General features: G+C 72.6%; 44 protein-coding genes, 1 tRNA gene and 1 riboswitch (2 of these 46 only partly in view). Of the genes, 29 read left to right on the top strand and 16 right to left on the bottom strand.

Annotated features, from left to right (window positions below):
- The 3 genes from adh to ACLQ14_RS03025 all read left to right on the top strand — a co-directional run.
- Positions 1 to 133, top strand: partial view of an aldehyde dehydrogenase gene (gene adh, locus ACLQ14_RS03015; RefSeq protein ID WP_425809732.1) — the end only. Its footprint begins 1,391 nt before the window's first position; only the last 133 of its 1,524 coding nucleotides appear in the window; the start codon falls outside the window, past its left edge; its stop codon occupies positions 131 to 133.
- Between the two features lie 12 nt (positions 134 to 145).
- Positions 146 to 586 (top strand): DUF779 domain-containing protein, encoded by a 441-nt coding sequence (locus ACLQ14_RS03020; protein ID WP_425809734.1) that lies wholly within the window; start codon positions 146 to 148, stop codon positions 584 to 586.
- A gap of 107 nt (positions 587 to 693) precedes the next feature.
- Entirely contained in the window at positions 694 to 2,166 is a 1,473-nt protein-coding gene (locus ACLQ14_RS03025; protein ID WP_425809736.1) for a sugar porter family MFS transporter, read from the top strand.
- A gap of 15 nt (positions 2,167 to 2,181) precedes the next feature.
- On the opposite strand, the gene ACLQ14_RS03030 is transcribed toward ACLQ14_RS03025, so the two are convergent.
- A complete protein-coding gene (locus ACLQ14_RS03030; protein WP_425810186.1) occupies positions 2,182 to 2,682 on the bottom strand; it encodes a DinB family protein in 501 nt (166 codons plus the stop codon).
- A gap of 493 nt (positions 2,683 to 3,175) precedes the next feature.
- On the opposite strand from ACLQ14_RS03030, the gene pulA reads away from it, so the two are divergent.
- Both pulA and ACLQ14_RS03040 read left to right on the top strand, forming a co-directional pair.
- Entirely contained in the window at positions 3,176 to 6,514 is a 3,339-nt protein-coding gene (pulA, locus tag ACLQ14_RS03035) for a pullulanase-type alpha-1,6-glucosidase (RefSeq protein WP_425809738.1), read from the top strand.
- A gap of 751 nt (positions 6,515 to 7,265) precedes the next feature.
- On the top strand, positions 7,266 to 8,360 hold the full coding sequence (locus ACLQ14_RS03040) for a pirin family protein (protein WP_425809740.1): 1,095 nt from the start codon (positions 7,266 to 7,268) through the stop codon (positions 8,358 to 8,360).
- A gap of 58 nt (positions 8,361 to 8,418) precedes the next feature.
- Here ACLQ14_RS03040 and ACLQ14_RS03045 read toward each other — a convergent pair.
- A tRNA-Gly gene (locus ACLQ14_RS03045) sits at positions 8,419 to 8,492 on the bottom strand.
- Between the two features lie 24 nt (positions 8,493 to 8,516).
- On the opposite strand from ACLQ14_RS03045, the gene ACLQ14_RS03050 reads away from it, so the two are divergent.
- The 9 genes from ACLQ14_RS03050 (at position 8,517) to mnhG (ending at position 17,217) form a co-directional block, all read left to right on the top strand.
- Positions 8,517 to 8,855 carry a TM2 domain-containing protein gene (locus tag ACLQ14_RS03050; RefSeq protein WP_425809742.1) on the top strand — a complete coding sequence of 113 codons (339 nt, stop codon included), beginning with the start codon at positions 8,517 to 8,519 and terminating at the stop codon, positions 8,853 to 8,855.
- A 54-nt stretch (positions 8,856 to 8,909) separates the two neighbouring features.
- On the top strand, positions 8,910 to 9,485 hold the full coding sequence (gene dcd / locus ACLQ14_RS03055) for a dCTP deaminase (RefSeq protein WP_425809744.1): 576 nt from the start codon (positions 8,910 to 8,912) through the stop codon (positions 9,483 to 9,485).
- A 1-nt stretch (position 9,486) separates the two neighbouring features.
- On the top strand, positions 9,487 to 10,638 hold the full coding sequence (locus ACLQ14_RS03060; RefSeq protein ID WP_425809746.1) for a hypothetical protein: 1,152 nt from the start codon (positions 9,487 to 9,489) through the stop codon (positions 10,636 to 10,638).
- 122 nt (positions 10,639 to 10,760) lie between these two features.
- Positions 10,761 to 13,760 carry a Na+/H+ antiporter subunit A gene (locus ACLQ14_RS03065; protein ID WP_425809748.1) on the top strand — a complete coding sequence of 1,000 codons (3,000 nt, stop codon included), beginning with the start codon at positions 10,761 to 10,763 and terminating at the stop codon, positions 13,758 to 13,760.
- Positions 13,757 to 14,278: a Na(+)/H(+) antiporter subunit C gene (locus ACLQ14_RS03070; RefSeq protein ID WP_425809750.1), complete on the top strand. Its 522-nt coding sequence runs from the start codon at positions 13,757 to 13,759 to the stop codon at positions 14,276 to 14,278. Before ACLQ14_RS03065 ends, ACLQ14_RS03070 begins: the two co-directional genes overlap by 4 nt.
- Positions 14,275 to 15,897 (top strand): Na+/H+ antiporter subunit D, encoded by a 1,623-nt coding sequence (locus ACLQ14_RS03075; RefSeq protein ID WP_425809752.1) that lies wholly within the window; start codon positions 14,275 to 14,277, stop codon positions 15,895 to 15,897. The genes ACLQ14_RS03070 and ACLQ14_RS03075 overlap by 4 nt, the downstream gene beginning before the upstream one ends.
- The gene (locus ACLQ14_RS03080) at positions 15,894 to 16,472 is read left to right on the top strand and encodes a Na+/H+ antiporter subunit E (RefSeq protein ID WP_425809754.1); all 579 of its coding nucleotides are present in this window, start codon (positions 15,894 to 15,896) and stop codon (positions 16,470 to 16,472) included. Before ACLQ14_RS03075 ends, ACLQ14_RS03080 begins: the two co-directional genes overlap by 4 nt.
- Entirely contained in the window at positions 16,469 to 16,786 is a 318-nt protein-coding gene (locus ACLQ14_RS03085) for a monovalent cation/H+ antiporter complex subunit F (RefSeq protein ID WP_425809756.1), read from the top strand. The genes ACLQ14_RS03080 and ACLQ14_RS03085 overlap by 4 nt, the downstream gene beginning before the upstream one ends.
- 56 nt (positions 16,787 to 16,842) lie before the next feature.
- A complete protein-coding gene (mnhG, locus tag ACLQ14_RS03090) occupies positions 16,843 to 17,217 on the top strand; it encodes a monovalent cation/H(+) antiporter subunit G (protein ID WP_425810188.1) in 375 nt (124 codons plus the stop codon).
- A gap of 62 nt (positions 17,218 to 17,279) precedes the next feature.
- Here mnhG and ACLQ14_RS03095 read toward each other — a convergent pair whose 3' ends face one another.
- The 4 genes from ACLQ14_RS03095 to ACLQ14_RS03110 all read right to left on the bottom strand — a co-directional run bounded on the left by ACLQ14_RS03095 (position 17,280) and on the right by ACLQ14_RS03110 (position 25,808).
- Positions 17,280 to 22,880 (bottom strand): LamG-like jellyroll fold domain-containing protein, encoded by a 5,601-nt coding sequence (locus tag ACLQ14_RS03095; RefSeq protein WP_425809758.1) that lies wholly within the window; start codon positions 22,878 to 22,880, stop codon positions 17,280 to 17,282.
- A 145-nt stretch (positions 22,881 to 23,025) separates the two neighbouring features.
- The gene (locus tag ACLQ14_RS03100) at positions 23,026 to 23,739 is read right to left on the bottom strand and encodes a hypothetical protein (RefSeq protein ID WP_425809760.1); all 714 of its coding nucleotides are present in this window, start codon (positions 23,737 to 23,739) and stop codon (positions 23,026 to 23,028) included.
- Positions 23,715 to 24,872, bottom strand: coding sequence for a HoxN/HupN/NixA family nickel/cobalt transporter (locus ACLQ14_RS03105; RefSeq protein ID WP_425809762.1), 1,158 nt, complete (start codon positions 24,870 to 24,872; stop codon positions 23,715 to 23,717). The genes ACLQ14_RS03100 and ACLQ14_RS03105 overlap by 25 nt, the downstream gene beginning before the upstream one ends.
- Before the next feature lie 54 nt (positions 24,873 to 24,926).
- Positions 24,927 to 25,808 carry a hypothetical protein gene (locus ACLQ14_RS03110; RefSeq protein ID WP_425809764.1) on the bottom strand — a complete coding sequence of 294 codons (882 nt, stop codon included), beginning with the start codon at positions 25,806 to 25,808 and terminating at the stop codon, positions 24,927 to 24,929.
- Positions 25,809 to 26,168: 360 nt separating this feature from the next.
- On the opposite strand from ACLQ14_RS03110, the gene ACLQ14_RS03115 reads away from it, so the two are divergent.
- Together ACLQ14_RS03115 and ACLQ14_RS03120 are read left to right on the top strand one after the other, a co-directional pair.
- On the top strand, positions 26,169 to 28,910 hold the full coding sequence (locus tag ACLQ14_RS03115) for a hypothetical protein (protein ID WP_425809766.1): 2,742 nt from the start codon (positions 26,169 to 26,171) through the stop codon (positions 28,908 to 28,910).
- A gap of 139 nt (positions 28,911 to 29,049) precedes the next feature.
- The gene (locus tag ACLQ14_RS03120; RefSeq protein ID WP_425809768.1) at positions 29,050 to 30,054 is read left to right on the top strand and encodes a cation diffusion facilitator family transporter; all 1,005 of its coding nucleotides are present in this window, start codon (positions 29,050 to 29,052) and stop codon (positions 30,052 to 30,054) included.
- A 78-nt stretch (positions 30,055 to 30,132) separates the two neighbouring features.
- Here the strand turns inward: ACLQ14_RS03120 and ACLQ14_RS03125 are convergent, their stop codons facing one another.
- Entirely contained in the window at positions 30,133 to 30,876 is a 744-nt protein-coding gene (locus ACLQ14_RS03125) for an AAA family ATPase (protein WP_425809770.1), read from the bottom strand.
- A complete protein-coding gene (locus tag ACLQ14_RS03130; RefSeq protein WP_425809772.1) occupies positions 30,873 to 31,184 on the bottom strand; it encodes a hypothetical protein in 312 nt (103 codons plus the stop codon). Before ACLQ14_RS03130 ends, ACLQ14_RS03125 begins: the two co-directional genes overlap by 4 nt.
- Positions 31,185 to 31,299: 115 nt before the next feature.
- On the opposite strand from ACLQ14_RS03130, the gene clpB reads away from it, so the two are divergent.
- The 6 genes from clpB to ACLQ14_RS03160 all read left to right on the top strand — a co-directional run bounded on the left by clpB (position 31,300) and on the right by ACLQ14_RS03160 (position 41,686).
- A complete protein-coding gene (gene clpB, locus ACLQ14_RS03135; RefSeq protein WP_425809774.1) occupies positions 31,300 to 33,909 on the top strand; it encodes an ATP-dependent chaperone ClpB in 2,610 nt (869 codons plus the stop codon).
- Between the two features lie 54 nt (positions 33,910 to 33,963).
- Complete coding sequence (locus ACLQ14_RS03140; protein ID WP_425809776.1) at positions 33,964 to 35,217, top strand: ROK family transcriptional regulator; 1,254 nt, start codon at positions 33,964 to 33,966, stop codon at positions 35,215 to 35,217.
- Between the two features lie 134 nt (positions 35,218 to 35,351).
- Positions 35,352 to 36,722 carry an extracellular solute-binding protein gene (locus ACLQ14_RS03145; RefSeq protein WP_425809779.1) on the top strand — a complete coding sequence of 457 codons (1,371 nt, stop codon included), beginning with the start codon at positions 35,352 to 35,354 and terminating at the stop codon, positions 36,720 to 36,722.
- A 1-nt stretch (position 36,723) separates the two neighbouring features.
- Positions 36,724 to 37,659 (top strand): carbohydrate ABC transporter permease, encoded by a 936-nt coding sequence (locus tag ACLQ14_RS03150; RefSeq protein ID WP_425809781.1) that lies wholly within the window; start codon positions 36,724 to 36,726, stop codon positions 37,657 to 37,659.
- Positions 37,659 to 38,585, top strand: coding sequence for a carbohydrate ABC transporter permease (locus ACLQ14_RS03155; protein WP_425809783.1), 927 nt, complete (start codon positions 37,659 to 37,661; stop codon positions 38,583 to 38,585). Before ACLQ14_RS03150 ends, ACLQ14_RS03155 begins: the two co-directional genes overlap by 1 nt.
- Before the next feature lie 59 nt (positions 38,586 to 38,644).
- Positions 38,645 to 41,686 (top strand): alpha-mannosidase, encoded by a 3,042-nt coding sequence (locus ACLQ14_RS03160; RefSeq protein ID WP_425809785.1) that lies wholly within the window; start codon positions 38,645 to 38,647, stop codon positions 41,684 to 41,686.
- A 76-nt stretch (positions 41,687 to 41,762) separates the two neighbouring features.
- On the opposite strand, the gene ACLQ14_RS03165 is transcribed toward ACLQ14_RS03160, so the two are convergent.
- The 3 genes from ACLQ14_RS03165 to xylA all read right to left on the bottom strand — a co-directional run bounded on the left by ACLQ14_RS03165 (position 41,763) and on the right by xylA (position 45,492).
- The gene (locus ACLQ14_RS03165; protein WP_425809787.1) at positions 41,763 to 42,743 is read right to left on the bottom strand and encodes an acetylxylan esterase; all 981 of its coding nucleotides are present in this window, start codon (positions 42,741 to 42,743) and stop codon (positions 41,763 to 41,765) included.
- A 92-nt stretch (positions 42,744 to 42,835) separates the two neighbouring features.
- Positions 42,836 to 44,308 carry a xylulokinase gene (gene xylB, locus ACLQ14_RS03170; RefSeq protein ID WP_425809789.1) on the bottom strand — a complete coding sequence of 491 codons (1,473 nt, stop codon included), beginning with the start codon at positions 44,306 to 44,308 and terminating at the stop codon, positions 42,836 to 42,838.
- The gene (xylA, locus tag ACLQ14_RS03175; RefSeq protein WP_425809791.1) at positions 44,308 to 45,492 is read right to left on the bottom strand and encodes a xylose isomerase; all 1,185 of its coding nucleotides are present in this window, start codon (positions 45,490 to 45,492) and stop codon (positions 44,308 to 44,310) included. Before xylA ends, xylB begins: the two co-directional genes overlap by 1 nt.
- A 106-nt stretch (positions 45,493 to 45,598) precedes the next feature.
- Between xylA and ACLQ14_RS03180 the strand changes: the two genes are divergently transcribed.
- Entirely contained in the window at positions 45,599 to 46,912 is a 1,314-nt protein-coding gene (locus ACLQ14_RS03180) for an ROK family protein (RefSeq protein ID WP_425809793.1), read from the top strand.
- Between the two features lie 49 nt (positions 46,913 to 46,961).
- On the opposite strand, the gene ACLQ14_RS03185 is transcribed toward ACLQ14_RS03180, so the two are convergent.
- Positions 46,962 to 47,774: a C40 family peptidase gene (locus tag ACLQ14_RS03185; RefSeq protein ID WP_425809795.1), complete on the bottom strand. Its 813-nt coding sequence runs from the start codon at positions 47,772 to 47,774 to the stop codon at positions 46,962 to 46,964.
- 1 nt (position 47,775) lies between these two features.
- Positions 47,776 to 47,939: riboswitch (cyclic di-AMP (ydaO/yuaA leader) on the bottom strand.
- A gap of 394 nt (positions 47,940 to 48,333) precedes the next feature.
- Between ACLQ14_RS03185 and ACLQ14_RS03190 the strand changes: the two genes are divergently transcribed.
- Positions 48,334 to 50,550, top strand: a complete 2,217-nt coding sequence (locus ACLQ14_RS03190; protein ID WP_425809797.1) for an NTP transferase domain-containing protein — start codon at positions 48,334 to 48,336, stop codon at positions 50,548 to 50,550.
- Positions 50,551 to 50,590: 40 nt separating this feature from the next.
- Positions 50,591 to 53,083, top strand: coding sequence for a GH36-type glycosyl hydrolase domain-containing protein (locus ACLQ14_RS03195; RefSeq protein ID WP_425809799.1), 2,493 nt, complete (start codon positions 50,591 to 50,593; stop codon positions 53,081 to 53,083).
- 66 nt (positions 53,084 to 53,149) lie between these two features.
- Here ACLQ14_RS03195 and ACLQ14_RS03200 read toward each other — a convergent pair whose 3' ends face one another.
- The 4 genes from ACLQ14_RS03200 to ACLQ14_RS03215 are packed head-to-tail and all read right to left on the bottom strand — an operon-like array spanning position 53,150 to position 55,257.
- The gene (locus ACLQ14_RS03200) at positions 53,150 to 53,698 is read right to left on the bottom strand and encodes a DUF4190 domain-containing protein (RefSeq protein WP_425809801.1); all 549 of its coding nucleotides are present in this window, start codon (positions 53,696 to 53,698) and stop codon (positions 53,150 to 53,152) included.
- Between the two features lie 9 nt (positions 53,699 to 53,707).
- Positions 53,708 to 54,079 (bottom strand): MmcQ/YjbR family DNA-binding protein, encoded by a 372-nt coding sequence (locus tag ACLQ14_RS03205; protein WP_425809803.1) that lies wholly within the window; start codon positions 54,077 to 54,079, stop codon positions 53,708 to 53,710.
- The gene (locus ACLQ14_RS03210) at positions 54,076 to 54,462 is read right to left on the bottom strand and encodes an MmcQ/YjbR family DNA-binding protein (RefSeq protein WP_425809805.1); all 387 of its coding nucleotides are present in this window, start codon (positions 54,460 to 54,462) and stop codon (positions 54,076 to 54,078) included. Before ACLQ14_RS03210 ends, ACLQ14_RS03205 begins: the two co-directional genes overlap by 4 nt.
- Positions 54,463 to 54,465: 3 nt before the next feature.
- The gene (locus tag ACLQ14_RS03215; RefSeq protein WP_425809807.1) at positions 54,466 to 55,257 is read right to left on the bottom strand and encodes an exodeoxyribonuclease III; all 792 of its coding nucleotides are present in this window, start codon (positions 55,255 to 55,257) and stop codon (positions 54,466 to 54,468) included.
- 56 nt (positions 55,258 to 55,313) lie between these two features.
- Here ACLQ14_RS03215 and ACLQ14_RS03220 point away from each other — a divergent pair, with 56 nt between their 5' ends.
- The 4 genes from ACLQ14_RS03220 to ACLQ14_RS03235 form a co-directional block, all read left to right on the top strand.
- Positions 55,314 to 56,099 (top strand): SDR family NAD(P)-dependent oxidoreductase, encoded by a 786-nt coding sequence (locus ACLQ14_RS03220; protein WP_425809809.1) that lies wholly within the window; start codon positions 55,314 to 55,316, stop codon positions 56,097 to 56,099.
- Positions 56,100 to 56,201: 102 nt separating this feature from the next.
- Positions 56,202 to 56,789: an orotate phosphoribosyltransferase gene (pyrE, locus tag ACLQ14_RS03225; RefSeq protein ID WP_425809811.1), complete on the top strand. Its 588-nt coding sequence runs from the start codon at positions 56,202 to 56,204 to the stop codon at positions 56,787 to 56,789.
- A 49-nt stretch (positions 56,790 to 56,838) separates the two neighbouring features.
- Positions 56,839 to 57,300 carry a MarR family winged helix-turn-helix transcriptional regulator gene (locus ACLQ14_RS03230; RefSeq protein ID WP_425809813.1) on the top strand — a complete coding sequence of 154 codons (462 nt, stop codon included), beginning with the start codon at positions 56,839 to 56,841 and terminating at the stop codon, positions 57,298 to 57,300.
- 64 nt (positions 57,301 to 57,364) lie between these two features.
- On the top strand, positions 57,365 to 57,671 hold the beginning of the coding sequence (locus ACLQ14_RS03235) for an MFS transporter (protein WP_425809815.1). 1,295 nt of this gene lie beyond the right edge of the window; 307 of the gene's 1,602 nt are visible here — the first part of the coding sequence; its start codon is at positions 57,365 to 57,367; the stop codon falls past the right edge of the window.

Raw genomic sequence — 57,671 nt, forward strand, 5'->3', positions numbered from 1 at the left:
GGCGGCGGCGGCGTTCGGCGGGTACAAGGGGTCCGGCGTCGGGCGCGAGAACCACAAGATGATGCTCGACCACTACCAGCAGACCAAGAACCTCCTGGTCAGCTACTCGCCCCAGAAGCTCGGCTTCTTCTAGGAGACGGACGACGTGACCACACCACCGGTTCTGGGCCGGGTCGACGTCACCGACGCCGCGGCCGCGCTCCTCGCGCGGCTGCGGCGCCGGCACGGCGCCCTCATGTTCCACCAGAGCGGCGGGTGCTGCGACGGGTCGTCGCCCATGTGCTACCCCGACGGCGACTTCCGCGTCTCCGAGACGGCTGACGTCCACCTGGGCGACCTCGTGATCGCGGACCCCGCCGCCGGCGGCGACCCGCCGTCGTCGTTCACGGTGCCCGTGTGGATGAGCCGCGCGCAGTTCGAGTACTGGAAGCACACGCACCTCACGATCGACGTCGTGCCCGGGCGCGGCGCGGGCTTCAGCGTCGAGGCGCCCGAGGGGGTGCGTTTCCTCATCCGCTCGCGGCTGCTCACCGACGACGAGTGGGAGACGCTCGACGGCGGCGCCGCGGGGGGCGCCCGAGGCTGACGGCGCCCGGGTGACGGGGGCGCGCACCGCTGCTCCGGTGGCGACTCCCGGTGTGCTCGGTAGGGTCCGAAGTGGGATCGGTTCACCGAGACGACCGGGGGTACGTCATGTCGAAAGCCAACCAGGACCCCACGGTCTCGAGGTTCAACGCGAGGGTCGTCCTCATCACGGTGGGGGCGGCGCTCGGCGGCTTCCTCTTCGGCTTCGACACCTCCGTCATCAACGGCGCGGTCGACTCGATCAACAAGCACTTCGACATCACGAACACCGGTCTGCAAGGGTTCGCGGTGTCCTCGGCACTGCTGGGCTGCGCGATCGGCGCGTGGTTCGCCGGCAGCATCGCGAACCGGCTGGGTCGCATCCCCGTCATGGTGATCGCCGCGATCCTGTTCCTCGTCTCGTCGATCCTCACCGGCCTCGCGCCCAACGTGCCGCTGTTCATCATCTGGCGCGTGCTCGGCGGCCTCGGGGTCGGGGCGGCGTCGGTCATCGCGCCCGCCTACATCGCGGAGGTCTCGCCCGCGCGGGTCCGCGGCCGGCTCGGATCGCTGCAGCAGCTCGCGATCGTCCTCGGCATCTTCGTGGCGCTGCTCTCCGACAACGTGCTCGCGAACGCCGCCGGCAGCGCGTCCGAGACGCTCTGGTGGGGCCTCGAGGCCTGGCGCTGGATGTTCTTCGTGACCGCGATCCCCGCGGCCGTGTACGGCATCGCCGCGCTCGGTCTGCCCGAGTCCCCGCGCTACCTGGTGCACAAGGGCGACTACGACGGGGCGTCGCGCGTCCTGCACGACTTCTCCGGCGAGCTCGACGTCAACCTCAAGATCCAGGAGATCGAGAAGACCATCGACAAGGAGAAGCGGGAGTCCCTGCGCGACCTCCGCGGCAACCGGTTCGGGCTCAAACCCGTCGTGTGGGTCGGGATCCTGCTGTCGGTGTTCCAGCAGTTCGTCGGGATCAACGTGATCTTCTACTACTCGTCGTCGCTGTGGCAGTCCGTGGGCTTCGACGAGTCCGACGCGCTCCTGGAGTCCGTCATCACGTCCATCACGAACATCGTCGTGACCGTCGTCGCGATCCTCCTCGTCGACAAGGTCGGCCGCCGGCCCATGCTGCTCGTCGGGTCCGCGGGGATGGGCGTGTGTCTGACGACGATGGCCGTCGCCTTCTCCCAGGCGACGACGGCGCCGGGCGCGGACAGTCCGACCCTCGCCGGTGCCTGGGGCACGACGGCCCTCGTCGCGGCGAACGGCTTCGTCGTCTTCTTCGGCGCGACCTGGGGGCCGCTCGTCTGGGTGCTCCTCGGCGAGATGTTCCCCAACGCGATCCGCGCGACTGCCCTCGCCGTCGCCGCCGCCGCCCAGTGGCTCGCGAACTTCTTCATCTCGACGACGTTCCCGAAGTTCTCCGAGATCGGCCTCACGTTCGCGTACGGGTTCTACGCCTTCTTCGCGATCCTGTCGTTCTTCTTCGTCTTCTGGCAGGTGCCCGAGACCAAGGGCCGTGAGCTCGAGGACATGTCCGACGACGCCACGGTCGTCCGGCGGGGAGGCAAGACCCAGGTCGTCGAGGGCACCGCCTGAGCTACGCCGGGCGCATCACGCGCCGACGTCGTGCAGGTGGTGCACCAGGTCGTGCGCGAAGTACTGCCCGAGCGTCCGGACGGTGAAGACCGAACCGTTCGACCGGCGGCCTGGGCGCTCGTGCTGGTCCGGCGTCACCACGTCCCACCGGCCCGCGATCGCTCGGCCCGCCGCCTCCAGCTCACGGGCGACGACGTCCGGGTCCTGGTGCGCGTAGTCGTCCTCCAGCGCGGTCGCGTCCTGGTCCCAGTTGGCGAACTGCGGGTCGTCCGACTCCAGCATCGACGCGAGCCGCACGTCGAACACCCGGAACACGTCGCGCGTGTGCGCGGCGTACTCCAGCGGCGACCAGACCGACGGCGCCGGGCGCACCCGCGCGTCGTCGGCGGCCAGGCGGGCACGCCAGCGGGGGAGCGAGTCACGCACCAGCGGTGCGATGTCCTCGACCTCGAGCCGACCCGCCTCGAGACCGCACTCCGCGCACGGCTCGTCGAGGACCCAGGTCCAGTCCTTCATATCGGGGGCGATCTGGTCCGAGTTCGCGTCGTCGGTCACGTGTCAGAGCGTACGGGTCGCGTGGTCGGCCGGGCGGCTGTGGTCGGGTCGGGCGGGGCGTGGGTGATGGCGCGCGGTCTTCCATCCGCCTGTGCTCGTTCCTCGCTCCGGCTCCCGCCAGACCCCCCACGACCGCGCGCCATCACCCACGCCCCGCCCTCTCGGCACCACCTCGCGTTCGCGGCGTGCGGGTTCCGTTGCTGCAACGTCTTGCGGCCGTGCAGCCCGTGCCAGTTCTGGGGTGCTCGCCGGCGGTGATCGGTTGTGACCGCACCTCGATGGCGTCTACGGTGGCTTCACCTTGATTCCTTGCAGGGCGTTGCACGCTGTTGCGCAATCGCCGCGGGATCGGTCATCACTCGAAGGAGAGCGCATGTCGACCAGATCTTCCAGAGCTCCGGGACACGTCCGGGCATCGCGTCGCGCGGGTCGGGCTTCCCGGAGCCTTGCGGGCGTGGCGGCCGTCGCCGTCCTCGTCCCGCTCGTCGCGGTTCCCGGCGTCCTGTCCGCGTCCGCCGCTGACGCGCAGCACGTGAGCATCCCCGGTTCGCACAACACGGCGATGGGGTGCGCGAGCGACTGGGACGTGAGCTGCGCGCAGGCAGAGCTCACCCAGCGGCCCGACGGCGTGTGGTCGCGCACGTACGACCTGCCCGCCGGCAGCTACGAGTACAAGGCCGCGCTGAACGACTCGTGGGACGTCAGCTACGGCGTGGGCGGCGCGCAGGGCGGCGGCAACATCCCGTACACGACGGACGGCGCGAAGCCGGTCACGTTCTTCTACGACCCGGTGACGCACTGGGCCACCAACACCGCCGCCGACCCGATCGTCTCGGCCGTCGGCGACTTCCAGACGCAGCTCGGCTGCGCCTCCGCCGACCAGGCGGACTGCCTCGGCGCGTGGCTCGAGGACCCCGACGGCAACGGCATCTACACCACGACGCTCGACGGCCTCACCGCGGGGACGTACCACGTGCGCGTAGCCCACGGACTGTCCGACGCTGAGGTCTACGGGGCCGACGGCGTGCAGGGCGGGGCAGCGATCCCGTTCGACGTCGAGGCCGGCAAGCAGGTCGTCCTGACGTACACGCTCGCGACGCACGCCCTCGCGATCGACGTCACCGACGCGCCAGCCGCGGGCCAGGCCGAGGACGCCGCGCAGTGGGTCGACGCCCGGACGGTCGCGGTCCCTGCCGACCTCGCCGCCGGGGCGACCGCCTGGGCGCTCTACTCGTCGCCCGACGCGTCGCTCGCCCGGGACGGCAGCACGATCACGGGCGGCACGAAGATCTCCCTCACCGCGGACCCGAAGGGTCTCACCGCCTCGCAGCTGAAGCGGTTCCCCGCCCTGAAGGGCTACGTCGCCCTGCACCCGCGAGGACTCTCGCGCGCGGCGCTCGAGACGACCCTGAAGGGCGAGCTCCGGCTCGCCGCCTGGGGCGCCGACGGCACGCTCGCGGCCCTCACGGGCGTCCAGGTGCCCGGCGTGCTCGACGACGTCTACGGAACCTCCGCGCAGCGGCGTGGCCTCGGCGTCGCCTGGAAGCACGGTGCGCCGCAGCTCGCGCTCTGGGCCCCGACAGCGCAGGACGTCGACCTGCTGCTCTACCCGGCGTCGGGCACGGGCGACGCGCGGCGCGTCCCGGCGCACCGCGCGTCGGACGGCACATGGACCGTGGCGGGATCGCCGTCGTGGACGAACCGGCAGTACCTCTACGAGGTGAAGGTCTACGCACCCACGACCGGCCGGATCGAGACGAACGACGTCACGGACCCGTACTCCGTGGCGCTCACGACGAACTCGACGCGTTCCGTGCTCGTCGACCTCGCCGACAGGTCCCTCGCACCGGCCCGATGGGCACGGACCGCGTCCCCGAGGCTCGCGAGCACCACGGACCAGACCATCTACGAGCTCAGCGTCCGCGACTTCTCGGCGACCGACCCCACCGTCCCGGCGGCGCTGCGCGGCACGTACGACGCGTTCGCCACGAACAGCGACGGGACGAAGCACCTCAAGACTCTCGCGAAGGCGGGGCTGACCACGGTCCACCTGCAGCCGACGTTCGACTTCGCGACCGTGAACGAGGACCGCGCGCAGCAGGCCACGCCGGACTGCGACCTCGCCTCCTACCCGGCCGACTCCGACCAGCAACAGGCCTGCGTCGGCGCGGTCGCGGGCTCCGACGCCTCCAACTGGGGCTACGACCCGCTGCACTTCCTCGCGCCCGAGGGCTCGTATGCCGTCCACCCCGACGGCGGCTCGCGCGTCGCGGAGTTCCGCACCATGGTCGGCGCGCTGCACGCGGACGGGCTGCGCGTCGTCGTCGACGAGGTCTTCAACCACACCGACGCCTCCGGGCAGGACGCGCACTCGGTGCTCGACCGCGTGGTCCCGGGCTACTACCAGCGGCTCGACGCGACGGGCTCGGTGGAGACCTCGACGTGCTGCCAGGACGTCGCGACCGAGCACACCATGGCGCAGAAGCTCATGGTCGACTCGGTGGTCCTCTGGGCCAAGGAGTACAAGGTCGACGGCTTCCGGTTCGACCTCATGGGCTTCCACTCGGTCGACACCATGAAGGCGGTCCGGGCCGCGCTCGACGAGCTCACGCTCCGCAAGGACGGCGTCGACGGGAAGAGCATCTACCTGTACGGCGAGGGCTGGAACTTCGGTGCGGTCGCGAACAACGCGTACTTCACGCAGGCCACCCAGGGCCAGCTCGACGGGACCGGGATCGGGACGTTCAACGACCGTCTGCGCGACGCCGTCCGCGGCGGCTCGCCGGTCGACAGCAGCACCTCCCAGCAGCAGGGCTTCGGCTCGGGCCTGTTCACGGACCCGAACGGCAACCCGTCCTACGGCACCGCCGACGACGCGTCGCAGGCCCTGCTCGGCCACGACGAGGACCTCGTGAAGCTGGGTCTCGCGGGCAACCTGAAGGACTTCACGCTCGTGACGTCGGACGGGACGACGAAGAAGGGATCGGAGGTCGACTACAACGGCCAGCCCGCGGGGTACGCGAGCGAGCCCGACGAGTCCATCAGCTACGTCGACGCGCACGACAACCAGACGCTGTTCGACACGCTCACGATGAAGCTGCCGCAGGCCACGTCGATGGCGGCCCGGGTGCGCATGCAGACGCTCTCGCTCGCGACGGCCACACTGTCGCAGTCACCGTCGCTCTGGCTGGCCGGGTCCGACCTGCTGCGCAGCAAGTCCCTCGACAACAACAGCTACGACTCGGGCGACTGGTTCAACGCGATCGACTGGTCCGGCCGCACGAACGGCTTCGGCAAGGGCCTGCCCCTGTCGGGCGACAACGGCTCGCAGTGGCCGATCATGAAGCCGCTGCTCGCCGACGCCGCGCTGAAGCCCTCGGCGGCGGACATCGCGACGGCGACCGACGAGGCGCAGCAGCTCCTCCGCCTCAAGCGTTCGACGCCGCTGTTCTCGCTCGGCTCGTCGCGGCTGATCGAGCAGAAGCTCACGTTCCCGGTCACGACCACCCCCGGCGTGATCGCGATGTCCCTCGACGACACGGGCGGCAAGGACGTCGACCGGAACCTCGACGGCGCGCTGGTCGTGCTCAACGCGGGCACGACGACGGCCACCGAGACGCTGGGCGCGCTGCAGGGCAAGGGCTACGTCCTGTCGGCGGTGCAGCGCCAGGGCGACGACCCGGTCGTCAAGGGCACCACGTGGGACGCCCGCACCGGCACGGTGTCCGTCCCGGCGCGCACGGTCGCGGTGCTCACGCTCGCCGAGCAGCCCGGCGGCCACGGCCACCGCTGACCGCCCCAGACCCGCCGAAGGACCCCGCGCCGCCGACTGCTTCGCGAAGCAGTCGGCGGCGCGGGGTGCTTCGCGAGGTAACGATCGGGTCACCGGTTCGCCTCCGACCGGTCCGGGAGCGCCGAACCGTGCTTCGATGCTTGCGAGCGAGGGGACGACAACGGCGTCGTCTCTTCGCGTTCCGCACCCAGCCGCGCCGTCCACAGATTTCCTCCACAGGGGTGTGTGCGACGACGCCGTTCCGCGGAACCGGTTGTGGACGACCCTGTGCGTTCGTGGGGGCGCCGGATTGACCGGTCGCAAGGGGTTGTCGGCCGCCCCCGCCGGGTCTACAACAGACCTACGGCCAGCCGCTGCGACGATGCCTCGGAGAACCGCCACGCGGAGGAGCGTCGCCCCGGCGGCAGGCCGACGGTCGAACGGAGAACGGCGCACCACCCCCTCGAACACCGCGGGTCCGGCACAGGGCCGGCAGGCACGAGGAGCTGCAGGACGGCGCAGGGTGCGCGAGGGCCCGGGAGACTGGCCGCGAGAGGCACGGCCTGCGCGCGCATGGAAGGTGGGCGCGAGTGTCCGTGTCGAGCCGTGACGTCACACGGTGTCGGTGTTGGGACTAGCGGCCCAGAGAAGGCCCCTCGGACTCGTACTCCGAGGGGCCTTCGCTGTCTCCGATGGTTCCAGCCGCCCCTGACACGAGCCTGGGAGCGTCGCCCGGCCCGGCCACCTCGCCGTGCCCCGCTAGCGTGGTGGCGTGAGCAACCTCGAGACCCGGCCCGCCGAGCAGCCGTGCCGGTCCGGCGGCGCCGACGGCGTGCAGGTCCTCGCGCCGCGCACCGTGCCCCTGGGCGGGGCCCGCGCCATGACGGTGCGCCGCACGCTGCCGCAGCGCGCCCGCTCGCTCGTCGGCGCCTGGTGCTTCGCCGACCACTACGGGCCCGACGACGTCACGTCCGGACCCGGGATGCAGGTGCCGCCCCACCCGCACACGGGCCTGCAGACGGTCACCTGGCTGTTCGCGGGCGAGGTGCTGCACCGCGACTCGGTCGGCTCGCTCGAGACCGTCCGGCCGGGCGAGCTCAACCTCATGACCGCGGGGCACGGGATCTCGCACTCCGAGGAGACGCCCGCAGGAACCACGGCCCGCACCCTGCACGGCGTCCAGCTGTGGACGGCGCTGCCCGCGGGGGCGCTCGACGGCGCGCCCTTCTTCGAGCACCATGCCGACCTGCCCGCGCTCCGGGTCGACGGGGCGGTGGCGCACGTGCTGCTCGGGACGCTCGCGCTCGCGACCGGCGCGGGGGACGAGGACGTCGTCACGGCGACCTCGCCCGCCACCGCCTTCACACCCCTCGTCGGCGCTCAGCTCGACCTGGCGCCCGGGGCGCGCGTCGTCGTGCGGACGGAACCCGGCTTCGAGCACGCGGTCCTGCTCGACGCCGGGGCGGTACGCGTGGCGGGGGTGGACGTCGAGCGCGACCACCTGGCCTACGTGGCGCCGGGGCCCGACGCGCTGGTCCTCGAGGCCGGCCCGGAGCCGGTGACGGACGACGCCGGCACCGTCGGCGCGCGCGTCATGCTGCTGGGCGGCGAGCCGTTCGGCGAGGACGTCGTCATGTGGTGGAACTTCGTCGGCCGCACGCACGACGACGTCGCCCGCGCCCGCGCGGACTGGCAGGCCGGCCTGGTCATGACGTCGGGCGAGGGGCCCAACCGCGGCGGGACGGAGTACGCGCCGGGGGTGGCCGACGGGCGGTTCGGCGAGGTCGTCGGGTACGCCGGCGGGCCGCTGCCAGCGCCCGTCCTCCCGGACGTGCACCTCAAGCCGCGGACGCGTCCGTCGACCTGACTGCGCGGCGTAACGGACGACGAAGGGCCGGTCCTCGAGGAGGACCGGCCCTGCGTGGTGGAGCGGGTGACGGGAATCGAACCCGCGCTATCAGCTTGGGAAGCTGAAGTTCTACCATTGAACTACACCCGCGAGACGCGAATCCGTGGGCTCCCCGTGTGGGGACATCCTCGGACGCCAGCGTGCGTCGTCGATCATACCTGCCCGGAGGAGCACCTCAAGTCACAGCCGCCGTCCGGCCCGCCCGAGGACCCGTACGCCAAGTCCAAGCTCGCGGCCGGGCTGCTCGGCATCTTCCTCGGCGCGCTCGGCATCCATCGCTTCTACCTCGGGTACACGGGCGTGGGCCTGACCATGCTGCTGCTCACCGTGCTGTCGGCGGGGATCCTCTCGCCGTTCATCTTCATCTGGGGCCTCGTGGAGGGCATCGTCTACCTCACGGCCACCCAGGGCTCCTACAGCGTCGACGCTAAGGGCCGGCCGCTGCGCCCCTGATCCCCGTATGACCCACGTCACCACGCGCCCAGCACTTCGGGCTACCGTGTGGGCGTGCTGCTCTCCGACCGTGACATCCGTGCCGAGCTCGACGCCGGGCGCGTGGTCCTCGACCCGTACGAGCCGTCGATGCTGCAGCCGTCGAGCATCGACGTGCGCCTCGACAAGTTCTTCCGCCTCTTCGACAACCACCGGTACCCGTTCATCGACCCGTCGCAGGAGCAGCCGGAGCTGACGCGCCTCGTGGAGGCGAAGGGCGACGAGCCGCTGGTCCTGCACCCGGGCGAGTTCGTGCTGGGCTCGACGTTCGAGGCGGTGAGCCTGCCCGACGACGTCGCCGCCCGCCTCGAGGGCAAGTCCAGCCTGGGCCGGCTCGGCCTGCTGACGCACTCGACGGCCGGCTTCATCGACCCGGGATTCTCGGGGCACGTGACGCTCGAGCTGAGCAACGTCGCGACGCTCCCCATCACGCTGTGGCCCGGCATGAAGATCGGCCAGCTGTGCTTCTTCCGCCTGTCGTCGCCGGCGGAGCACCCGTACGGCAGCTCGACGTACGGCTCGCGGTACCAGGGCCAGCGTGGACCGACGGCGTCGCGCTCGTGGCAGAGCTTCCACCGCACGGAGGTCTAGCGTGTCCGACCTGTCCGCCGCCCCGACCCCCGAGGACCCGAGAGACTACGTGCCCGCCTCACCGCTCCCCCTCCTGCCCGCCGTCACGGCGGCCGCCCCCCTCGACCGCTCGCGCCACCTGCTGGGGTTCGCGTCCGAGGTGCTGCCCGACGAGGTCGAGGCCCTGGCGGTCAGCCGGTTCCCGGGTGCGCACTGGGACGTCGCCCCCGAGGGCATCGACCTCATCTCGGCGCCGGGACGGTGGGCGCGCCCCGGTGAGCCGGGCGTCCTCCGGCTCACCGCGAGCACGGTGCTGGTCGGCCCGTACGCGCCGCAGTTCACCGACGGGTTCGGCACGGGCCTGCCCGACCGCACCGCGTACGTGTTCGACGTGACGTGCGCGCGCGAGCGCGGCGAGCCGCCCTACCCGGGCGGCGGCGACCGGGACGGCCTCGGCCGCGCGTTCCCCGTGGGCCTCCCGGTGGGGGAGGAGGGCATCGTCGTCGACTGGCTCGTCGCCGCGGCGCGCCGGCTCGCGGGCGCCGTGCGGATCGACCTGGGCGGCGCCGTGAGCCCGGACGTCACGCTGGTGCCGGACCCCGACGCGAACGTCGACCTGACGCTCTTCACCGACGTGTGGCTCGAGCCGGAGGCCGCGCAGACTCTCGTGCGGCAGGTCGAGCCGGGCGCGCACCTCGCGATCGAGGGCGTCGAGTGGGCCGGGCCGCCGCGTATCGCCTACGACCCCGCGGCGCTCGGGATCGGGGAGCTGTCCGAGGACCAGGTGCGCGCCGTCCAGCACGCCGCCGACGAGGTCGACATGGCGACGCTCGCGCAGCCCATGACCCTCGAGGGCTACGCGGTCCTCCTGGACCTCGGCCCCGACGGCGTCGTCGCGGTCGAGGTCGGCGCGGAGCCGATCGTCCCCCTCGCGCTGCAGGGCCTGCCGTGGACGGCGGGCGGCGCGCTCGCGTACCACGTGCGGTGGGAGGCGCCGGACCTGGAGGGCTCGCAGCGCGAGGACCCGCCCCTCTCGCACGTGCTCGCCCGCACCCGCGCGCTGGGCGTCGTGGGCGAGGTCGCGGCCGCGCTGCAGCACGCCGTCGGCGGCGAGGTCGCGGACGAGGACGGGTTCCTCGTGGGGGTCGCCGACCTGGAGCAGGAGGCGGAGTAGCTCCCGTCCCGACCTGGCCTCCGGCTGGGGACGGCGATGGGGTCGGGTAGCCCTCCGCTTGGTACGATCCTTGCGGTCCCCCGGTCGTTCACGACCCCCGCCCCCGACAGGACGGAGCGGACGTGCTGCAGCTGCTCGTAGCCCATCTGCTGATGGTGCTGCTGGCGCCTGCGATCATCTCCTGGCTGGGCCGCCGAGGCTTCCTCGTGCTCGCCCTGGCCCCCGCCTCCGCGGCCGTCTACGCCCTCGCCTGCACCACGCGCGTCATGCACGGCGACGTGCCCGTGCAGCACTGGCAGTGGGTGCCGCAGCTCGGGCTGACCCTCACGTTCCGGCTCGACACGCTGTCGTGGCTCATGCTCCTGCTCGTGGGCGGCGTGGGGGCGCTCGTCCTCGTCTACTGCTCGGCCTACTTCGCGCCGTCGGCGCACGGGCTGCACCGCTTCGGGGCCACGCTCGTCGGGTTCGCGGGCGTCATGGTGGGGCTCGTCACCGCCGACGACATGCTGCTCCTCTTCGTGTTCTGGGAGCTCACGACGGTGGCGTCGTACCTGCTCATCGGTCACTACGCGGAACGCAAGGCGTCGCGACGCGCCGCCATGCAGGCCATCGTCATCACGACCGCGGGCGGCCTCGCGATGCTCGTCGGGGTCGTGATCCTCGGCGAGGCCGCCGGCACCTACTCGCTCTCGGAGGTGGTCGCCCACCCGCCGTCGGGCACGGCCGTGACCGCCGCGGTGGTGTGCCTGCTCGCCGGGGCCGCCACGAAGTCCGCGCTCATCCCGCTGCACTTCTGGCTCCCCGCGGCGATGGCCGCGCCCACCCCCGTGAGCGCCTACCTCCACGCCGCGGCGATGGTGAAGGCCGGCGTCTACCTCGTGGCGCGGTTCGCACCCGCGTACGCGCAGCTGACGGTCTGGCAGACGATCGTGATCGTGCTCGGCTGCGGCACGCTGCTCCTCGGGGGCTACCGCGCGCTGCGGCAGCACGACCTCAAGCTCGTCCTCGCGTTCGGCACGGTGAGCCAGCTCGGGCTCATCACCCTGCTCGTCGGGCTGGGCAGCCGGGCGACGGCGCTCGCGGGCATCGCGATGCTGGGCGCGCACGCGATGTTCAAGGCGTCGCTGTTCCTCGTGACCGGCGTCGTCGACGCCGCGACCGGCACGCGCGACCTTCGCCGCCTCACGGGCGTGGGCCGGAGGATGCCGGTCACGGCGACCGCGGGCGCGCTCGCGACGGCGTCCATGATCGGGCTCCCGCCGTTCGCCGGGTACGTCGCCAAGGAAGCCGGGCTCGAGGCGCTGCTCCACCCGGCCGGGACGCTCCCCGGCTGGGTCGACGGCGCCGTGCTGGCCGCCGTCGTCGTGGGCTCGATGCTCACCGTCGCCTACGGGCTGCGGTTCTTCTGGGGCGCGTTCGCGAGCAAGCAGGCCGATGCCGCGGCCCCGGAGCCGCCGATCGACCCGGCGAAGCTGCACGTCCAGTCGCCTTTCCTCACGGTGCCGCCGCTGGTCCTCGCGGTCCTCGGGCTTGCCGCCGCGCTGGTCCCGCACCTCGGCGAGCACCTGCTCTCGCCGTACGCCGACACGCTGCCCGTCGGCGAGCCGGGCCACCTGGCGCTCTGGGGCGGGCTCGGCCCCGCGCTCGGGCTGACCGTGCTCATCCTCGGCACCGGCGCGCTCGCCTGGTGGTGGCGGGTCCGCGTCGAGGGCTACCAGCTGCGGCTGAGCGGTGTGCTCCGGCGCTGGCGCGTGCCCGAGGCCGACGTCGTCTACCGGCGCTCCATGCGACGGCTCGACGACGCGGCGGCGGACGTCACGTCGTTCACCCAGCGCGGCTCGCTGCCGTTCTACCTGGGCGTCATCGTCGTCGTCATGGCGGCCGTGCCCGGGGCGGTCCTCGTGTCGCACACGTCCTGGCCCCAGGACCTGCGGGCCTGGGACACCCCCGCGCAGGTGGTGGCGGTGGCCGCGATCGGCGTGGCCGCCGTGCTCGCGGCCCGGTCGCGCCGGCGGCTCAAGGCCGTGTTCCTCGCGGGGATCGCGGGCTACGGCAACGCGGTGCTCTTCCTGCTGCACGGCGCGCCGGACCTCGCGCTCACGCAGGTCCTCGTCGAGACGGTGACGCTCGTCGTCATGGTGCTGGTGCTGCGCCGGCTGCCGCCGTACTTCTCCAACCGTCCGCTGGCGCGCAGCCGGTGGACCCGGCTCGCGATCGGCCTGCTCGCCGGGATCACGGTGATGGCGTTCGCGGTCGTCGCCCCGAACGCTCGCATGGCGCCGCCCGTCTCGGCGCAGTTCCCCGCCGAGGCGTACTCGTACGGCGGCGGCAAGAACATCGTCAACGTGACGCTCGTGGACATCCGTGCGTGGGACACGATGGGCGAGATCTCGGTGCTGCTCGTCGCGGCGACCGGCGTCGCGTCGCTCGTGTTCCTCCGGCGCCGCGGCGCCGCGATCCTGCGCGCCGAGGACTCCGAGCGGGCCCGCGTCGGCGACGAGGCGCCCGGGGTCTGGTCGGGCGGCACCGACGAGGACGACCGCGGCGCCGCGCTGCGCCGTCGGGGGACCGCGCCCGAGGCCTGGAGCCGGATGCAGACGTGGCTGCGGGCGAGCGCGACCCTGGCCCCGCGCCGTCGGTCGGTGATCTTCGAGGTCGTCGCGCGGCTGCTGTTCCACTCGATGATCGTCTACGCGGTCTTCCTGCTGTTCTCCGGCCACAACAACCCCGGCGGCGGCTTCGCGGCGGGCCTCGTCGTGGGGATCGCGCTCGTCGTCCGCTACCTCGCGGGCGGGCGCTACGAGCTCGGCGAGGCCGCGCCCGTCCAGCCCGGCGTGCTCCTGGGCACGGGCCTGTTCCTCGCCGTGGGCGTCGGCGTCGCCGCGATGCTCGCGGGCGGCCAGGTGCTGCAGTCCACCATCGTCGACCTGCACCTGCCGCTCGTCGGCGAGGTGCACCTGGTGACGTCCCTGTTCTTCGACGTCGGGGTGTTCCTCGTGGTGGTCGGCCTCGTCCTCGACATCCTCCGCTCGCTCGGCGCCGAGATCGACCGGCAGGCGGACGTCGATGCCCGCGCGGCGCGGGCGCAGGCCGGCGGCGGCCTCGAGGAGGCCCAGCGGTGACCGTCCTCGACACCACCCCCGCCGCCGTCCTCGTGCTCGCCATCGGCGTGCTCGTCACGACCGGCGTGTACCTGCTGCTCGAGCGCAGCCTCACGCGCGTGCTGATCGGCTTCATCCTGCTGGGCAACGGCGTCAACCTGCTGCTGCTCGTCGCGGGCGGCCGCGCCGGCGGGGCGCCGATCCTCGGCACGACCCCGCTGTGGCGCATGAGCGACCCCCTCGTGCAGGCCATGATCCTCACGGCGATCGTCATCACGCTCGGCCTCACGGCGTTCGTCCTCGCCATGGCCTACCGGTCCTGGCAGCTCCACGGCCACGACGAGGTCCAGGACGACGTCGAGGACCGCCGCATCGCCCGGCTCGCCGCGAAGAACGAGCCGAGCTTCGAGGACGCGGACGCCGTCGAGTCGGGCGAGACGCTCGACGAGGAGGCCGCGAGGACGCGGGACGAGACCGACGACGACATCGGCGGGAGCGGGCCCGGGGACGGACCCCGAGACGAGGAGGAGGCGACATGACCTGGTTCGACCTGAGCGCCACCGACCTCGTGCCGCTCCCCGTCGTCCTCCCTCTGCTGGCCGCCGGCCTCGCGCTCGCGTTCGCGCGGCGCCCGCGCGTCCAGCGGATCGTGAGCGTCGTCGCGCTCGCGGGTGTGCTGGCGGTGGGCGTGGCGCTCCTCGTCCTGACCGACGGGCGGACGCTCGTCGTCGACGTCGGGAACTGGGCCGCGCCCGTCGGCATCGACCTGGTCGCGGACCGCCTGAGCGCCCTCATGGTGACCGTCTCGAGCTTCGTCCTCCTGTGCGTCCTGCTGTACTCGCTGGCGCAGGGCGTGAGCGAGGAGGCCGCGGAGGAGACGGCGAGCATCCCGGTCTCGATCTACCACCCGACCTACCTGGTCCTCGCGGCGGGCGTCTGCAACGCGTTCCTCGCGGGCGACCTGTTCAACCTCTACGTCGGTTTCGAGATCCTGCTCGCGGCGAGCTACGTGCTGCTCACGCTCGGTGGGACGGGCGAGCGCATCCGCGCGGGCTCGATCTACGTGGTCGTGGCGTTGCTGTCCTCGGTCGTCTTCCTCATCGCCATCGCGCTCACCTATGCGGCCACGGGCACCGTGAACCTGGCGCAGCTCTCCGAGCGCCTGCCCGACGTCGAACCCGGGACCAGGCTCGCGATCCAGCTCCTGCTCCTGCTCGCGTTCGGGATCAAGGCGGCGATGTTCCCGGTGTCGGCGTGGCTGCCGGACTCCTACCCGACGGCGCCCGCGCCGGTCACGGCAGTGTTCGCCGGCCTGCTCACCAAGGTCGGCGTGTACGCGATCCTGCGCACGCAGACGCTGCTGTTCCCGACGGACCCTCGCATCGACCGGGGGCTCATGTGGGTCGCGCTACTCACGATGCTCGTCGGGATCCTCGGGGCGGTCGCGCAGGACGACATCAAGCGTCTGCTGTCGTTCACGCTCGTCAGCCACATCGGCTACATGATCTTCGGCATCGCGCTCGCGACCCAGCCCGGCACGGCTGCGGCGATCTTCTACGTCGTCCACCACATCACCGTCCAGACCGCGCTGTTCCTCGTCGTGGGGCTCGTCGAGCTGCGGGGCGGCTCGACGCGGCTCGACCGGCTCGGCGGCCTCGCCAAGCTCGCGCCCGGGCTCGCGATCCTGTTCTTCATCCCGGCCATGAACCTCGCCGGGATCCCGCCGCTGTCGGGGTTCCTCGGCAAGGTCGGGCTCGTCGAGGACGGCGTCCGCACGGGCGGGTTCCTCGCGTACACGCTGGTGGTGGGCTCGGTCGTGACGTCGCTGCTCACGCTCTACGCCATCGTCAAGGCGTGGAACAAGGCGTTCTGGCAGGAGGCCCCGCAGGAGATCTCGACCGACGCCCGCGTGCCGCGCGGCATGGTCGTCCCGACGGCGGCGCTCGTCGCGTTCGGCCTCGCGCTCACCGTGTTCGCCGGGCCCCTGTACTCGTACGCGGACCGCGCGGCCGCGGGCCTGCGCGACGGCTCCTACGTCGAGGCGGTGTTCCCGGGCGGCCACGACCGCGGGGTCGGGGAGTCCAACGAGACCGCGCCCAAGGCCGGGGCGCCGACCGGGCCCGCGGCCGACGTCGGCACGGGGGAGGGGACGCCGTGAGCCTGCACGTGCGCCGTCGGACGACGTGGCGCGAACGGCTGCGCCACCAGTGGTCGGCGATCCTCTGGCTCGCCGTCGTCTGGGTGCTGCTGTGGGGGTCCGTCACGTGGGGCAACGTCCTCGCGGGCGTCCTGGTCGGCGTTCTCGTCGTCGTGCTGCTGCCGCTCCCGCAGCTCCCGTTCCACGGGCACGTCCGCCCGCTGCGGGTGCTCGCGCTGCTCGCGCGGTTCGGGGCGGACCTCGTCGTGGCGTCGTTCCAGGTGGCGTGGCAGGCGATCCGGCCCGGGCGCCAGCCGCGCGGCGCCGTCGTCGGGGTGCGGCTGCGCAACCCGAGCGACATGTACCTCACCGTGACCGCGGAGCTGAGCTCGCTCGTGCCGGGGTCGCTCGTCGTGGAGGTGCACCGGCTGACCGGGATGCTCTACCTGCACGTGCTCGACCTCGAGGCCTACGGCGGCGTGGAGAAGGTGCGCGCCGACGTGCTCGACCTCGAGGCGCGGGTGCTGCGCGCGCTCGCCTCGGACGCCGAGCTCGAGGCCGCGGGGCTCGCGACCCGGACCGGAGGTGCGCCGTGACCGTCGTGTTCGTCGTCGCGATCGCCCTGCTGACCGTCGCCGCGGGGTGCGCGATCTACCGGGCCGAGCGTGGCCCGTCGATGCTCGACCGGACCGTCGCCCTCGACGTGTTCACCACGACGATCGTGGGCGCGATCGCGCTGGAGGCCGCGTACTCGCGGCGCGCCACGAGCATCCCGATCCTCGTCGTGATGTCGCTCGTCGCCTTCGTCGGCTCCGTGACGGTGGCGCGGTTCGCTGCCGTCGAGCGCGAGGAGGAGGGCCGGATCGAGCTGCCGCCGACCGACGACCGGGCCGAGGAGGCCGAGCGGTGAGCACCGGACTGAGCATCGACTGGAACGGCGTCGCGGACGTCGTGGCCGCGGTCTGCATGCTGCTCGGCGCGTTCCTCGCGTTCGCGGCCGGCATCGGCATCGTGCGGTTCCCCGACCTGCTGGCCCGCATGCACGCGGCCACGAAGCCGCAGGTGCTGGGGCTGATCCTCATGCTGATCGGGGTGGGGCTCCGGGTCCACGTGTGGTCGGTCGTCGGGATGCTCGTGCTCGTCGTCGTCTTCCAGCTGCTCACCGCGCCGGTCGCCGCGCACATGGTCGGGCGGGCGGGCTTCCGGACGGGCAAGGTCGTCCACGAGGACCTCGTCGTCGACGACCTGACCGCCGACCAGGAGGCCGCGCTCGTCGAGGAGGACGAGGCGGCAGGCGAGGTCGAGGGCCCGGCCGACGGCACGGAGAGCCCGCCGAGGTAGGCGCTACGCGACAGCGGCCCCCTCGCCCGGACGGGCGAGGGGGCCGCTGCGGTCCTGCCGGATCAGCGCGTCACGCGCACCGCCTTCCCGGTGACCTTGGCGGTCCCGAACCGGGAGTCACCCGCGTAGGACGTGGTGAGCGTCCACGTGCCCTTCGCGAGCTTCGGGAGCGTGACCGTCACGTGCCCCTTGGAGAGCGTGCCCGTCGCGGTCCAGGTGGACCTGCCCTTCTTGAGCGTGACCGTGACCTTGCCGGTCGGGCTGGGGAGCCCGCGGACCGCCGACGAGACGGTGACGCGGGCGGTGCCCTTCGCCCTGCTGGTCGGGGCCTTGGTCACGGAGACCGCGGCCTTCGCGGAGGCCTTGCGCACCGTGACGGTGAGGGAGCCGTGCGACGCCTTGTGGTAGGTGTCGCCCCCGTACGTCAGGGTGAGCGTCCGGCTGCCGGGCTGCAGCGAGCCGACGGCGAGCGTGACCGTGCCCTTGCCGCCCCGCAGGTCGGTCCAGCCGAGCTCCTTCGAGCCCGACTTCACGAGGACCTCACCGGTCGGGGTGGCCGTGCCGCCCTTGACGGTGACGCGGACGGTCCCGTTCGTGCCGTACGTCCACGAGGTGGCCGTCCCGGTGACCGTGGTCGCCGCGGGCGTGGTGCTCGCCGGCCGCGTGACCGTGAGCACGAACGACCGGTCGGACGGGGCGCGGGTCGCGTCTCCGAGGTACTGCGCGGAGACCGCGTACGTCCCTGCCACGGGCGTCCGGAAGGGCACGCAGCTCGCCTTCCCGGCGGTGACGGTCGCGTCGCACAGCGGCTCCTCGCCGTTGACGAACGTGACCGTGCCGGTCGCGTCGGCCGGGCTGACCGTCGCGGTGAGCGTGAGCTCCTTGCCCGCCTGGACCGTCACGTTCGACGCCTTGACGGACGTGGGCGTCCGCTCCGGCGTCGTCTGCGCCACGACCTTGACGGCCCGCTGCGCCTGCGCGACGTTCCCGTTGGCGTCGGACACGCTGTAGATCAGCGTGTACGTGCCGGGCTCGGCGGTGTCGACCGTGCCCGTGACCCGGAGGGCCGCGGTCACGTCGCCGTCGGTGTCGTCCTTCGCGGTGACGCCCGCCAGCGGGTCGAACACCTCACCCTGCTGGACGCTCGACGACGGCGGCAGCGTGATCACCGGCGGCGTGACGTCGGTCCCCCCGGCGCTCGCGACGAAGAACCCGCCGAACTGGTCGAGCTGGCCGAGGTCGTCGCCGGCCGCGTCGGTGCTGCTCGCGGTCCAGGCGTAGGGCTGGCCGGCCGTCAGGCCAGACCAGGTGACCGAGACAGGGAACCCGGACTTGCCGGTCGCCGTGCCGATCACGGTGTCGGTCGGGGTGACGACGGCCAGGCCGTCGGTCGCGAACGACGTCGTGCGGCTGGTCAGGTCGACCGGCACCGTGAAGTTGTCCTCCGAGCCGTCGTACCGGATCGGGGACTTCGTGTCGTACGTGTGGGTCCCGAACTCGTCGAAGAACGGCGAGTACGAGTCCACCGACATGGTGCTCTTCTTCGTGTCGAACTGCAGGAGCCGCAGGAAGCTCGCCCCGAACCGGAGCTTGTCGCCCGGCTTGTGGTCGAGCACCCCGTCGCCGTCCACGTCGATGTTCCCGCTCGCGTCGACGACGCACGTCGGGCAGTTCTCGGCCGTGAAGATCTTGCTGGCGGGCTGCTGGTACTCCTGGTAGTCGGCCAGCAGCTCGACGACCTTGTGCTGGACCTGCGGCCCGCTCACGGTGACGAGGTTCGTGCCGACGCCGTGGACGTGGCCCGCGAGCACGAGGAACACGTTGGGGTTGGCGGTGACGACCTTCTTGTAGAGGGGCGCGCCGTCGTCCCCGGTGTAGGCGGCGTCGCGCCCGTCCTTGTTCGACGACGCGTTGAGGTACGAGTGGGTGATGAGGATCCCGTTGCGGTCCTTGTACCGCTGGAAGATCGAGTTGGCCCAGTCGGCCTCCTCGTCGGTCACCCCGTAGGACAGGCCGACCGCGACGAAGTCGAGGCCGCCCGCGGAGAACAGGACGTAGCTGTCCTGGCTGTCCTCGCCCTGCGTCGTGGTGGCGCCGTCGGCCCCGGTGGTCTCGTCCTTGGTGTGGTACGAGGCGCCGGCCGGCCAGTCCTTCGCCTGGTCGTAGAAGCCCGCCGCCGAGAACGCCTGCGCGAACAGCGAGTCCGACCCGGTCTGCTGGCCGTTGTTGTCGTCGTGGTTGCCCGCGATCACCTGGGCGGGGACCCCCGAGCCGGCGAACGAGTCGATCACGCCGGACGCGAACGCGTTCTCCTTGGTGATCTCGTCGAGCTGGGTCGGGTAGACGAGCGTGCCGTCCGGGTTGGTCGCGTACGGGTCGACGACGTCCGAGTTGATCATGTCGCCCGTCATGGCGGCGTACGCGATCTTCTTGGGCTTGGCGTTCGCGATCGTCCAGCGCGCGGCGTCACGGTAGGCCGTGGCCCAGACCGCCTGCTCCTCCGCGGTCTCCACGCCCGACGACGTCGCGTACTCCGGGCTCGTCGGCATCTTCCCGGAGCCGCCCGCTGCGCCTTCCGCGATGAACTGCGGGTCGGTCCAGTGGACGAACGAGAAGTCGTAGTCGTCGGGGTCGTCGAAGTGGTTCGCGGTCTCGGCCGCCGAGGCGTCGCGTGCCGACAGGTCGTCGGCGAACGGGTCCAGCGCGAGCACGAGGACGTGCACGACGTCGCCGTCGATCTCGGCGGGCGTGACGTCGCCCTCGAGCGCGGTGTCGCCGTCCGAGGCGCCGCGCGCCGTGGCGATCTCCTTCCACGACGTCGACGCCGTGTCCCAGACGCGCAGGCTGACGCTGCGCTCGGGGTCGACCACGCCCGACCAGCGGACGTGGCGGTCGTCGTCGTACGACGGGACCGACACGTCGAACCGCTGGAACGGCATGCCCTCGTGGCTCGAGGGGCTGGTCGCCGTCTTCCCGTCCTCGGCCTGCTGGCCGTCGACCGTGCCGGCGTCGTCGTAGGTGAAGTCCAGCGCGGACGGGACGACGGGCACGGTGCCCTGGAAGCCGCCGGACGCGAGGCTCGCCTGCGCCTGCTTGAAGGTCGTGGTGACCTCGCCGCCGTCGGGCGCGTGCGCGATGGCCGACAGGGTGACCTTGCCGCCGCCCTGGCCGGTGTCGGTGCCGCCGCCGGTCGGGATCGTCGACGACGTGAACGGCACGGTCCACGCGATCGGGTGGCCGAACACGTCGGTCGCCGCGATCGTGAGGGCGTGCGCGCCGGCCGCGAGACCCGCGCCCACTCGCTGACCCGGCCGGACGCCGACGCCGTCGATCGCGTACGTCCAGCCGGTGGCCGCGCCCTGGTCCTTGACGACGACCGCGAGGTCGACCGGCTTGGTGAGCTTCTGCCCGGCCGCAGGGACCGACGACGTGAGCGCGACGTCCGTCTGGCGGGCGCCGAACGCGTCGAGGCTGAGCTGGGCCGCCTGTGCCGCGGTGAGCGGGGTGCTCCAGATGCGGGCCGCGGAGATCGTCGAGGCGGACAGCGACTCGATGCCGCCGCTGCTCGACGTGTCGGCGCCGATCACGAAGTTCTGGGACTTGGTCCCGTTCGGTGCTCCCGGCGCGCCCGTCTGGTCCGCCTGCGCGGCGAGCGAGCCGTTGAGGTAGAGCTTGATCGTCGCGCCGTCGTAGACCTGCACGGCGTCGTACCAGACGCCCGCGCGGATCGGCGCGGTCAGCGCGTGGTACGCACCGGCGACGTAGAAGTCGGCCTGGACGTTCGAGCCGTTGACGATGATCCCGAACCCGCCGGTGTTCTCCCCGGAGCAGGTCTTGTTGCCCGCGGCCGGCGGCAGCGTGCCGTCGAAGCGGAAGACGCACTCGGTCGAGTAGGTGGTCGTGAGCTGCGGCGCGCTGCCGCCGTCCCACGCGTCCTGCAGCGGGTAGAGGATGCCGTCCTTGCGCCCGTCGAAGGACGCGACCGACTTGTCGAGCGCGACGTCGGTGGAGACGACGGGCGACCCGGTCACGTCGGGCGTGCGGCCCGCGGCGTCGTCGGTGTAGGTGCCGTCGGACAGGTCGACGTCGAGCACGTCGGCCTTCGGCGCGTGCTCGACCGGCGCCGACGTCGCGCCGGCGAGCAGCGCGATCTGGTGCGCGGTGAGCGCCGAGTCCCAGATCCGCTCGGAGGCGACCGTGGCCTTGGACCAGCTCTCCATCGAGGAGCCGCCCGAGTTCTGGTCGGCGCCGATCCCGAGGAACTTGGCCCCGGACGGGCCGGTCGCGGTGCCGGTCTGGGCGGCGGCCTTGACCAGCTTGCCGTTCACGTACAGGCGGATGGAGGACCCGTCGTACTGCGCGACGACGTCCTGCCACACCCCGCTCGCGGCCGGGACCTTGACCGAGTGGTAGGCGCCGTCGACGTAGAACTCCCCGGCGAGGCTCGAGCCCGACACGTAGATCGACATGCCGCCGCCGTTCTCGCCGCCGCAGACCTTGTTGGCGGCGGCGACCGGCAGCGAGGCGTCGAGGCGGAACGTGCACTCGACCGTGTACGCCTTCGACAGGTTCGGGACGTGGTCGGGGTTCCACGCGTCGTCGGCCGCGAAGTCGTAGCCGTCGTCGACGCCGTCGAACGACGCGACCACGCGGTTGAGGTCCTTGTCGACCGCGAGCCGCGGCGCGCCGAAGCGGAGCGGCTGGCGGCTCTGCGCGTGGTCCACGGGAGAGCCGGCCGTGAAGTCGACGTCGAGGACGTCGGCGGCCGGCACCCCGTCGACCACGGGGGGCGTCACGACGACGGGCGGCGGGGCGGTCGCGCCGGTCCCGGGCGTGGTGAGCCACTGGGACCGGTCGGCGAGCGCCGCGACCTGGTCGGCGTCGAGCGCGGCGCTGAAGATGCGCGTCGCGGCGACGGTGACGGGGCTCTGGCGCTGGGCCGACGGACCGACCGTCACGTCGCCGCCGATCACGAAGCCGCGCGCGGTCGCGCTCGGTGCGCCGACCGTGCCGGGGTAGCTCCCGGACCCGGCGAGCGCGCCGTCGACGTAGAGCTTGAGCGACGTCCCGTCGTACGTGCCGACGACGTGGTACCAGTCGCCCTTCGTCAGCTCGGGCGACGTCACCGTCTTGTACGCGCCGCCGACGTAGGCCGACCAGACCAGGGCGGACTTGCCGCTGGGGACGTAGAACGCGTAGCCGCCGCCCTCGCGCCCGGCGCAGACGTCGTTCTCCGCTCCGTCCGCGCTGGCGGGGGACGCGGGGAGGTCGCCGTCGAAGCGGAAGTCGCACTCGATCGAGACCGAGGTCGTGAGGTTCGGGGACGCGGAGGAGTCCCACGCGTCCGAAAGGTCGTACCAGTACGCGTCGATGCCGCCGTCGAACGACGGCACGACGCGGTTCAGCTGCGGGTCGAGCGCGATGGCCGGCCGGCCGACGGTGTGGGCCTCGCGCCCCGCCGCGTGGTCGGTGGGGGTGCCGTCCGCGAAGTCGACGTCCAGGACGTCGGCCTGCGGCGGGGTGGAACCTGTGCTGGTGGGGGTCGTCTCGCTCGCGACGGCGTCGGCAACGGAGGCACCGATGATCGTGGTGCCTGCCACCGCCAACCCCGTGATCGTGGCGGCGAGCCGCCGCCACGATCGAGTCACGGGTCGTGATGTCACGCCTGCTCCTTGGTTGGGCGAATGTCGCACATTGCGCCCTGAGACCATCGGCCCGCGGCGAACTCCGGCTGGCCTGGGTGCCGCCGGCAGTCGAGAGTCCGCTGAACTTTGGGTGAGCGTCCGGTGACAGCCCCCTGGACGTCCGTCAGGACGTGGCGAGACTCGCGGCGCTCGCGGCGCGGCGGCGCCGTCGTGCCCGGGTGGCGGCGACGACGACGGCGCCCGCGATCCCGAGCCCGCCGGCGGTCAGCGCCAGGGGGACCCAGGCGGCCGTGCCGCCCGCGGTCCCGCCGACGAACGTCCAGTCGTGCGCGGTCTCGTCCTGCGCGTACGCGGCCTTCTGCCCGCCGGGCCCGGTGGCGAGGGTCGAGTAGAGCGGGCTCATGTCGGTGAGGAGTGTGAGCGTCACCGTCGCCCGCGCGACCGGCCGGGGGCAGCGGAAGTCCACGTCCACCCCGGCGGCGAGCACGTCCGCCTTCCGCGTGACGGAACCCGAGCACGCGTCGCCGCCCGCGGTCACGGCGACGTTCTCGAGCACGTAGTCGTCGAAGCGCCGGGACCGCTCGAGGACCGCCGGGTCGCCGTCCTGCGGGGTGACGGCGCCGTCGAGCAGGACGCGGTCGCGGGGCAGCAGCCCGAGGTGCGCCGCCAGGTAGCTGAGGTCGTCGGCGGCGCCCACCTGCCAGTGGACCCGGACGACGGCGGGCTCGGTGCGGCTCACGGTCGCGGTCGGCGGGGCGCCGAACGGGTGCGCCGACGCAGCGGGCGCGAGGATGCCGGCGACGGCCCCCGCCCCCAGCGCCGCGCCCGCGGCCACGGCGAGGGCCCGGCGGATCACGACGCCGTCCCGCGGGTCCACCGGTCCTCGACCCGGCCCCAGTGCCAGACGGCCAGGGCGACGAGCCAGCACACGACGAACAGCCCGACGATCACGAACCCGGCGTGGTCGAGGTCGATCCCGGCGACCCAGGCGAGCGGGCCGGTCTCGATCGAGAACCGGTCCGAGAGGACCCCGACCAGCTCGATCGTGCCCACGACGAGCGCGACGAGGACCGAGATCGTCGTGATCGTGAGGTTGTAGAAGACCTTGCGCGCCGGGCGGGCGAACGCCCAGCCGTACGCCGCGTTCATGAGGACGCCGTCGACCGTGTCCATGAGGCACATCCCGGCCGCGAAGAGCACCGGCAGGACGAGGACGGCGTAGAACGGCAGGGCGAACGCGGCGGCCCCGCCCGCGAGCACGAGCAGGCCGACCTCGGTCGCGGTGTCGAAGCCGAGCCCGAACAGGACGCCGACCGGGTAGATCCCCGCCGGCGTCCGGACCGTGCGCGTCAGGCCGCCCAGGAACCGGTTGAGCAGGCCGCGGCGCGCGAGCTGCTCCTCGAGCGCGGCGTCGTCGTGATCGCCGCGGCGCATCGCGCGAGCCACCCGGACGATCCCGACCAGGGCGGCGAGGTTGAGGATGCCGAGGACCCACAGGAACACCCCGGAGACCGTGGGCCCGACGACGCCCGTGACGGTGTGGAGCGTGGACGCGTCGTCCTGGAGCGGCCCGACGAGCGCCCGGACCCCGACCGAGAGCAGCAGCGCGAGGGTGAAGACGATCGTCGAGTGCCCGAGCGAGAACCAGAAGCCGACGGAGAGCGGCCTCCGGCCGGGGCTCCGCCCGCTCGCTCGGAGGGCGGCAGCGTCGCTCACGAGCTTGCGGGTCGTGTTGTCGATCGCCGCGATGTGGTCGGCGTCGAACGCGTGCCGCAGGCCGAACGAGTACGCCAGGATCCCCACGCCGACCGTGAACACCTGGTGGTCGCCGCCGAGCTCGAACCGGTGGGGAGACACGAGCGCGAGCAGGACGCCGAACCCGACCACGTGGAGCAGCACCACGACCGTGGCCATGCCCGCGAGCGAGCGCCCGTCGCCGGGTTCGAGACGGGCTCGCCCGGGTGCCGAGTCGGTCGTGGCGGTCGTCGTGGTCGTCCCGGTCGTGGTCACGGGGGCTCCGTTCGGGCTCGGTGCGGGGGCTGGCACGGTTGTTGCGCCCCCTCGTCAGGATGCGCCCGGCGCGATGATGCCGCCGAGCGCGAGGACGCTGATCGCGCCGCCGGCGAGCGCGATCGCCGCGCCCGTGACGAGCGGCACCGCGCGGGCGGCGCTCCGGAGGGCCGCCGTCGGGCGGGTGTGCGCCACGACGAAGGACCGGCCCCAGAGGGCCGCGAGACCGGCCGCGAACAGCACCGACGCGAGCCCGACGCCGAACGCGAGGACGAGGCCGACCGCCATCCCCGACCGCCCGGCGAAGATCCCCGTCACGAGCACGAGGAACGCCGACGGCGAAGGCGTCAGCGCGCCCGCGGCGCCCAGCGTCACGAGGGTGGGGCGGCTCACGGCCGGGGCGGTCGTCGTCGGGTGGTCGTGGTGATGACCGTCGTGGTCGTGGTCGTGGTCGTGGGCCGGGACGTCCGTCGGGCGCACGTGCGTGTGGGCGCGGCCGAACGGGCCGTGCCGGTGGGTGAGCGACCCGTCGGCCGCGCCGGGGGCTGGCGCGCGTCGGGCCCGGAGCACGAGGAGCACGCCGACGCCGACGACCGTCAGACCCGCCACGAGCTCCAGCACCCCGGTGAGCTGCTCGAGGTCGACGAGGCCGGACAGGTCGAAGAAGGTCCACAGGACCGCGAGAACGAGCACCGAAACGGTGTGCATGACGGCGACCGAGCCGCCGAGCCAGGCGGCGTCCCGTACGGTGCCGCGCGAGCCGACGAGGTAGGCGGCCGCGAGGCTCTTGCCGTGCCCCGGCCCGACGGCGTGCGCGGCGCCCGCGAGGAACGCGAACGCGAACGCGACGGGCGCGAAGTGCGGCGACGTGACGAAGCCGAGCATCGTGTCCGCGAGCCCGCCGAACGGCGACCAGTCGAGGAGGGAGGAAGCCACGCTGGGATGGAAGCGTGCGAGCCGGAACGCCGGCGTTCCGCGAGGTGGCCGGCGTCGGGCGGTCCGGTGAACGCTCCACGTCCCGGCGCGTCGGCGTTGGAATGTGCGGCCCCCTGCGGAAACCGGTCACCACTGATCCCGCTCCGCCGCGGCGCCCGAAGTGGCGAGAAACGACGCCGGTTTGCCCGGAAACAGCGAGAAACGCTTGCCCGTCGGCCACGACGATGCCTACGGTCCAGAAACCGGTTGCTGCCGTCGCTCGAGTCCGATGTGCGGTGGTTCGCCCCACGAGACACCGTGGTTCGTGGCGCTCGCGGCCGAGGCAAGTCCCGCATTCGACGACGAAAGTGAGGCACCACGATGCGACGGAAGGCATCACGACGGCTGCTGGCCGCGGGGGTGACGACGTCCATGGCAGCGGCGATCGGGATCGCCGCGCTGACGCTCCCCGGAGCGCAGGCGGCCGCGAGCGGAGCGAACGGCTTCGCGTCCCAGAACGGCGGCACCACGGGCGGCGCCGGCGGCGCGGTCGTCAAGGCGACGACCGGCACCGAGATCAACCAGGCCCTGTGCAGCCGGGCCGCGGACGACACTCCGCTGACGATCCAGGTCACGGGCACGATCACCCTCGACAACACCGACAAGGTCTCGGGCGACAGCTGCGACACGACCGGTGACGAGATCCAGTTCAAGGGCGTCAGCAACGTGACGCTGGTGGGCGCCGGGTCGGGCGCGACGTTCGACCAGATCGGCATCCACCTCCGCGACGCGCACAACGTCGTGATCCAGAACGTCACGGTCCAGAACGTCAAGAAGTCGAACGGCGCGACCTCCAACGGCGGCGACGCGATCGGCCTCGAGTCGGGCGTGTCCAACGTGTGGGTGGACCACGACACGCTCCTGGCGTCGGGCGGCGAGGACGAGGGCTACGACTCCCTGATCGACATGAAGTCCGGAACGACGTACGTCACGGTGTCGTACACGGTCTTCCGGAACTCCGGGCGGGGCGGCCTGGTCGGCCACAGCGACACCGACACGAACAACGGCCCAGTGACGTTCCACCACAACCTGTACGACCACATCGACTCGCGCACCCCGCTGCTGCGGGCGGCGACGGCCCACATCTACGACAACTACTACGTGGACCTCCAGAAGTCGGGCATCAACTCCCGCGACGGCGGCAAGGCCAAGGTCGAGAACAACTACTTCAAGGACTCCCAGGACCCGCTCGGCACGTTCTACACGGACAAGCCCGGGTTCTGGCAGGTCGCCGGGAACGTCTTCGACAACGTGACGTGGACGGCCGCGGACAGCGAGACCAACCCGGCCGGCTCGAACCCGACGTCGACCACCACCGTCGCGATCCCGTACTCCTACACGCTCGACGACGCGAGCTGCGTGCCCGACATCGTCGGGAAGACCGCAGGCGCGAACACCGGGCTGAAGGTGTCGGACGGTTCGTGCACGCCGACCAGCCCGCCGGCCACGGACGAGCCGACCACCCCGCCGACCGACGCGCCGACGGACCCGGCGACGACGGACCCGACCGACCCGTCGGACGGGGGCTCGGGCGACACCCCGAGCGGCGCCCCGACGCCGGGCAGCGGCGCGATCTACGTGGCGCCTTCGGGCACGGACAGCGCGGCCGGCACGGTCTCCGCGCCGACGACGCTCGCCTCCGCGGTCGCCAAGGTGAAGCCGGGCGGGCAGATCTTCCTGCGCGGCGGCACGTACAAGCTCTCCGACACGGTGACGATCCAGCCGGGCAACAGCGGAACGTCGTCGTCGCCGACGGTGCTCGCCGCGTACCCGGGCGAGAAGCCCGTCCTGGACTTCTCGGCGCAGACCGAGGACCCGGCCAACCGCGGCATCGAGCTCGGCGGTGACTACTGGCACTTCTACGGGTTCACCGTCCAGCACGCGGGGGACAACGGCATCCTCGTGGGCGGCGACCACAACGTGATCGAGCGCGTCGTCACGGCGGCCAACCGCGACACGGGTCTGCAGATCGCGCGTCTCGTCGCGGGTGCGCCCGCCTCCGAGTGGCCGTCGGACAACCTCGTGGTCAGCAGCGAGTCGCACGACAACGTCGACTCCGACGGCGAGGACGCGGACGGCTTCGCCGCGAAGCTGACCGCCGGGCCGGGCAACGTGTTCCGGTACGACGTCTCGCACAACAACATCGACGACGGCTGGGACCTGTACGCGAAGGACGAGACCGGACCCATCGGCGTCGTCACCATCGAGGACTCGCTGTCGTACCACAACGGCACCCTGACCGACGGGTCGCAGGCCGGCAGCGGGGACCGCAACGGGTTCAAGCTCGGCGGGTCGAAGATCGCCGACGACCACGTCGCGCTCCGGAACATCGCGTACGAGAACGGCCACGACGGGTTCACGTACAACAGCAACCCGGGCCACATGACGATCACGGACAACGTGAGCATCGGCAACGACGAGCGGAACTTCCACTGGGAGACCGGGACGTCGGTGTTCAGCGGCAACCTGTCCTGCGACAGCGGGTCGAACGACAAGATCGTCGGGACCGACGACGGCACGAACCACTGGTACACGGGCTCGAACAGCTCGGGCTGCTCCGCGTACGCGGGCGCGCTGGCCTGGTCGTTCGGCTCGGACGGGAAGCTCCACGTGACGTTCGGCGGCTCCGAGCCGACGGACCCGACCGACCCGCCCACGGACCCGACGGACCCGCCGACCGACCCGACGGACCCGCCGAGCGGGACCAACCTGAGCCTCGGCGCGGGTGCGGACGGCTCGAGCAAGGCCAGCGGGACGAGCTACGGGAACGCGATCGACGGTGACGCCTCGACCTACTGGTCGCCCAGCGGGTCCACCGGCACCCTCTCGGTGAAGTGGAGCTCGGCGAAGACCGTCTCGAAGGTCGTCGTGAAGGAGGCCGGCACGGCCGGCACCATCGGCGCCTGGAAGCTCGTGAACAACGACACCGGGGCCGTCCTCAAGACGGGCTCGGGCGCCGGGACGGTCTCGTTCTCGGCGACGTCGCTCACGAAGCTCAACTTCGTGATCACGAGCGCGTCCGGCACGCCGAAGCTCGCGGAGCTGGAGACGTACGCCGGCTGACGGCGCGCGTCCCATCCGCCGAGATACCGCGATCCGGCTGAGATACCGAGGGAGACCCGGTATCTCGGCCGGATCTCGGTATCTCGGCGGGACGGCGTCCTCGGGGGCGGGGACGGCGCCGTCGTGATAGACCGACCGCATGGCCGCCTCCCCGACCCCGCCGGACGACGGGCAGGTGGCCACGCCCACCACGCCCCGCGTCGCCAGCCCGCCGGACGAGCGCGGCGACTCGACGCTCACCGTGGTGATCGCGTTCGCCGCCAACCTGGCGGTGGCGCTCGCGAAGTCGGCCGCGGCCGCGCTCACCGGGTCCGCCTCGATGGTCGCGGAGGCCGTGCACTCGTGGGCCGACACGGGCAACGAGGTGTTCCTGCTCGTCGCGGACCGGTCCTCGCGTCGGAAGGCCGACGCCGTCCATCCCCTCGGCTACGGGCGCGAGGCGTACGTGTGGTCGATGTTCGCGGCGATCGGGCTGTTCGCGGTCGGCGCGGGGGTCTCGGTGACCCACGGCATCCAGGAGCTCGCCCACCCCGAGCCGGCGACGGACTTCGGGGTCGCGTACGCGGTGCTCGCCCTGTCGTTCGTGCTCGAGGGCCTGTCGTTCCTCCGGTCGATCCGGCAGGCCCGCGGCGAGGCGAGGGTGGCCGAGCGGGACGTGCTCGAGCACGTCGTCGCGACGTCCGACCCGACGCTTCGGGCGGTCGTCGCCGAGGACGCGGCCGCCCTCGTCGGCCTCGTCGTCGCGTTCGTCGGCGTCCTCGCCCACCAGCTCACGGGATCGCCGGTGCCGGACGCGATCGGGTCGATCGTCGTCGGGCTCGTCCTGGGCGTCGTCGCGGTGATCCTCATCCAGCGCAACCGCGTGTTCCTCGTCGGCGCCGGCGTCGACGAGCGCACCCGCCGCGCCGTCCTGGCCGGGCTGCTCGGCCTGCCCGACGTCGCCCGCGTGACGTACCTGCGGCTCGAGTACGTGGGGCCGCGGTCGCTCTACCTGGTGGCGAGCGTCGACCTCGTGGGGGACGCCGTCGAGCACGTCGTCGCGCGCCGCCTCGACGCCCTCGAGCGCAAGGTCGCCGAGACGCCGCGGCTGGCGGGCGTCGTGCTCACGCTGTCGACGCCGGAGGAGCCGTCGCTCACGGTGTGATGGCGCCGGTCACGCCGGTCGCCTTGCCGCGCGCGTCGAGGTCGATCACGCTGCTCGCGCCGGACGTCCAGGTCACCGTCACCCGTCGAGCAGGTGTCGGAGGTAGCGCGCCGGGTGCGCGAGGTAGGAGCGCCAGTGCTCGACGAGCTCGAGGTCCTCCCAGCGCGCCCGGCGCAGCCCCCACGGGCCCACCTCGAGGATCGTCGCTCCGGGCAGCGCAGCGAGCACGGGGGAGTGCGTCGCGCACAGGACCTGGCCCCCCGACCGGGCGAGGTCGTCAAGCGTGCGCATCAGTGAGAGCGTGGACGAGAACGACAGCGCCGCCTCGGGCTCGTCGAGGCAGTAGAACCCGGGCGAGTCGAACCGGCTCCCGAGCACCGCGAGGAACGACTCGCCGTGGCTCATCTCGTGGAACCTCGGGTCCGGGTAGCGCGGGTTGCCGCCCGTCCGCTCGACGTACGTGTACCAGCCGTGCATGGTCTCGGCACGGAGGAAGAATCCCCACCGGCCCGCGCCGACCCCGCGCTGGAGGGTGATCGCGTCGCTCAGCGGCGACTCGCTGGTCCGGGTCGAGTGCTGCCCGTGCGCGGTGCCGCCCTCGGGGGACAGACCGTAGGCGACGGCGAGCGCCTCGACCATCGTGGACTTGCCGGAGCCGTTCTCACCGACGAGGAAGGTCACGCCCGGCGCGAGCTGCAGCCCGTCCCGAAGGAGCTGGTCGACGGCGGGGATCGTCCTCGGCCAGGTGCCGGCGTCCAGCGGGTGTTCCTTCCTCGCCGCTACGCGCACCACCGGTGGCTGGCGGAAGAAGTCGGACCTCATCGGCCGGTCGACGAGTGCGGGTCGTCGCTGCCGCGGTCGAGCGAGCGCCGGGTGCGGGCGCCGACGATGGCGACGCTGACGAGCCCGAGCGCGGCGACGCCGAGGATCACCTTGACCCACGGGAACCCGGAGCCCTCGCCGGAGTCCGGACGGTCGCCGGGCTGGACGGTCGACGTGACGGTCGGGCCGGGGCTCGGGGTCGCGGCCTGCGCGGCGCCCGCCCCGAGCCCGCCGAGGGCGAGCACGAGCAGGGTGCCCAGCGCCGCCAGGGCGAGGAGCGGTCGTCGGTCGAGGCGCGCGCGGAGCATGCTTGCGAGGGTAGTCCGGGACGCGACAACAAGAGTTGAGCGGAATAGGCTCAATTCTGGCACCGTTGTTGCGAGCAGAAGCGTTCCCGACACCCCGGAGGATCCCGGAGACCCCATGGACACCCAGTTCACGACCATGTCGCAGCAGGCGATCGGCGAGGCGATCCAGACCGCGTCGGCCGCCGGCAACCCCCAGCTCGAGCCCGTCCATCTCCTGAGCGCGCTGCTGCAGCAGCAGGGCGGCGTCGCGGGCGGGCTGCTCGACGCCGTCGGCGCCGACACCCAGGCCGTCGGCCAGAAGGTGCGCGGCGCGCTCGTCGCGCTGCCCTCGGCGGCGGGCTCCGCCGTCGCGCAGCCGACCGCGAGCCGCGCCACGAGCGCCGTGCTCGACCTCGCCGGCAAGGAGGCGACCTCGCTGGGCGACCAGTACGTCTCCACCGAGCACCTGCTCATCGGCCTTGCGGGCGCCGCGTCGCCGGCCGCCGACATCCTCCGCGCCGCCGGCGCGACCGTCGACGCGCTGCGCGCCGCCCTGCCGTCCGTCCGCGGCAACGCCAAGGTCACCAGCCCCAACCCCGAGGGCACCTACAAGGCCCTCGAGCAGTACGGCAACGACCTCACCGCTCAGGCGGCCGACGGCAAGCTCGACCCCGTGATCGGCCGCGACTCCGAGATCCGGCGCGTCATCCAGGTGCTCTCGCGCCGCACCAAGAACAACCCCGTGCTCATCGGCGAGCCCGGCGTCGGCAAGACGGCCGTCGTCGAGGGGCTCGCCCAGCGCATCGTCGCGGGCGACGTCCCCGAGTCCCTCAAGGGCAAGAAGCTCGTCGCGCTCGACCTCGCCTCGATGGTCGCGGGCGCCAAGTACCGCGGGGAGTTCGAGGAGCGCCTCAAGGCCGTGCTCGAGGAGATCCAGCAGTCCGACGGGCAGGTCGTCACGTTCATCGACGAGCTGCACACGGTGGTCGGCGCCGGGGCCTCGGGCGCTGAGTCCTCGATGGACGCCGGCAACATGCTCAAGCCCATGCTCGCCCGCGGCGAGCTCCGCATGGTCGGCGCCACCACGCTCGACGAGTACCGCGAGCACATCGAGAAGGACCCCGCGCTCGAGCGCCGGTTCCAGCAGGTGTTCGTCGGCGAGCCGTCCGTCGAGGACACCGTCGCGATCCTCCGCGGGCTCAAGGAGCGCTACGAGGCGCACCACAAGGTGACCATCGCCGACGACGCCCTCGTCGCCGCCGCCGCGCTGTCCGACCGGTACATCACCGGCCGCCAGCTGCCCGACAAGGCGATCGACCTCGTCGACGAGGCCGCGTCCCGCCTGCGCATGGAGCTCGACTCGTCCCCGACCGAGATCGACGAGCTGCAGCGCGCCGTCACGCGCCTCGAGATGGAGGAGGTCGTGCTCTCCGAGGCCGACGACGCCGCCTCGCGCGAGCGCCTCGAGCGCCTGCGGGCGGACCTCGCCGACCGCCGCGAGCAGCTCTCCGCGCTCACGACGCGCTGGGAGGCCGAGAAGGCCGGCCACAACCGCGTCGGCGACCTCAAGGTCAGGCTCGACCAGCTCCGCTCCGACGCCGAGCGGCTCCTGCGCGAGGGCGACCTCGAGAAGGCCGCGCGGATCCGGTACGGCGAGATCCCCGCCGTCGAGCAGGAGCTCGCCGCCGCGGAGGCTGCGGAGGACGCCGAGGCGGGGGCGGAGGAGGTCGCGCACGAGACCCCGCTCGTCCCCGAGAAGGTCTCCGCCGACGAGATCGCCGAGGTCGTGTCCGCGTGGACCGGCATCCCGGCCGGCCGCCTGCTCCAGGGCGAGTCCGAGAAGCTCCTCCACATGGAGGACGTCATCGGCGAGCGGCTCATCGGGCAGCGGGCCGCCGTCGCCGCGGTGTCCGACGCCGTCCGACGCGCTCGCGCCGGCGTGTCCGACCCGAACCGGCCCACCGGCTCGTTCCTGTTCCTCGGGCCGACGGGCGTCGGCAAGACCGAGCTCGCCAAGGCGCTCGCGGACTTCCTGTTCGACGACGAGCGCGCGATGGTCCGCATCGACATGTCCGAGTACTCCGAGAAGTTCGCGGTGTCCCGACTCGTCGGCGCACCCCCCGGCTACGTCGGGTACGAGGAGGGCGGGCAGCTCACCGAGGCCGTCCGGCGTCGGCCGTACTCCGTCGTGCTCCTCGACGAGGTCGAGAAGGCCCACCCCGAGGTCTTCGACATCCTCCTCCAGGTGCTCGACGACGGCCGCCTCACCGACGGCCAGGGCCGCACCGTCGACTTCCGGAACGTGATCCTGGTGCTCACGTCGAACCTGGGCTCGCAGTTCCTCGTCGACCCGCTGCTGTCGGACGAGCAGAAGCACGAGGCCGTCATGGGTGCCGTGCGGGCGTCGTTCAAGCCCGAGTTCCTCAACCGGCTCGACGACGTCGTCATGTTCGACCCGCTGGGCCTCGCCGAGCTCGGCAGGATCGTCGACCTCCAGGTCGACGCCCTCGCCGCGCGGCTCGCCGACCGGCGGCTCACGCTCGACGTCACCGACGCCGCGCGCGAGTGGCTCGCGCTCGAGGGGTTCGACCCCGCCTACGGGGCGCGCCCCCTGCGCCGGCTCGTGCAGCGCGAGATCGGCGACCGGCTCGCACGGATGCTGCTCGCGGGCGAGGTGTCGGACGGCGACCGGGTCGTCGTCGACCGCCCCGCTGACGGGGAGGGGCTCGAGCTCACCGTCGGCTGATCGGCTCGTGGTTGCGTCCGCGCGCGGGCCCGGCGGGCGCTACGGTGACGTCCGATGACCACGGTGAGCACGCGAGGGACGAACCTGCCGCGCATGGGCGGGTTCAACCAGGCCGCCCTGCTGGAGGCGATCCGGCTCGGCGCGGGCTCGTGCACGCGCGCGGACCTGGCCCGGAAGACGGGGCTGTCGGCGCAGACCGTGACCAACGCGGTGCGCCGGCTCCTCGACGCGGGCCTCGTCACCGAGGAGGACGTCAAGCGGCAGCCGGGCGCGGGGCGCCCCGGCACGACGCTCGACATCGTCCCCGACAGCCGGTTCGCGGTCGGCGTGCACCTCGACCCGGCCGCCGTCGTCGTCGTGCTGCTCGACCTCGCCGGCCAGGTGGTCGCGACCCGCACGACGCCGACCCCCGAGTCCGAGGAGCCGGGCGCGGCGCTCGAGGTGGTCGTCCGCGAGATCGACGCGGTCCTCGCGGAGGCGGCGGTCGAGCGTGACCGGGTGCTCGGCGTCGGGCTCGCGACCCCCGGGCCGATCGACCACGCGCGCGGGCTCGTGCTCGACCCGCCCCACCTGACGACGTGGCACGACGTGCCGCTCCGTGACGAGGTCGCACGCCGCAGCGGGCTCCCGACGCTCCTGGACAAGGACGTGCTCGCGGTCGCGGCGGCGGTCCTGTGGTTCCCGGGGTCGGGCCGGCCGACGGACGCCGCGGTCGTCTACGCCGGGACGGGCGTGGCGATCGGCATCATCAGCGGCGGCGACATCGTCCGGGGCGTCTCCGGCAACGCGGGGGAGGCCGGCCACGTCAGCGTCGGACGGGCGTTCGGCCGGTGCGCGTGCGGCCGGGAGGGCTGCCTGGGCGGGGTCTTCAGCGCGAACGCGATCCTGGCGAACGCCGTCGACCGGGGCCTGGCCCTGGGCGCCGGGGCGACGGACGAGGGTGCCTCGGAGACGGTCCGCGCGGACCGGGCGGTCGACGGGCTGCGCGCGCTGGCCGAGGCCGAGGACGCGGGGGCGGTTCCGTTCCTCCACGAGACGGGTGCGGCGCTCGGGTCGGCGCTGACGACGGTCTGCGAGCTGCTCGACCTCGACACGGTCGTGCCGTCGGGGCCGGTCTGGGACCGGCTGGGGCCCTGGCTCGAGCCGGGTCTACGGTCCGTCCTCGACGCGCACCCGATGCCCGGGCACCACCCGCTGCGAATCCTCGGGGCGGCGGGGGACGGCCCCGTGGCCGCCGTGGGGGCGGCGTGCCTCATGCTCGACGACGCCCTCACCCCGCGGCCGACCGGCCTCCTCCTGCGGGTCTGACCTGCGGCTTCACCCCCCGCTGGAGCCGGTCCGCGACAGGGAGACAGCGTTGTCTTGCTATTACTAACGCGAAGTGATGAAATATTCGCGGCCGGGGCGGTGCAGCACCGGTAGCGAGAGCAAAGGAGCTTCGGATGCGCGTACGGACAGGACTGGCCCTCGGCACGGTCGGGGCCCTCGTCGTGACGCTGGCGGCGTGCTCGTCGGGCGACGGCGGCAGCAAGGACGCCCAGGACACCGGCACCCGCACCATCACGGTCGCGTACCAGAAGACGTCGGCGTTCCACCAGCTCGACGACCTGCTGCAGAAGGTCAAGCCCGAGTTCGAGAAGGCGAACCCGGGCGTGACGGTCAAGCTCGAGCCGATCGAGGCCGAGGAGGACCAGTACTACACGAAGCTGGCCCTCATGAACGGGTCGAAGTCGACCGCCCCCGACGTGATCTACGAGGACACCTTCCAGGTCATGTCCGACGCCGCGGCCGGCTACCTCCTGCCGATCGACGACTACGTGTCGAAGTGGTCCGACTGGGACCAGTTCCAGGACGCCGCCAAGCAGGCCGGCCTGGGCGTCGACGGCAAGACGTACGGCGTCTCCATGGGCACCGACACGCGCGGCATCTACTTCAACAAGCAGCTCTTCGCCAAGGCGGGGCTGCCGACGGACTGGCAGCCCAAGTCCTGGGACGACGTCCTCGCGGCCGCGCGCACCATCAAGGCCAAGGTCCCCGGCGTCACGCCGCTCAACATCTACGCCGGCAAGGCCGGCGGCGAGCAGACCACGATGCAGGGCTTCGAGATGCTCGACTACGGCACCGGTGACGGCAAGGGCCTGCACGACGGCGACAAGTGGATCACCGGCGACAAGGGCTTCGTCGACTCGCTGAGCTTCTACAAGACGGTCTACAGCGAGAAGCTCGCGCCGTCCCTGGACGTCGCGCTCGACGCGAACGTGGGCAGCAAGGTCTTCAGCGAGCTCCTCCCGAAGGGCAAGCTCGCGATCGACATCGACGGCTCCTGGATGCCTGGGGGCTGGATCGAGGGCGCGAACAAGTGGCCCGCCTGGGACAAGACCCTGGGCTACGCGGCCATGCCGACCCAGGACGGCGGCGGCGCCGGGACCACGTCGATGTCGGGCGGCTGGCTGCTGTCGGTCGGCGCGCACACCGAGCATCCCCAGACGGCGTTCGACTTCATCTCCACCGCGCTGAACAAGGACAACTCGCTCACCTACGACACGACGGAGAGCCAGATCGCCGTGCGCAAGGACGTCGCCGCGGACCCGAAGTACCTGAGCTACAACCCGTCGTTCAAGTTCTTCTCCGGCCTCGTCGCGACCACCCACTTCCGCCCGGCCACGCCGGACTACTCGCAGATCTCGTCCAACATCCAGGTGGCCGTCGAGTCGGTGGTGACCGGCCAGGCGTCACCCGAGGACGCCGCGAAGAAGTACGACGACGAGCTCACGAAGATCGTCGGCAAGGACGCCGTCTCCGCGGCGGGCTGACATGGCGACCGAGACCCTCGTCGCGCCGACGGGCCGGGGGCGCGCGCAGCGCCCCCGGCCCGGGTCCCGGCGCCTGCGCGCGCTCACCCGCTCGACCCCGCTCGTCCCGGCCGTGGTGCTGCTCGCGGTCTTCCTGCTCGGGCCGATCCTCTGGGCGCTCTACGGCTCCATGACGAACACCGGCCTCACGGGCTATCGGGCGGCGAAGCCCGAGTTCGTCGGGCTCGACAACTACACGGCGCTCCTGTCCGACGGCGACTTCTGGAAGTCCGCCTGGCTCACCGTGGTCTTCGTGTTCGCGTCCGCGGTGATCGGGCAGAACGTGCTGGGGATGGCGCTCGCGGTCCTGCTGCGGATCTCCCCGAAGGGGCTCGCGTCGGCGGTCAGCACGCTCGTCGTCGTCGCGTGGGTGATGCCGGAGATCGTGGCGGCGTTCGCGCTCTACGCGTTCTTCTCGACCGACGGGACGCTCAACGCGTTCCTCGGCTGGTTCGGCCTGGACAAGACGACGTGGCTCATCACGTTCCCGCTGCTCGCCGTCATCCTGGCGAACATCTGGCGGGGCACCGCGTTCTCGATGATGGTCTACCGGGCGGCGCTGTCCGAGGTGCCGGCGGAGATCGACGAGGCCGCGCAGATCGACGGCGCGACCGGCTGGCAGCGGTTCGCCCGGATCACGCTGCCGATGATCCGCCGATCGATCTCGACGAACCTCATGCTCACGACCCTGCAGACGCTCGCCGTCTTCACCCTCATCTGGGTCATGACGGGCGGCGGCCCCGGCACGAAGAGCTCGACGCTCCCCGTGCTCGCCTACCAGGAGGCGTTCAAGTTCTCCCAGGTCGGGTACGGCACCGCGATCGCGACCGTGACGATCCTGGTGGGCGCCGTCTTCTCGGTGATCTACATCAAGGTGCTCAAGCCGGAGGTGGACTGATGACGACGCTCGACACGACCTCCGTCCACCCGGCCTCGCCGGCGTCGTCGGGCGCGGGCAGCCGGGCGCGGCACCGCGGCGCGGGCGTGCCGACCGTCGCGAGCCCCCGCCGCTCGACCGGCCGGCTGCTCGCCTCGCTCGCCCTCGTGCTCGTCGGGATCTGCTTCGTCGTGCCGCTCGCCTGGATCCTGCTGTCGTCGGTCGACCCGTCGGCGACCGTCTCGGTGGGCGTGCCGTCGAGCGTCACCACGGACAACTTCAAGGCCGTCCTCACCAAGGACCAGACGTTCCTCCCGCTGTGGAACTCCCTGGTCATCTCGCTCGGAACCGCCGTCATCACGGTGGTCGTGGGCGTGCTGGCGGCCTACCCGCTGTCCCGGTACCGGATGCGGTTCCAGCGCGGCTTCCTCTACACGATCCTGTTCGCGACCTGCCTGCCGATCACCGCGATCATGGTCCCGGTCTACAGCCTGTTCGTGAAGCTCAGCCTGCTCGACTCGACGCCCGGCGTGATCCTGTTCCTCTCGGCCACGTCGCTCCCGATGGCGATCTGGATGCTGAAGAACTTCATGGACTCCGTGCCGGTCTCGCTCGAGGAGGCGGCCTGGGTCGACGGCGCGAGCTCGATGCGCGCGCTCGGACGGATCGTCCTGCCGCTCATGCGACCGGGGCTCTCCGTGGTCCTCATGCTCGTGTTCACGCAGGCGTGGGGGAACTTCTTCGTGCCCTTCATCCTCACGACGTCGGCCGAGAAGCAGCCCGCGGCCGTCGCGATCTACCAGTTCTTCGGCACCTACGGGTCCGTCGCCTACGGCAAGCTCGCGGCGTTCTCGATCCTCTACTCGGTGCCCGTCCTGGTCCTGTACCTCCTCACGCAGCGGTTGTCCGGGGGCGCGAACGCGCTCGCCGGCGGCATGAAGGGCTGACGCCACCCGTCGCTCCACCCGCTGACGTTCCACCTCCCGACCCCGAAGGACGCTCCGCCATGCCCGAAGTCATGCCCACCGCCGCCGACCTCACGCTCATGCGGGTCGACCGCTTCCTCCTCGAACGGCTCGAGCCGCACCGCGAGGCCGCGGCGCTCCCGCTGACCGTCACCGCGTGGGAGGCGCCCGGCGAGCCGGTGCCCTTCGAGGAGGGGACCGCCCACGAGGGCGTCCCCGTCGCACCCGGCCACGCCTGGGGCGCGCCCTGGAGCACCACCTGGCTGCACCTCACCGGGCCCGCCCCGGAGGCTTCGGCCGACGGCGCGGCCCAGGTGGTCGTCGACCTCGGGTTCACGGACGTCAACCCCGGGTTCCAGGCGGAGGGACAGTTCTGGTCCGCCGACGGCCGGCCGCTCAAGGGGCTCAACCCGCGCAACCGGGCGCTCTCCTGGCCCGTGGGCGAGCCGGTCGACGTGTGGGTCGAGGCGGCGGGGAACCCCACTGTGCTCGGCCACGTGCCGGAGTTCCAGCCGACGACGCTCGGCGAGCGCGCCACGGCCGGCACAGACCCGCTGTACGTGCTGCGCCGGGCGGACCTCGTCACCACGGACGCCGGCGTCGAGGAGCTGTGGCGCGACGCGCTGGCCCTGCGCGACCTGCTCCGCGTGCTCCCCGCGGACGGCGCCCGGTACGCCCGGGTGCTGCGCGCGCTCGACCGGCTGGTCGCCGTCGTCGACCCTGACGACGTGCGCGGGACCGCCGCCGAGGGCCGCAAGGTGCTCGCCCCCGAGCTCGAGGCGCCGGCGAGCGCGAGCGCGCACCAGGCCTACGCCGTCGGGCACGCGCACATCGACTCCGCCTGGCTGTGGCCGGTGCGCGAGACCGTGCGCAAGGCCGCGCGGACGTTCTCGACCGTCGTGACGCTCATGGACGAGGACCCGGACCTCGTGTTCGCGTGCTCGTCCGCGCAGCAGTACGCGTGGATCAAGGAGTCCTACCCGGACCTGTTCGCGCGGATCAAGGAGAAGGTCGCCGAGGGCCGCTGGGTCCCCGTCGGTGGGATGTGGGTCGAGTCGGACACGAACATGCCCGGCGGCGAGGCGATGGTCCGGCAGTTCCTCACGGGCAAGTCGTTCTTCCGCGACGAGCTCGGCGTCGAGACGCGTGACGTGTGGCTGCCGGACTCGTTCGGCTACTCGGGCGCGCTCCCGCAGATCGCGAAGCTCGCGGGCAACCGGTGGATGCTCACGCAGAAGCTGTCGTGGAACGAGACCAACGCGATGCCGCACCACACGTTCCTCTGGGAGGGCATCGACGGCACGCGCCTGCTCACCCACTTCCCGCCCGTCGACTCGTACAACGCCGAGCTCTCCGCCGGCGAGCTCGACCACGCCGCCCGGAACAACCGGGAGAAGGGCGTGCTCGACGCGTCTATCGTGCCGTTCGGCTACGGCGACGGCGGCGGCGGCCCGACGGCGGACATGCTGGGCCGCGCGCGCCGGTACGCCTCGACCGAGGGCGTCGCCGAGGTGCGGGTCGCGAGCCCGTACGACTTCTTCGAGGCCGCCGAGGCCGAGCTCGACCGGCCCGCCGTCTGGAGCGGCGAGATGTACCTCGAGTTCCACCGCGGCACCTACACGTCGCAGGCGCGCACCAAGCAGGGCAACCGCCGCAGCGAGCACCTGCTGCGCGAGGCCGAGCTCTGGGCGGCGACGGCCGCCGTCCGGGAGGGTGCGCCGTACCCCTACGAGGAGCTCGACGGGGCCTGGAAGACCGTCCTCCTCAACCAGTTCCACGACATCCTCCCCGGCAGCTCGATCGCGTGGGTGTACCGGGACGCCGAGGCCGGGTACGCCGAGGTGGCGCGGACGCTCGACGAGATCGTCGGGACGTCGCTCGAGGCGCTCGCGGGCGCGGGTGACACGCCGCTGGTCTTCAACGCCGCCCCGCACGCCCGGGCCGGCGTCGCCGCGCTCGGCGCGGCGCCGTCGTCGGCGTCCGGGGGCGTGGACGTCACCGTGTCCGCCGACGACGGCGCCCCCGCCGGTGTGGTCCTCGCCAACGGCCTGGTCGCGGTGCACGTCGACGCGCGGGGGCTGGTCGACTCGATCCGCGACCTCCGCGCCGACCGCGAGCTCGTGCCCGCGGGACTCGCCGCCAACCTGCTCCAGCTCCACCGCGACACCCCGCGCCAGTGGGACGCGTGGGACATCGACCGCGAGTACCTCGACGAGCGCACCGACCTGGTCGACGCGCTGGGCATCGAGGTCGTGGAGTCGTCCGACGACGAGGCGGTCGTCGAGGTGCGGCGGGCGTTCGGGGCGTCGACGGTCCGGCAGCGGCTCTCGCTGGCTCGGGGGTCCGCGGCGCTGACGGTCGAGACCGTCGTCGACTGGCACGAGCGGCAGAAGCTCCTCAAGCTCGCGTTCCCGCTCGCCGTGCACGCCGACCGCAGCGCGTCGGAGACGCAGTTCGGCCACGTGTTCCGGCCGACGCACGCCAACACGCCCTGGGACGCGGCGCGGTTCGAGATCTGCGCGCACCGGTGGGTGCACGTGGCCGAGCCCGGCTACGGGGTCGCGGTCGCCAACAGCGCGACCTACGGGCACGACGTCCAGCGGTCCGTGACCGACGACGGCGCGACCGTGACGACCGTCCGCGAGTCGCTGCTGCGTGCGCCGCTCTTCCCGGACCCCGACGCCGACCAGGGCGCGCACCGGTTCGTGACCGTGCTCCACGTGGGCGCGGACCTCGGGGACGCCGTCCGCGACGGCTACGCGACGAACCTGGAGCCGCGCGTCGTCACGGGAGCCGGCCCGGTCGAGCCGCTGGTCTCCGTGGCCGACCCGGCGGGCGCCGTCGTCGTCGAGTCGGTCAAGCTCGCGGAGGACCGCAGCGGCGACGTCGTCGTGCGGCTCTACGAGTCGCTGGGCGGGCACGCCCGCGCGACCGTCGCGCCGGGGTTCGAGACCTCCGGCGCGGTGCGGACGGACCTCCTCGAGCGCCCGCTCGACGACGGCCGCACGACCGAGGTGACCCTCGCTGAGCCGATCGCGTTCCGCCCGTTCGAGATCGTCACGCTGCGCTTCGCCCGGCCCTGACCCCTGCGCCACCTCGCGAAGTAGACCGGCCGCCCGGGGGCCGGTCTACTTCGCGGGGTATCCCGCGCGGACGCTGTCAGGCGCCGCGGGCCTGGAGGAACTCGACCTGCTTGAGCCACTGGTACGTCTGCCCGCCCTCGTGCCCGTTCTCGGGGTAGACCTCGATGTGCTTGTCGACCGACGCGAGGGCGTTGAACGCGGCGAACGTCGTCGACGGCGGCACGACGTCGTCCATCAGTGCCACCGAGAACAGCGCGGGCGCGGTGATGCGCTTCGCGAAGTTCACGCCGTCCAGGTACGCCGCCGTGGTGAGCACGGTCTCGCGCTGGTCGCGGTGGACGGCGAGGTAGCGCGCGAGCTCGGCGAACGGGTCGCTCGTCGCGACCTGGAGGCCGTGCTCCCACGCGCACAGGAACGCGACGTCGGGCATGGCGGCCCAGACGTCGGGAACGAGGCCCGCGGCCGCGATCGCGATGCCGCCGCCCTGGCTTCCGCCGGCGACGGCGACGCGGGCCGGGTCGACCTCGGGGAGGGCGCGGACGGCGTCGAGCAGGCGGGCCGCGTCGGTGTACACGCGGCGGTAGTAGTGGTCGGCGGGGTCGTCGATGCCGCGCGTCATCCAGCCGGACTGCGCGGGGCCCGAGCCGTGGGGGTCGGGGGTGTCGCCGCCGGAGCCCCAGCCGCTGCCCTGGCCGCGCGTGTCCATGAACACGTGCACGAAGCCGGCGAGCGCCCAGCCGACCCGCTCGCCCGGCAGGCCGCGGCCGCCGTTGTAGCCGTTGAACTCGACGACCGTGGGCAGCTGCTCGCCCTCGCGGCCGACGGGTCGGGTGAGCCACGCCTTGACGGGCTCGCCGCCGAAGCCGGGGAACGTGAGGTCCTCGATGACCAGGCCCGTGACGGGGGTGTCGGCGGGCTCGCGCAGCACGGGGTGGTCGGCGCCGGCGGCGCGGGACTCGGCGAGCGTCTTGGTCCAGAACGCGTCGAAGTCGGCGGGCTCGCGCACGTCGGGCCGGAAGGCGTGGAGCGCGTCCAGGGGCAGGTCGGTCAGCGGCATTGCTCTCTCTGCTCTCGTTGAGTTCGCCGACGGTGACGTCCGCGGCGCCGACGGTGACGTTACCCCCGGGCAACGTCACCGTCGGCGAAGGATCAGCCCAGGTCGCGGACGGCGGCGTACTGCTCGCGCACGACGGGCGCGGGCTCGCCGTCGAAGGTCAAGGACTCGTCCGCTCCACCGTCGGAGACGCCCCCGGCCCAGGCGGGAGGCTCGGCCGTCCCCGTGAGGGCCCAGGCGGCCTGGCGGGCCGCGCCGTCGGCGACGTACTCGCCCGCGGGTGGCACCTCGACCGGACGCCCGAAGACGCTCGGCGCGATCTGCCGCACGGCCTCGGACCGGGCGCCGCCGCCGATGAGCAGCAGCCGCCGGACCTCGGCGCCCTGCGCGACGAGCGCGTCGAGCCCGTCGGCGAGCCCGCACAGCATGCCCTCGACGGCGGCCCGCGCCAGGTGCTCCGGGGTCGCGGTCGCGAGGCGGAGGCCGTGGAACGAGCCGGTCGCGTCGGGGCGGTTGGGCGTGCGCTCGCCCTCGAGGTACGGCACGAGGACGAGTCCGTCCGCGCCGGCGGGGGCCGCGAGCGCGAGCTTGGACAGCCCCAGGTGGTCGACGCCGAGGATGCTGCGGGCGGCGTCGAGCACGCGGCTCGCGTTGAGCGTCACGCCGAGCAGCAGGTACCGCCCGGTCGCGTCGGCGAAGCCGTTGACGAGCCCGGACGCGTCGGCGCTGGGCCGGTCCGCGACCGCGGACACGACGCCTGACGTCCCGATCGAGATCGCGACGTCGCCCGCGCCCATGCCCAGCCCGAGCGCGGCGCCGGCGTTGTCGCCCGCCCCGGCCCCGAGGACGATCCCGGCCGCGACGACGTCGGTCCCGCGCGTCGTCCCTGCGGCCTCCCCGGCCCCCACGACGCGCGGCAGGACGATCCGCTCTGCCCTCGCCTCGTCGACCCGCAGCCCGCGGGCGAGCAGGTCGCGCCGGTAAGAGTCGAGACCCCAGTACCCGGTGCCGGACGCGTCGGACCGGTCGGTCGTGAGCTCTGCGAGGTCGGGCTCGAGCCCCTGCGACCGGGGCCCGAACCCGGCGATGCGCCACGTCAGCCAGTCGTGGGGGAGCGCGACCGCGGCGATCCGCGGCACGAGCCCGGGCTCGTGGTCGGCCACCCAGCGCAGCTTCGTCACGGTGAGCGACGCGACCGGCACCGAGCCGACCGCGTCGGCCCACGCCGCGGCGCCGAGCTCCTCCACCAGGTCCGCCGCGGACGACGCCGACCGCGTGTCGTTCCACAGCAGGGCGGGCCGGAGGACCTCGCCGTCGGCGTCGAGCAGGACCATGCCGTGCTGCTGACCGCCGACGGCGAGCGCTGCCACGCCCGCGTCGGGGCCGAGGCCTCCGGCGGCGTCGGCGGCCGCGCGGAACGCGTCCCACCAGGCGTCGGGGTGCACCTCGGTGCCGTCCGGGTGGGACGCGGAGCCGGAGCGCACGAGCGTCCCGGTCTCCGCGTCACGGACGACGACCTTGCACGACTGCGTCGAGGAGTCGACGCCGGCGACGAGGTTCCCGCTCATCAGCCGACGAGGTGCTTCAGCGCGAGCTGGTGCAGCGCGACGAGCCCGTACTCGCGCTCGGCGGCTGCGTCGAGGTCGAACGTCTCGCGCGTCGTCGGGTCGGCGAGGAACTGGTCGAACGTCTCGCCCTCGGCGAGCGTGGACTGGCCGAGCTCGAAGATGCCGGCGTGCTCGAACGCCCTCTGGACCTCGGGGTCATCGCGGTACTGCTTGGCCTTCTTGGCGAGGAGCGTGTAGGTCTCGATGTTGGCACGCGCGGAGTCCCACACGCCGTCGGGGCCCTCGGTGCGCGACGGCTTGTAGTCGAAGTGGCGGGCGCCGTCGTAGGTCGGGCCGCCGTTGGGGAAGCCGTTCTCCAGCAGGTCGACCGTGAAGAAGGCCGAGAGCAGGTCGCCGTGGCCGAACACGAGGTCCTGGTCGAACTTCGGGCCGTGCTGGCCGTTGAGGTCGATGTGGAAGAGCTTGCCCGCGTAGAGGGCGAGGGCGAGGCCGTGCGTGTAGTTGAGCGTGGCCATCTGCTCGTGCCCGGTCTCCGGGTTGAGGCCGACGATGTCGCCGTTGTCGAGCGTCGCGATGAGCGCGAGCGCGTGGCCGATCGACGGCAGGAAGATGTCGCCGCGGGGCTCGTTGGGCTTGGGCTCGAGGCCGATGCGCAGGTCGTAGCCGCGGTCCTTGATGTACGCGGCGACGGTGTCGATGCCCTCGGCGTAGCGGGCGTGCGCGGCGTGCAGGTCCTTGGAGTTGTCGTACTCGACGCCCTCGCGACCGCCCCACATGACGAAGGTCTGCGCGCCGAGCTCGGCGGCGAGGTCGACGTTGCGGAGGATCTTGCGCAGGCCGAAGCGGCGGACGCCGCGGTCGTTCGACGTGAAGGCGCCGTCCTTGAAGACGGGGTGCGTGAACGTGTTGGTCGTGACCATCTCGATCACGAGGCCGGTCTCGTCGGCGGCCTTCTTGACGGCGTCGACGCGCGCGCGGCGGTCGGCGTCGTCGGCGTCGAACGGGAAGACGTCGTTGTCGTGGAACGTGAAGCCCCACGCGCCGATGTCGGCGAGCTTGCGCACGGACTCGGCGGGGTCGAGCGCGGCGCGCGTCGGGTCGCCGAAGGGGTCCTGGGCCTGCCAGCCCACGGTCCACAGGCCGAACGAGAACTTGAAGTCGGGGGTGGCGGCGGCGGTGCTCATCCGGTGGTGCTCCTCGTCGAGTGGGTGGCGGGTCCTCCGCGACCTGCGCAGCGACCCTTTGTTGTACGGATGAACTTAACGCGGGTCGCGGGTAGGGTCAAGCCTCATGGAGCTCCCCGGCGTCGGCACCCCCAAGGCGCGACAGGCCTCGCTGCGCGAGCACAACCTCGCGCTCGTCGCCCGGAGCGTGTTCGGCGCGGCCGAGCCGCCGTCGCGCGCGACGGTCGCCGCGGCCACCGGGCTGACCCGCGCGACCGTCGGCTCCCTCGTCGACCAGCTCGTCGCCGGGCGCGTCGTCGCCGAGCTCGCGCCCTCGCCGGGCCAGGTCGGGCGGCCGGCGGTCCCGCTCGTGCCGGCGCCCCGCACCGTCGTCGGGCTCGGGCTCGAGGTGAACGTCGACTACGTGGGCGTGCGCGCGCTCGACCTGTCCGGCGCGACGGTGGCCGAGCGGCACGAGGACGCGCGCGGTGTCGCCGGGGTGGTCGGCGCCGACTTCTCCGGCAGCGACCCCGTGCGCGTGCTGGCCCGCGTCGGAGAGCTCGCCCGCGAGGTCGTCGCCGAGGTGGAGGCCGACGGCATGCGGCTCGCCGGGGTCAGGCTGGCGCTGCCCGGCCTCGTCGACGCGCGGGCCGGGTTCCTCCAGGTGGCGCCCAACCTCGGCTGGGAGTCGCTCGCGCCCGTGCCGCTGCTCGGGCCGCTGCCCGCGCGTGTCGAGATCGCCAACGAGGCCAACCTGGCGGGCCTCGCGCAGCTCCCGTTCGGCCAGTTCGCCGCGTCCGGCCACGACGGGACGACGTTCGTCCACGTCTCCGGCGACGTCGGCATCGGCGCCGCCATCGTGCTCGACGGCGAGCTCTACCTCGGGCGCCACGGCTGGGCCGGCGAGATCGGGCACGTCGTCGTGGACCCCGCCGGGCCGCGCTGCCGGTGCGGCGCGACCGGCTGCCTCGAGCAGCTCGCCGGCAAGGACGCGATCCTCCGGGGCCTCGGGCTCGACCCGGGTCCCGGCTCGACCCGGCCGGCCGGCCCCGAGGCCGACGGTGCGCCCGCTGCCGGGCTGGCCCCCGTCGCCCGGGCGCTGGCCGCGGGGGGCGAGACGGCGGACCGGGCGCGTGCCGTCGTCGGGCGGGCGGGCAAGGCGCTCGGTACGGCGCTCTCGACGCTGGTGAACCTGCTCGACCTCGACACGGTCCTGCTCGGCGGGGTGTACGAGGCGCTCGCGGAGGACCTGCGCCCCAGCCTCGAGGCCGAGCTGCGCACGCGCGTGCTGGCCTCGCCGTGGGAGCGGATCGCGGTCCGTCCCGCGCCGGTCGCGGGGTACGCGGCGCTGACCGGCGGGGCGCGTGCCGTGCTGCGGGACCTGGTGCAGGCGCCGGTCGAGTACCTGGAGCACCTGGGGACGACGAGAGCGCCGAGCTAGAACGACGGGCGTTCCGGCTCGGCGCTCTCGCGCGTGCGGTTCGTGGACCTCAGATCGAGTTGGCCTTCGCCTTCACGTGGATGAAGGTCCAGCTCGCGCTCCACATCTTGCGGACGTGGATCGACTTGCCGGGGCGCGGCGCGTCGATGATCTTGCTGCCGCCCACGTAGATGCCCACGTGGCCCGGCGTGTAGACGAGGTCGCCCGGCTTGGCGTGCTTCTTGGAGACGACCTTGCCGGCGTGACGCTGGCCCGACGACGTGCGGGGGAGCGACTTCACGTTGGTGTGCGAGTACACGTACTTGGTGAAGCCGGAGCAGTCGAAGCCGCGGGGGCTCGAGCCGCCGTACACGTAGCGCGTGCCGCTGTACTTCACGGCCTTCTCGACGACGCGCGAGGAGTACCTGTGCGTGGCCACGGTCGTGTACTTCGTGCGCGTCTTGACGGTGCTCGGGTGCGCCGGGTGGATCGTGGCGCGGACGCGGTGGTGGCCGACCTTCAGGTGCTTCGACAGCCGGTACGTGACCGTGCCGTGCTTGAGCGTGCGGATGGCGACGAGCTTGCCGCTCACCCGGATGTAGACCTTGCCGGTCGTGGCCTTGCCGCGGGTCTTGGAGGTGACCTTCACGACGGGCGGCTTGCCCTTGTAGTACGACTTGTCGCTGATCTTGAGCGACAGGGTCGGCGTGGACTTGCTGACGGCGGTCTTGGTGGCCGCGGCGGCGGGGGTCGCCGCGCCGACGGCGACGAGGCCGCCGCCGAGGAGGCCTACGAGGAGGCCGGTGGTGGTCGCGACGCGGCCGAAGCGGCGCACGCGCCCACGCTCAGGGCGCACGGCGCCCTGCTCACGGGTTCGGAGCATGGTGTTGTACCTCTCACGCCTGCGAGGTGAGCTGTCGGGTTCGGGCGGGAGGTACGTGCCCGGCCGCGTGAAGCGGCTTCACCCCGAGGAGGTCCGGTCCGTCATGGCCCGGGCCACCGAAGGTGGGTCCCCCGTCGCTGCCACGGTCATGGGCCCTTCCCGGTGGCAGCGCTCGGCGTTCCGGGTCGGGGCCGGCGGCAGGTCGAGCGTCCGTCGGCTGATCGAGGCTAGGCAGTCGGGCCACGAGGTCACAAACACGTAACGAGAGCCGGCCGTGCCCGAGTTGAGCGGCTACGACCCGGTGGAAACGGGTCGGTGACACTCGGGACCGGGCATGACAAATCAATCGAAAGGGAGCCGTAGGGTGCCGGATTCCCGGTACGCGCGTCCCGCAAACCTTCACATCCGGGAGCGCTCCCACGGGCGTGTCGATGCCCGGGATGTCGGCTATGGCGCCGACCGCGACCTGTCGCACCACCGTAGCCCGCCGTGTAGGCTGCGGAATAAGGAAGGACGCCGTTCAAACTTCGCCGACCCCGCCCAGCAGAGGACCAGGTCCATGTCCAGCACACAGGCCGCACCCGCCCGCCAGCAGCTCTCCCGACGCGCCGCCGTCCTGCTCGCGGCCGGGCACGACGACGCCTCCCGGGACGTCCTCACCCAGCCGCTCGGCGACTCGACCGTCGTCCAGCGCGCGCTCGAGACGCTCACCCAGGCCGTGCGCCGGGACCGCACCGTCGTGGTCGTGGCCGCGGGCGACACCCGCGTCCGGGAGCTCCTCGGGACCGACCTCACCTACGTCGAGCAGTCCGGCCCGGCGGGCACAGGCCCTGCCGCGCTCGCAGCGCGCGCCGCGCTGCCGGACGACGCCGACGTCGTCCTGGTCGCGTACGGCGACACCCCGCTGCTGCGCGGCGAGTCGTTCCTCGGCCTGCTCACGCGGCACGCCCTCAAGGGCGCCGACCTGACCTTCCTCACGGCGGTGCTGGCCGAGCCGCGGCCCGCCTACGACCGCGTGGTCCGGGCCGAAGGCGACGTCGCGGCGATCGTCAGCGCCGAGAGCACGGAGCCCGCCGACGGCGGGGAGCGCGCCGAGGGCCATGAGATCAACGTGGGCGCCTACGTCGCGGCGCCCGCGCTGCTGTTCGGGACGCTCGACGAGCTCGTCGCGTCCGGCGCGGACCGGCTCACCGACCTCGCGCACCGCGCCATCGCCGACGGCCGCCGCGTGGCGACCTACCAGATCTACGACACCGACGAGGTGCACGGCATCAACTCGCCGGCCGAGCTCCAGGACGCCGCCGACATCCTGCTCAAGCGGCTCTTCATGCCGAAGAAGAACACCGACACGGCCATCCACTTCGGCACGGGCGGCTGGCGCGCGGTCATCGGCGAGGGCTACACGCTCGCCAACGTGCGGCGCCTCTCCCAGGCGATCGCGAACGAGACCACGCGCCGCGGGCTCGAGTCGCGCGGCGTCGTCGTCGGCGGGGACCGGCGGTTCCTCTCGGAGGAGTCGAAGGTCGCGGCCGCCGAGGTCTTCGCGGGCAACAACATCCCCGTCACCCTCCTGCCCGACGACGTCCCCACCCCGCTCGTGACGTTCGCCGCCCCCTACCTCGGCGCGGCGTACGGGATCATCGTCACCTCGAGCCACAACCCGCCCGAGTGGAACGGCATCAAGGTGTTCCGCGCGGACGGCTCGCTGCCCCTCGACGACGAGACCGACCGCTACCAGGACGAGGCCAACGCCATGTCCGTGGACGACGTCATCACCCTCGACCTCGACCTCGCGCGCAAGGCCGGCGTCGTCGTCGACCGGACGCTGACCGACCCCTACGTCGACGCGATCGAGAAGATCGTCGACGTCGAGGCGGTGCGCGGCTCGAACCTGCAGGTCGTCGTCGACCCGATGTACGGGACGAGCCAGCTCACGCTCGGCACGATCCTCGGCGACATGCGGGTGCGCGCCGAGTTCATCCATGCCCAGCACAACCCGCTGTTCGGCGGGATCGCGCCGGCCCCGGACCTGCAGCGCCTGTCCGCGCTCATCGGGATGATCCGCTCGGGCGACGGGCGGTACGCGCTCGGCATGGCGACCGACGGCGACTCCGACCGCATCGGCATCGTCGACGAGACCGGCGAGTACATCACCACGAACGACCTGCTCCTGCTCCTGTACTGGTACCTGCACGAGTTCCGGGGCGAGAAGGGCGGGGTGGTCCGCAACCTCGCCACGACGCACCTGCTCGACCGGCTGGCGGCCCACTTCGGCGAGAAGTCGCGCGAGGTCAAGGTCGGCTTCAAGCACGTGACCGCGGGCATGGAGGAGATCGGCGCGGTGCTCGGCGGGGAGTCGTCGGGCGGCCTGACGATCCGGGGCTGGATCCTCGGCAAGGACGGCATCTTCGCGTGCGCGCTCGTCGTCGAGATGCTCGCGCGGACGGGCAAGCGGATCTCCGAGCTCCGCGAGACGGTCTACGCGATCACCGGGCGGCTGTACTCGCTCGAGGCGGGCGTGCCCTCGACCCCGGAGATGCGGGTCGCCGTGCCCCGGCGCCTCGAGGCCGAGCCGCTCACGCACGTCGGGCCGTACCCCGTCGTGAGCGTGTCGCACCTCGACGGCACCAAGATCCTCCTCGAGAACGACAACTGGGCGCTGCTGCGCTTCTCGGGCACCGAGCCCGTGCTCCGCATGTTCGTCGAGGCCGACTCGCCGGAGAAGGCCGAGGAGCTGCTCACGTGGCTCCGCGGCTTCGTCACCGCGGGCGTCTGACCCTCCCCACCCCTCGAACCGACAGGACCAGCGAGCCCCCATGCGTTACGGATTCTTCGACACCGACGCCGACGAGTACGTGATCGAGCGCCCCGACGTCCCGGTGTCGTGGACGAACTACCTCGGCACGAAGAACATGTGCACCGTGCTGTCCCACCACGGGGGCGGCTACTCGTACTACAAGAGCTCGGAGTACGGGCGGATCACCCGGTTCCGGCAGAACGGCGTGCCGCTCGACCGTCCCGGCCACTACGTCTACCTGCGCGACGACGCCGACGGGGACTACTGGTCCGCGTCCTGGCAGCCGGTCGGCAAGCCGTTCGTCGGGCCGGGGGAGGAGCTCGCCGACGACATCGGACAGGGCGCGGGCACCGGGGCCAAGGGCCGCTGGACCACCCGCCACGGCATGGGCTACTCGAGCTTCCGTGCCGAGTACCGCGGCATCGACACCACCCAGACGGTGTTCATCCCGCTCGACGACGACGTCGAGCTGTGGGACGTACGCGTCACCAACACGTCGGACCGGGTGCGCGAGCTCACGGTCGCGTCGTACGTGGAGCTCAGCTTCCACACGATCGGCATCGACAACCAGAACCTGCAGATGTCGCTCTACGCGTCCGGCTCGTCCTACGAGGACGGCATCATCGAGTACGACTTCTACTACGAGCCGTGGACGTTCCACTACGTCGCGTCGAGCGAGACACCGTTGTCGTACGACTCCCTGCGGGACAACTTCATCGGCCCGTACCGGACCGAGTCGAACCCGGTCTCGGTGGAACGGGGCGCGGGGACCAACCAGAGCGCGACGACGCAGAACCACTGCGGGTCCCTCCAGCACAAGGTCGTCCTGCAGCCCGGCGAGACCAAGCGCCTCGTCTACCTGCTGGGCTACGGGTCGCGCGACGCCGCGGGCCGGGCCATGCAGGCGAAGTACGCGGACGTCGAGTCCGCCGAGGTGCCCGCTGTCGATCTCGAGTTCCGGCGGCTGCGCGACTACTGGCGCGCCAAGCAGGACAGGCTCCGCATCCGCACGCCCCACGAGGGCATGAACACCATGATCAACTCCTGGACGCTGCTCCAGGCGGAGACGTGCGTCGTGTGGTCGCGGTTCGCGTCGTTCGTCGAGGTGGGCGGCCGCAACGGCCTGGGCTACCGGGACACGGCGCAGGACGTCATGAGCGTCATCCACTCCAACCCCACCAAGACCCGCCAGCGCATCGTGGAGCTGCTCCGGGCCCAGACCGAGGAGGGCTACGGGCTGCACCTGTTCGACCCGAAGGCGTTCGACCCCGACGCCGAGAACCTCCCCGACGTCCCGTCCCCGACGATCGTCCCGACGCCGGACGTGGCCGACCTCATCCACGGCCTCGAGGACACCTGCTCCGACGACCATCTCTGGCTCGTGCCGTCCGTCGTCGAGTACGTCAAGGAGACCGGGGACCTGTCGTTCCTGGACCTCGAGATCCCGTTCGCGCAGGGGACGCCCGCGACCGTCTACGAGCACCTGCGCCGCGCGCTCGAGTTCTCGGCCGAGCAGATCGGGCCGAACGGGGTCGCACTCGGCCTGCGCGCCGACTGGAACGACTGCCTCAACCTCGGCGGCGGCGAGACGGCGCTCGTGACGTTCCTGCACGCGTGGGCGATCCGGGCGTTCCTGGAGGTCGCCGGGCCTTTCGCCCGGGACGGGCGCGCGGACGCCGCCGCCGACGTCGAGCGCTGGACCGCCGAGCTCGACCGCATCCGCGGCGTCGCCGACAGCGAGCTGTGGGACGGCCGCTGGTGGATCCGCGGCTACACGCGGGACGGCGTGAAGATCGGGTCCGCCGCCAACGACGAGGGCAAGATCTTCCTCGAGCACCAGGCCTGGCCCGTGATCGCCGGGATCACGTCGCAGGAGCGCGGCGAGGAGTCCATGGACGCCGTCCGCGAGCTCCTCGGCTCCGAGTACGGCAACCACCTCAACTGGCCCGCGTTCACCAAGGTCGACGACACCGTCGGCTTCGTGACCCGCGTGTACCCGGGCATCAAGGAGAACGCCGCGATCTTCAGCCACCCGAACGCGTGGCCGATCATCGCCGAGGCGCTGCTCGGTCGCGGCGACGAGGCCGTCCAGTTCTACGACGCGATCCTCCCGTACCACCAGAACGACAACATCGAGGTCCGCGGCGCCGAGCCGTACGCGTACGTGCAGTTCCTCTACGGCCGCGACCACGAGTGGTTCGGCAAGGCGCAGAACCCCTGGCTCACCGGCACCGCCGGCTGGATGTACACGGCCGTCACCAAGTACGTGCTGGGCGTCCGGCTCGCGCTCGACGGGCTGATCGTCGACCCGTCGGTCCCGCGGGACTGGGACGGCTTCGAGGTGCGGCGCGAGTGGCGCGGCGCGGTCTACGAGATCGAGGTCCGCAACCCCGGCCACGTCTCGCACGGCGTCGCGTCCGTGACCGTCGACGGCGCCGCGCACGAGCCGGGGACCCCGATCCCGCCCGCTCCGGCCGGGTCGAGCGTGAGCGTCGTCGTCACGCTCGGGTGACCGCCGGGCGGCCCCGGATCACCCGCCCGCGAGGCGAGCGGACCGGGGCCGCGCCGACGCGGAGGTTCAGGTGGTGATGCCGAACGACTCGCCGGTCGACGAGGAGAAGTCCGTGGCGCTCCAGGCGAAGATCCCCACGACGTAGAACACGAAGAGCGCGGCGAACACGGCTCCCACGACGATCCCGGCGATCGCCATGCCGCGGCCCGCGGTGCCGTCGCGCTTGATCTGGCCGAGCGCGACGATCCCGAGGATCAGCCCGACGATCCCGGCGAGCCCGCACGTGAGGATGCTGCCGATCGACGTCCACATCGACGCGATGGCGAGGCCGTTCTTGCGCTGGGGGCCCGGGTACGACGGCGCGTAGCCGTAGGGCTGGGGATACCCGGCGCCGTACGGCTGCTGGTACGGGGGCTGCTGGTAGGACGGGTCCGGGTACGGCTGCGTCGGGTACGGCTGCTGGCCGTAGGGGGGCGGCGCCTGGCCGTACGACGGCGGGGTGTACGGCGGGTAGCCGGGGTTCGGCTGCTGGGGCTGCTGCGGGTCCTGCGGCGCGTCGCCGGAGGGCGTCGCGTACGGGTCCTGGGGGGCACCACCGGACGGCGGGATCGTCATGCGCGCAATCTACCGGGAGTCCGGGCTCTCCTTGCAGGCCCGGCTGGGCGCGACGAGCTCGTAGGAACCGTTCACGAGGTCCTCGACGAGGCGCTCGGTGACCCCGCGCCCGGCTCCGACCGAGACCCAGTGCCGCTTGTCGAGGTACCGGCCCGCGGTGATCGTCTCGTGGTCGCGCCGCAGCGCCTCGCCGTGGTGGGGGTCCACCTTCAGCGTGACGATCCGGGCGTCGGGATCGTCGTCGGTGACGATGAGAAAGACCTTGTCCGCGACCTTCCACACGTCCAGGTGCGGCGTGAACGGGCGCCCGTGGCTGACGCGGGGCAGCGACGCGGCCGTGTCCCGTGCGACCTGCTGGAGCCGCTCTCCCGACAGGCTCACCGGTCGGTCCGGCCGAAGAGGGAAGGGTCGACCGGCCGCCTGGCCCGGGGGAGCTTCTCCACGACGAGCAGGTAGGACTCGGTGACGAGGTCCTCCACGAGGTCCTGGGGGATCGCTCCGCCCGGGCGCAGGGTGATCCAGTGCCTCTTGTTCATGTGGTAGCCCGGCGTGATGTCGTCGTAGGCCTGGCACAGAGCCTTCCCGTCCTCCGGGTCGGCCTTGACGGTGACGATCGGTTCGCCGGTGACGTCGGTCATCAGCATGAAGACCTTGCCCCGGACCTTGTAGACGTCCCAGTCCGGCCCGAAGGGGTGCTCCAGCTCGGAGCCCGGCAGCTCGTCGGCGCGCTCGCGCGCCCGCCCCTGCACCGTGTCGTCCACCATCGGTCAGTCCGCGAGGTCGAGGATCACGGGGACGTGGTCGGACGCGCCCTTGCCCTTGCGCTCGTTGCGGTCGATCTCCACGGCGGTCACGCGCGCCGCGAGGGCGGGCGTCGCGTAGGCGAGGTCGATGCGCATGCCCTCGTTGCGGGGGAAGCGGAGCTGCGTGTAGTCCCAGTAGGTGTACTTGCCCGGCTCGGGGACGTGCTCGCGGGTCACCTCGGTCCACCCGGCGCGCGCGAACGCGGCGAACGCCTCCCGCTCCGCGGGGGAGACGTGCGTCCGGCCCGCGAACAGGGCGGGGTCCCACACGTCGGTGTCGAGCGGCGCGATGTTCCAGTCGCCCACCAGCGCGGCCTCGAGGCCCGGGTCGGCCGACAGCCAGGCCTCCGCGGCGTCGCGCAGCCGCGCGAGCCACTCGAGCTTGTAGTGGTAGTGCGGGTCCCCGAGGACCCGCCCGTTGGGCACGTAGAGCGACCACACGCGCACGCCGCCGCACGTCGCGGCGATCGCCCGGGCCTCGCGGACAGGCGGGTCGCCGAACGCCGGCTGATCGGGGAACCCGACCTCGACGTCCTCGATCCCGACGCGCGACACGATCGCGACGCCGTTCCACTGCGACAGCCCGACGTGCGTGACCTCGTACCCGGCGAGCTCGAACGGGAGGGCGGGGAACTGGTCGTCCCGGCACTTGGTCTCCTGGATCGCGAGCACGTCCGTGCCCGACCGTTCGAGGAACGCGAGGACCCGGTCGGCCCGGCTGCGGATCGAGTTGACGTTCCAGGTGGCGAGGCGCATGACGGCGAGCGTATCGGCCCTCCCCAAGGCCCCGCGCACCGCCTACAGTGGCGGGCATGGCGACCGCACTCATCACCGGCGCGAGCTCGGGCCTCGGCCTCGAGTTCGCGTGGCAGCTGGCCACCAACCGGCACGACGTCGTCCTCGTCGCCCGCGACGAGGACCGCCTCTCCGACCTGGCGAGCCAGCTCCGCGTGGCGGCGGGCGTGCAGGCCGAGGTCCTCGTGGCGGACCTCGCCGAGCCGGAGGGCCTCGACCGCGTGGCGGCGCGGGTCGCCGACCGGGAGAGCCCGATCTCCCTCCTCGTGAACAACGCGGGCTTCCCCGTGAACCAGCGGTTCGTGGGCGGCGAGCTCGACGTCGAGCTGCGCGCCCTCGACGTGCTCGTCAAGGCCGTGCTCGTGCTGTCGCACGCCGCGGCGCCCGCGATGGTCGAACGGGGCAGGGGCGCGATCCTCAACGTCGCCTCCGTCGCGGCGCTCACGACGTCCGGCACGTACTCCGCGCACAAGGCGTGGGTGCGCACGTTCACGGAGGTCCTCGCGGTCCAGCTCAAGGGCACGGGCGTGACGGCGACCGCCCTGTGCCCCGGGCTCACGCACACCGAGTTCCACGAGTGGGCGGGCGTCGACGTCTCGAACCTGCCCGAGATCGCCTGGCTCGAGGCCGAGCAGGTGGTCTCGACGGCGCTCGCGGACGTGCGCCGCGGGGCCGTCATCTCCACGCCGTCGCTGCGGTACCAGGTCGCGGCCGGCTTCCTCCGCGCGATCCCGCGCTCCGCCGTCCGCGCGCTCGACTCGTCGGGAGTGACGGGCATGCGGGGGCGGTGGAAGAAGGACTGAGACGAGCGCCGCGCAAGCGGACCGGCCCGGCGCGTCGCGCTGGGTGCCCGAGGGCGGTGGGGTCGCCGACCTGCGCGAGCCGTCCCGCTACCCTTGAGCCTTGTGACCGACACGACCGCCGCCTCGTTCTCCCCGACCCCGCGCGAGCAGCTGCGCGACCTCATCAAGGAGCTCGCCGTCGTGCACGGCCGGGTGACGCTGTCGTCGGGCAAGGAGGCCGACTACTACGTCGACCTGCGCCGCGTCACGCTCCACCACCGCGCCGCGCCGCTGATCGGCCACGTGCTCCTCGACCAGCTCGAGGAGCTGGGCCTCGGCACCGCGGAGGTGGACGCCGTCGGCGGCCTGACCCTGGGCGCCGACCCGATCGCCACCGCGCTGCTGCACGCCGCGGCGTCGCGCGGTCAGGACCTCGACGCGTTCGTCGTGCGCAAGGCCGCGAAGGCGCACGGGATGCAGCGCCAGATCGAGGGCCCGGACGTCGCGGGCCGCAAGGTCGTGGTCCTCGAGGACACGACGACGACGGGCGGGTCGCCCATCGCCGCCGTCGAGGCGTGCCGCGCGGCCGGCGCCGAGGTGCTGGCGGTCGCGACGATCGTCGACCGCGCCACGGGCGCCGGCGAGAAGATCCAGGCCCTGGGTGTGCCCTACCACTACCTCTTCGACCTGGCGGACCTCGGCCTCGCCTGACGAGGTATCTCCTTTGACATACCTATCTAGCCATAGGTAAATTGGCGCCATGCCCACCCCCGACGCGCTCGACGACGCCGCGCGCCGGCTCGGCGACCTCGTCCCGGTCCTGAACCGGGCGCTCGAGCGCGGGGTGGCGCAGGACTTCACCGGGGCCCGCCCCACCGACGCCGAGATCGCGCTGCTCACCCTGGTCGTCGACCATCCGGGCCTCACGGTCCGCGAGGCGGCGACCACGCTGCTCATGAAGCCGAACAACGTGAGCGCGCTCGTGTCGCAGCTCGTCGGCCGCGGGCTGGTCGAGCGCGTCGTCGACGGGTCGGACCGCCGCGTGGCGCACCTCCACCCGACGTCCCTCGCCCGGGACGAGAGCGAGCAGGTCCGCGCCGTGCGCGCCGCCCGTGTCTCCGCGGCGGTCTCCCGCCTGTCCGAGGGGGAGAAGGGCGCGCTCTTCGCGGCCATCCACGCCCTGACGTCGCTGACGGAGCACCTGCACGACGCAGCCGGGTAGCGCGCGCCGAGGACGGCGCGCGCCCCGGCGTGCCCCGACCGTCCCGTCCGCGAAAGGCCCCCCCGTGTCCGCTCTTCCCACCTCGCCCGCGCGCGCCCAGGCCGCGCCGTCGCCCGCGTCCTCCGGACGCCGCTCCAACCCCTGGCTCACGCTCGTCGCCGTCGCGTTCGGGCTCTTCATGGTCGGCCTCGACGGCTCCGTCGTGTCGATCGCCAACCCCGAGATCGGGCGTGCCCTCGACGCGTCGACCGCCGACCTCCAGTGGGTCACCAACTCCTACCTGCTCGCGCTCGCCGCGACCCTCATCCTCGGCGGCAAGCTCGGCGACCGGTTCGGGCGGCGCCGCTTCTACCTGATCGGTGTCGTGGGTT

This window comes from Luteimicrobium sp. DT211, assembly GCF_049844995.1.
Taxonomy (GTDB): domain Bacteria; phylum Actinomycetota; class Actinomycetes; order Actinomycetales; family Cellulomonadaceae; genus Luteimicrobium.

What these genes read in the sequence shown, in the direction of transcription:
- ACLQ14_RS03025 (WP_425809736.1), top strand. Translation starts at nt 694, where the DNA reads ATGTCGAAAGCCAACCAGGACCCCACGGTCTCGAGGTTCAACGCGAGG.
- ACLQ14_RS03030 (WP_425810186.1), bottom strand. Translation starts at nt 2,682, where the DNA reads ATGAAGGACTGGACCTGGGTCCTCGACGAGCCGTGCGCGGAGTGCGGT.
- ACLQ14_RS03075 (WP_425809752.1), top strand. Translation starts at nt 14,275, where the DNA reads ATGACCTGGTTCGACCTGAGCGCCACCGACCTCGTGCCGCTCCCCGTC.
- mnhG (WP_425810188.1), top strand. Translation starts at nt 16,843, where the DNA reads ATGCTGCTCGGCGCGTTCCTCGCGTTCGCGGCCGGCATCGGCATCGTG.
- ACLQ14_RS03115 (WP_425809766.1), top strand. Translation starts at nt 26,169, where the DNA reads ATGCGACGGAAGGCATCACGACGGCTGCTGGCCGCGGGGGTGACGACG.
- ACLQ14_RS03120 (WP_425809768.1), top strand. Translation starts at nt 29,050, where the DNA reads ATGGCCGCCTCCCCGACCCCGCCGGACGACGGGCAGGTGGCCACGCCC.
- ACLQ14_RS03125 (WP_425809770.1), bottom strand. Translation starts at nt 30,876, where the DNA reads ATGAGGTCCGACTTCTTCCGCCAGCCACCGGTGGTGCGCGTAGCGGCG.
- ACLQ14_RS03130 (WP_425809772.1), bottom strand. Translation starts at nt 31,184, where the DNA reads ATGCTCCGCGCGCGCCTCGACCGACGACCGCTCCTCGCCCTGGCGGCG.
- clpB (WP_425809774.1), top strand. Translation starts at nt 31,300, where the DNA reads ATGGACACCCAGTTCACGACCATGTCGCAGCAGGCGATCGGCGAGGCG.
- ACLQ14_RS03140 (WP_425809776.1), top strand. Translation starts at nt 33,964, where the DNA reads ATGACCACGGTGAGCACGCGAGGGACGAACCTGCCGCGCATGGGCGGG.
- ACLQ14_RS03145 (WP_425809779.1), top strand. Translation starts at nt 35,352, where the DNA reads ATGCGCGTACGGACAGGACTGGCCCTCGGCACGGTCGGGGCCCTCGTC.
- ACLQ14_RS03150 (WP_425809781.1), top strand. Translation starts at nt 36,724, where the DNA reads ATGGCGACCGAGACCCTCGTCGCGCCGACGGGCCGGGGGCGCGCGCAG.
- ACLQ14_RS03155 (WP_425809783.1), top strand. Translation starts at nt 37,659, where the DNA reads ATGACGACGCTCGACACGACCTCCGTCCACCCGGCCTCGCCGGCGTCG.
- ACLQ14_RS03160 (WP_425809785.1), top strand. Translation starts at nt 38,645, where the DNA reads ATGCCCGAAGTCATGCCCACCGCCGCCGACCTCACGCTCATGCGGGTC.
- ACLQ14_RS03165 (WP_425809787.1), bottom strand. Translation starts at nt 42,743, where the DNA reads ATGCCGCTGACCGACCTGCCCCTGGACGCGCTCCACGCCTTCCGGCCC.
- xylB (WP_425809789.1), bottom strand. Translation starts at nt 44,308, where the DNA reads ATGAGCGGGAACCTCGTCGCCGGCGTCGACTCCTCGACGCAGTCGTGC.
- xylA (WP_425809791.1), bottom strand. Translation starts at nt 45,492, where the DNA reads ATGAGCACCGCCGCCGCCACCCCCGACTTCAAGTTCTCGTTCGGCCTG.
- ACLQ14_RS03180 (WP_425809793.1), top strand. Translation starts at nt 45,599, where the DNA reads ATGGAGCTCCCCGGCGTCGGCACCCCCAAGGCGCGACAGGCCTCGCTG.
- ACLQ14_RS03185 (WP_425809795.1), bottom strand. Translation starts at nt 47,774, where the DNA reads ATGCTCCGAACCCGTGAGCAGGGCGCCGTGCGCCCTGAGCGTGGGCGC.
- ACLQ14_RS03190 (WP_425809797.1), top strand. Translation starts at nt 48,334, where the DNA reads ATGTCCAGCACACAGGCCGCACCCGCCCGCCAGCAGCTCTCCCGACGC.
- ACLQ14_RS03195 (WP_425809799.1), top strand. Translation starts at nt 50,591, where the DNA reads ATGCGTTACGGATTCTTCGACACCGACGCCGACGAGTACGTGATCGAG.
- ACLQ14_RS03200 (WP_425809801.1), bottom strand. Translation starts at nt 53,698, where the DNA reads ATGACGATCCCGCCGTCCGGTGGTGCCCCCCAGGACCCGTACGCGACG.
- ACLQ14_RS03210 (WP_425809805.1), bottom strand. Translation starts at nt 54,462, where the DNA reads ATGGTGGACGACACGGTGCAGGGGCGGGCGCGCGAGCGCGCCGACGAG.
- ACLQ14_RS03215 (WP_425809807.1), bottom strand. Translation starts at nt 55,257, where the DNA reads ATGCGCCTCGCCACCTGGAACGTCAACTCGATCCGCAGCCGGGCCGAC.
- ACLQ14_RS03220 (WP_425809809.1), top strand. Translation starts at nt 55,314, where the DNA reads ATGGCGACCGCACTCATCACCGGCGCGAGCTCGGGCCTCGGCCTCGAG.
- ACLQ14_RS03230 (WP_425809813.1), top strand. Translation starts at nt 56,839, where the DNA reads ATGCCCACCCCCGACGCGCTCGACGACGCCGCGCGCCGGCTCGGCGAC.